The 57,357-nt window shown below is 58.2% G+C and carries 52 protein-coding genes and 1 pseudogene (1 of these 53 only partly in view); 27 read left to right on the top strand and 26 right to left on the bottom strand.

The features are described 5' to 3' along the window. The 6 genes in view from GJ631_RS01675 to GJ631_RS18860 are tightly spaced (at most 1 nt apart) and all read right to left on the bottom strand, a layout consistent with a single transcriptional unit that may run on beyond the window. On the bottom strand, positions 1-1,513 hold the 5' end (the start) of the coding sequence (locus GJ631_RS01675) for a DEAD/DEAH box helicase (protein WP_156707489.1). Its footprint begins 3,992 nt before the window's first position; 1,513 of the gene's 5,505 nt are visible here — the first part of the coding sequence; its start codon is at positions 1,511-1,513; its stop codon lies beyond the left edge, outside the window. After that, positions 1,510-7,077, bottom strand: a complete 5,568-nt coding sequence (locus GJ631_RS01670; protein WP_156707488.1) for a DEAD/DEAH box helicase — start codon at positions 7,075-7,077, stop codon at positions 1,510-1,512. The genes GJ631_RS01675 and GJ631_RS01670 overlap by 4 nt, the downstream gene beginning before the upstream one ends. A 1-nt stretch (position 7,078) precedes the next feature. Continuing rightward, complete coding sequence (locus GJ631_RS01665; RefSeq protein ID WP_156707487.1) at positions 7,079-7,852, bottom strand: hypothetical protein; 774 nt, start codon at positions 7,850-7,852, stop codon at positions 7,079-7,081. Further along, positions 7,849-11,226: an S-layer protein gene (locus GJ631_RS01660; RefSeq protein WP_156707486.1), complete on the bottom strand. Its 3,378-nt coding sequence runs from the start codon at positions 11,224-11,226 to the stop codon at positions 7,849-7,851. Before GJ631_RS01660 ends, GJ631_RS01665 begins: the two co-directional genes overlap by 4 nt. Beyond that, positions 11,223-12,092, bottom strand: a complete 870-nt coding sequence (locus GJ631_RS01655) for a hypothetical protein (protein WP_156707485.1) — start codon at positions 12,090-12,092, stop codon at positions 11,223-11,225. The genes GJ631_RS01660 and GJ631_RS01655 overlap by 4 nt, the downstream gene beginning before the upstream one ends. Further along, a complete protein-coding gene (locus GJ631_RS18860; protein WP_231753850.1) occupies positions 12,089-13,006 on the bottom strand; it encodes a hypothetical protein in 918 nt (305 codons plus the stop codon). The genes GJ631_RS01655 and GJ631_RS18860 overlap by 4 nt, the downstream gene beginning before the upstream one ends. A gap of 304 nt (positions 13,007-13,310) precedes the next feature. Between GJ631_RS18860 and csa3 the strand changes: the two genes are divergently transcribed. Next, positions 13,311-13,961, top strand: coding sequence for a CRISPR-associated CARF protein Csa3 (gene csa3 / locus GJ631_RS01645; protein ID WP_156707484.1), 651 nt, complete (start codon positions 13,311-13,313; stop codon positions 13,959-13,961). A 173-nt stretch (positions 13,962-14,134) separates the two neighbouring features. Here csa3 and GJ631_RS01640 read toward each other — a convergent pair whose 3' ends face one another. The 3 genes from GJ631_RS01640 to GJ631_RS01630 are packed head-to-tail and all read right to left on the bottom strand — an operon-like array spanning position 14,135 to position 17,242. Then, positions 14,135-15,295 (bottom strand): BREX system ATP-binding domain-containing protein, encoded by a 1,161-nt coding sequence (locus GJ631_RS01640; protein WP_156707483.1) that lies wholly within the window; start codon positions 15,293-15,295, stop codon positions 14,135-14,137. Continuing rightward, positions 15,292-16,206, bottom strand: a complete 915-nt coding sequence (locus GJ631_RS01635; RefSeq protein WP_156707482.1) for a hypothetical protein — start codon at positions 16,204-16,206, stop codon at positions 15,292-15,294. The genes GJ631_RS01640 and GJ631_RS01635 overlap by 4 nt, the downstream gene beginning before the upstream one ends. A 1-nt stretch (position 16,207) precedes the next feature. Continuing rightward, a complete protein-coding gene (locus GJ631_RS01630) occupies positions 16,208-17,242 on the bottom strand; it encodes a tRNA-guanine transglycosylase (protein ID WP_156707605.1) in 1,035 nt (344 codons plus the stop codon). A gap of 107 nt (positions 17,243-17,349) precedes the next feature. Between GJ631_RS01630 and GJ631_RS01625 the strand changes: the two genes are divergently transcribed. Further along, the gene (locus tag GJ631_RS01625) at positions 17,350-17,622 is read left to right on the top strand and encodes a helix-turn-helix domain-containing protein (protein WP_156707481.1); all 273 of its coding nucleotides are present in this window, start codon (positions 17,350-17,352) and stop codon (positions 17,620-17,622) included. On the opposite strand, the gene GJ631_RS01620 is transcribed toward GJ631_RS01625, so the two are convergent. After that, positions 17,601-18,317, bottom strand: a complete 717-nt coding sequence (locus GJ631_RS01620; protein WP_156707480.1) for a hypothetical protein — start codon at positions 18,315-18,317, stop codon at positions 17,601-17,603. The two genes, GJ631_RS01625 and GJ631_RS01620, sit on opposite strands and share 22 nt — an antisense overlap. A gap of 2 nt (positions 18,318-18,319) precedes the next feature. Then, entirely contained in the window at positions 18,320-20,518 is a 2,199-nt protein-coding gene (locus GJ631_RS01615) for a queuine tRNA-ribosyltransferase tRNA-guanine transglycosylase (protein ID WP_197424709.1), read from the bottom strand. A 112-nt stretch (positions 20,519-20,630) separates the two neighbouring features. Here GJ631_RS01615 and GJ631_RS01610 point away from each other — a divergent pair, with 112 nt between their 5' ends. The 8 genes from GJ631_RS01610 (at position 20,631) to queC (ending at position 27,525) form a co-directional block, all read left to right on the top strand. Continuing rightward, entirely contained in the window at positions 20,631-20,906 is a 276-nt protein-coding gene (locus GJ631_RS01610) for a hypothetical protein (protein WP_156707479.1), read from the top strand. Positions 20,907-21,231: 325 nt separating this feature from the next. Beyond that, complete coding sequence (locus tag GJ631_RS01605; RefSeq protein WP_156707478.1) at positions 21,232-23,265, top strand: DUF262 domain-containing protein; 2,034 nt, start codon at positions 21,232-21,234, stop codon at positions 23,263-23,265. A 217-nt stretch (positions 23,266-23,482) separates the two neighbouring features. Further along, positions 23,483-23,878, top strand: coding sequence for a hypothetical protein (locus GJ631_RS01600; protein WP_156707477.1), 396 nt, complete (start codon positions 23,483-23,485; stop codon positions 23,876-23,878). A gap of 54 nt (positions 23,879-23,932) precedes the next feature. Then, on the top strand, positions 23,933-24,973 hold the full coding sequence (locus GJ631_RS01595; protein WP_197424708.1) for a metallophosphoesterase family protein: 1,041 nt from the start codon (positions 23,933-23,935) through the stop codon (positions 24,971-24,973). Positions 24,974-25,003: 30 nt separating this feature from the next. Further along, positions 25,004-25,465 (top strand): 6-pyruvoyl tetrahydropterin synthase family protein, encoded by a 462-nt coding sequence (locus GJ631_RS01590; protein ID WP_156707475.1) that lies wholly within the window; start codon positions 25,004-25,006, stop codon positions 25,463-25,465. After that, positions 25,465-26,241: a 7-carboxy-7-deazaguanine synthase QueE gene (locus GJ631_RS01585; protein ID WP_156707474.1), complete on the top strand. Its 777-nt coding sequence runs from the start codon at positions 25,465-25,467 to the stop codon at positions 26,239-26,241. Before GJ631_RS01590 ends, GJ631_RS01585 begins: the two co-directional genes overlap by 1 nt. Continuing rightward, entirely contained in the window at positions 26,238-26,840 is a 603-nt protein-coding gene (folE, locus tag GJ631_RS01580) for a GTP cyclohydrolase I (protein ID WP_156707473.1), read from the top strand. The genes GJ631_RS01585 and folE overlap by 4 nt, the downstream gene beginning before the upstream one ends. Further along, positions 26,833-27,525, top strand: a complete 693-nt coding sequence (gene queC / locus GJ631_RS01575) for a 7-cyano-7-deazaguanine synthase QueC (protein WP_156707472.1) — start codon at positions 26,833-26,835, stop codon at positions 27,523-27,525. Before folE ends, queC begins: the two co-directional genes overlap by 8 nt. A gap of 730 nt (positions 27,526-28,255) precedes the next feature. On the opposite strand, the gene GJ631_RS01570 is transcribed toward queC, so the two are convergent. Beyond that, on the bottom strand, positions 28,256-28,780 hold the full coding sequence (locus GJ631_RS01570; protein ID WP_231753849.1) for a vWA domain-containing protein: 525 nt from the start codon (positions 28,778-28,780) through the stop codon (positions 28,256-28,258). A gap of 265 nt (positions 28,781-29,045) precedes the next feature. Between GJ631_RS01570 and GJ631_RS01565 the strand changes: the two genes are divergently transcribed. Beyond that, complete coding sequence (locus tag GJ631_RS01565) at positions 29,046-29,447, top strand: hypothetical protein (protein ID WP_156707471.1); 402 nt, start codon at positions 29,046-29,048, stop codon at positions 29,445-29,447. A 515-nt stretch (positions 29,448-29,962) separates the two neighbouring features. Here the strand turns inward: GJ631_RS01565 and GJ631_RS01560 are convergent. From GJ631_RS01560 to GJ631_RS19145, 6 genes are all read right to left on the bottom strand, one after another. Next, on the bottom strand, positions 29,963-32,161 hold the full coding sequence (locus GJ631_RS01560; protein WP_156707470.1) for a pentapeptide repeat-containing protein: 2,199 nt from the start codon (positions 32,159-32,161) through the stop codon (positions 29,963-29,965). After that, positions 32,119-33,030 (bottom strand): endonuclease/exonuclease/phosphatase family protein, encoded by a 912-nt coding sequence (locus tag GJ631_RS01555; protein ID WP_156707469.1) that lies wholly within the window; start codon positions 33,028-33,030, stop codon positions 32,119-32,121. The genes GJ631_RS01560 and GJ631_RS01555 overlap by 43 nt, the downstream gene beginning before the upstream one ends. Before the next feature lie 105 nt (positions 33,031-33,135). Then, positions 33,136-34,170: a hypothetical protein gene (locus GJ631_RS01550; protein ID WP_370518526.1), complete on the bottom strand. Its 1,035-nt coding sequence runs from the start codon at positions 34,168-34,170 to the stop codon at positions 33,136-33,138. 599 nt (positions 34,171-34,769) lie between these two features. Continuing rightward, positions 34,770-35,339 carry a hypothetical protein gene (locus GJ631_RS01545; RefSeq protein ID WP_156707468.1) on the bottom strand — a complete coding sequence of 190 codons (570 nt, stop codon included), beginning with the start codon at positions 35,337-35,339 and terminating at the stop codon, positions 34,770-34,772. Further along, entirely contained in the window at positions 35,336-35,704 is a 369-nt protein-coding gene (locus GJ631_RS01540) for a hypothetical protein (RefSeq protein WP_156707467.1), read from the bottom strand. The genes GJ631_RS01545 and GJ631_RS01540 overlap by 4 nt, the downstream gene beginning before the upstream one ends. Before the next feature lie 92 nt (positions 35,705-35,796). After that, positions 35,797-35,928, bottom strand: a complete 132-nt coding sequence (locus tag GJ631_RS19145) for a hypothetical protein (RefSeq protein ID WP_255453889.1) — start codon at positions 35,926-35,928, stop codon at positions 35,797-35,799. Positions 35,929-36,105: 177 nt separating this feature from the next. Between GJ631_RS19145 and GJ631_RS01535 the strand changes: the two genes are divergently transcribed. From GJ631_RS01535 to GJ631_RS01525, 3 genes are all read left to right on the top strand, one after another. After that, positions 36,106-37,134 carry a Cdc6/Cdc18 family protein gene (locus tag GJ631_RS01535; protein ID WP_156707466.1) on the top strand — a complete coding sequence of 343 codons (1,029 nt, stop codon included), beginning with the start codon at positions 36,106-36,108 and terminating at the stop codon, positions 37,132-37,134. 5 nt (positions 37,135-37,139) lie between these two features. Continuing rightward, positions 37,140-37,343 carry a hypothetical protein gene (locus tag GJ631_RS18390; RefSeq protein WP_197424706.1) on the top strand — a complete coding sequence of 68 codons (204 nt, stop codon included), beginning with the start codon at positions 37,140-37,142 and terminating at the stop codon, positions 37,341-37,343. Between the two features lie 450 nt (positions 37,344-37,793). Next, positions 37,794-39,017 (top strand): nitrate/nitrite transporter, encoded by a 1,224-nt coding sequence (locus GJ631_RS01525; RefSeq protein WP_197424705.1) that lies wholly within the window; start codon positions 37,794-37,796, stop codon positions 39,015-39,017. A gap of 62 nt (positions 39,018-39,079) precedes the next feature. Here the strand turns inward: GJ631_RS01525 and GJ631_RS01520 are convergent, their stop codons facing one another. Further along, positions 39,080-39,796, bottom strand: coding sequence for a helix-turn-helix domain-containing protein (locus GJ631_RS01520; protein WP_156707464.1), 717 nt, complete (start codon positions 39,794-39,796; stop codon positions 39,080-39,082). 408 nt (positions 39,797-40,204) lie between these two features. Here GJ631_RS01520 and GJ631_RS01515 point away from each other — a divergent pair, with 408 nt between their 5' ends. Next, positions 40,205-40,939 (top strand): AzlC family ABC transporter permease, encoded by a 735-nt coding sequence (locus GJ631_RS01515; protein ID WP_156707463.1) that lies wholly within the window; start codon positions 40,205-40,207, stop codon positions 40,937-40,939. Beyond that, complete coding sequence (locus GJ631_RS01510) at positions 40,932-41,246, top strand: AzlD family protein (RefSeq protein ID WP_156707462.1); 315 nt, start codon at positions 40,932-40,934, stop codon at positions 41,244-41,246. The genes GJ631_RS01515 and GJ631_RS01510 overlap by 8 nt, the downstream gene beginning before the upstream one ends. Positions 41,247-41,343: 97 nt before the next feature. Here the strand turns inward: GJ631_RS01510 and GJ631_RS01505 are convergent, their stop codons facing one another. Further along, positions 41,344-42,471, bottom strand: a complete 1,128-nt coding sequence (locus GJ631_RS01505; protein ID WP_156707461.1) for a citrate synthase — start codon at positions 42,469-42,471, stop codon at positions 41,344-41,346. After that, positions 42,471-43,316, bottom strand: coding sequence for a DsbA family protein (locus tag GJ631_RS01500; protein WP_156707460.1), 846 nt, complete (start codon positions 43,314-43,316; stop codon positions 42,471-42,473). Before GJ631_RS01500 ends, GJ631_RS01505 begins: the two co-directional genes overlap by 1 nt. Before the next feature lie 280 nt (positions 43,317-43,596). On the opposite strand from GJ631_RS01500, the gene GJ631_RS01495 reads away from it, so the two are divergent. The 7 genes from GJ631_RS01495 to GJ631_RS01465 all read left to right on the top strand — a co-directional run bounded on the left by GJ631_RS01495 (position 43,597) and on the right by GJ631_RS01465 (position 49,691). Beyond that, entirely contained in the window at positions 43,597-44,544 is a 948-nt protein-coding gene (locus tag GJ631_RS01495; protein WP_156707459.1) for a glutathione S-transferase family protein, read from the top strand. Positions 44,545-45,008: 464 nt separating this feature from the next. Further along, positions 45,009-45,227 (top strand): hypothetical protein, encoded by a 219-nt coding sequence (locus GJ631_RS01490; RefSeq protein WP_197424704.1) that lies wholly within the window; start codon positions 45,009-45,011, stop codon positions 45,225-45,227. Between the two features lie 6 nt (positions 45,228-45,233). Then, on the top strand, positions 45,234-46,427 hold the full coding sequence (locus tag GJ631_RS01485; protein ID WP_156707457.1) for an MFS transporter: 1,194 nt from the start codon (positions 45,234-45,236) through the stop codon (positions 46,425-46,427). 41 nt (positions 46,428-46,468) lie between these two features. Then, on the top strand, positions 46,469-47,407 hold the full coding sequence (locus GJ631_RS01480; RefSeq protein WP_156707456.1) for a winged helix-turn-helix domain-containing protein: 939 nt from the start codon (positions 46,469-46,471) through the stop codon (positions 47,405-47,407). Between the two features lie 66 nt (positions 47,408-47,473). Then, complete coding sequence (locus GJ631_RS01475; protein WP_156707455.1) at positions 47,474-48,058, top strand: NADPH-dependent FMN reductase; 585 nt, start codon at positions 47,474-47,476, stop codon at positions 48,056-48,058. Positions 48,059-48,060: 2 nt separating this feature from the next. After that, on the top strand, positions 48,061-48,438 hold the full coding sequence (locus tag GJ631_RS01470; RefSeq protein ID WP_156707454.1) for a helix-turn-helix domain-containing protein: 378 nt from the start codon (positions 48,061-48,063) through the stop codon (positions 48,436-48,438). A gap of 71 nt (positions 48,439-48,509) precedes the next feature. Beyond that, the gene (locus tag GJ631_RS01465) at positions 48,510-49,691 is read left to right on the top strand and encodes a PLP-dependent aspartate aminotransferase family protein (RefSeq protein ID WP_156707453.1); all 1,182 of its coding nucleotides are present in this window, start codon (positions 48,510-48,512) and stop codon (positions 49,689-49,691) included. A gap of 32 nt (positions 49,692-49,723) precedes the next feature. On the opposite strand, the gene GJ631_RS01460 is transcribed toward GJ631_RS01465, so the two are convergent. Continuing rightward, complete coding sequence (locus GJ631_RS01460) at positions 49,724-50,392, bottom strand: helix-turn-helix domain-containing protein (RefSeq protein ID WP_156707452.1); 669 nt, start codon at positions 50,390-50,392, stop codon at positions 49,724-49,726. A gap of 114 nt (positions 50,393-50,506) precedes the next feature. On the opposite strand from GJ631_RS01460, the gene GJ631_RS01455 reads away from it, so the two are divergent. Further along, positions 50,507-50,737 carry a DUF2892 domain-containing protein gene (locus GJ631_RS01455; RefSeq protein WP_156707451.1) on the top strand — a complete coding sequence of 77 codons (231 nt, stop codon included), beginning with the start codon at positions 50,507-50,509 and terminating at the stop codon, positions 50,735-50,737. Between the two features lie 252 nt (positions 50,738-50,989). On the opposite strand, the gene GJ631_RS01450 is transcribed toward GJ631_RS01455, so the two are convergent. Then, complete coding sequence (locus GJ631_RS01450) at positions 50,990-52,126, bottom strand: acyl-CoA dehydrogenase family protein (protein ID WP_156707450.1); 1,137 nt, start codon at positions 52,124-52,126, stop codon at positions 50,990-50,992. 573 nt (positions 52,127-52,699) lie between these two features. Between GJ631_RS01450 and GJ631_RS01445 the strand changes: the two genes are divergently transcribed. Genes GJ631_RS01445 through GJ631_RS01435 form a run of 3 tightly spaced genes read left to right on the top strand, consistent with a single transcriptional unit; the run spans position 52,700 to position 54,608 of the window. Next, positions 52,700-53,641, top strand: coding sequence for a hypothetical protein (locus tag GJ631_RS01445; RefSeq protein WP_156707449.1), 942 nt, complete (start codon positions 52,700-52,702; stop codon positions 53,639-53,641). A 2-nt stretch (positions 53,642-53,643) separates the two neighbouring features. After that, positions 53,644-53,964 (top strand): hypothetical protein, encoded by a 321-nt coding sequence (locus GJ631_RS01440; RefSeq protein ID WP_156707448.1) that lies wholly within the window; start codon positions 53,644-53,646, stop codon positions 53,962-53,964. Then, entirely contained in the window at positions 53,961-54,608 is a 648-nt protein-coding gene (locus GJ631_RS01435; protein ID WP_156707447.1) for a ribonuclease H-like domain-containing protein, read from the top strand. The genes GJ631_RS01440 and GJ631_RS01435 overlap by 4 nt, the downstream gene beginning before the upstream one ends. 307 nt (positions 54,609-54,915) lie before the next feature. Here GJ631_RS01435 and GJ631_RS01430 read toward each other — a convergent pair whose 3' ends face one another. The 3 genes and pseudogenes from GJ631_RS01430 to GJ631_RS18385 form a co-directional block, all read right to left on the bottom strand. Next, entirely contained in the window at positions 54,916-55,266 is a 351-nt protein-coding gene (locus tag GJ631_RS01430; RefSeq protein WP_156707446.1) for an SHOCT domain-containing protein, read from the bottom strand. Between the two features lie 6 nt (positions 55,267-55,272). Next, the gene (locus GJ631_RS01425; protein WP_156707445.1) at positions 55,273-55,689 is read right to left on the bottom strand and encodes a DUF302 domain-containing protein; all 417 of its coding nucleotides are present in this window, start codon (positions 55,687-55,689) and stop codon (positions 55,273-55,275) included. 227 nt (positions 55,690-55,916) lie between these two features. Next, positions 55,917-57,357 (bottom strand): annotated as a pseudogene (locus tag GJ631_RS18385) (hypothetical protein); the annotation flags it as partial.

Genomic DNA, 57,357 nt, shown 5'->3' with positions numbered 1-57,357 from the left:
CGCCGGCTAACCGGCCGATTGCAACGAAGTTCTCACGGACTGTCTCAGCAGTATCGGCGTCGACCGCGAGCGCGTCCTCAATGGTCTCGGTCAACTCTGCCGGCGTCTGGGCATCATCGTAAAGAGTCGCGTAGAGTGCCCTGATGATATCGAGGTCGTCGCCACTGTCGCTCAACAACCGTTCGTAGAGGCTCTCCTGGATTAGGGTCCGGACGGTTTCGGCATCAGTATCGGGTGGCAGATCGATGTCAACGAACTCTCTGAGGAACTGGCCGACTGGTCCAGGATCGTTTCCGTCGCCCAGCGCCTCGATGAACGCCGGTACGTCCAGTTTCTCCGTCCTGAACACGTCGGGAACCGCCGATGGAGTGGGCGCGTCGAGCGTCTGTGGGTCCTCCGTGACGACTGCGGTTTCCGGGTCGGTGAACGGGAGGACCCGATTGAAAATCGCCCGTCGATTCGCGACGGTCGCGCTCGCGCCGACCACCTGCAGGTCGTCGTCGTCGAGCGTCTCATGACCGCGCAGCGCCTGCCGGGCACGGATATACCGACGCATCAGCGTCGCGGTAAAGGCTCCGAACAGCTCGGCGTACTCGTGAATCTCATCGAACACGATGAATCGGGGTTCCTCGACGAAGACAGCCTGTTCATCAGCCTGGTTCACGTTGAATAGTCGGTAGTTAATCGTGTCCGGGTTGGTCAGGAGGATGTCGACCTCCTCCTCGACGACCTCGTCACGAGTGAGTCGGATGAAGTCGAGGTCGATCTCCGGCGCCTTGGGAGCGTTATGGTCGACACGGAACCGCTCATCTTCGGTTCGTTCGACGGTTAGTGAGGCATCACAGTGCTCACACGGGCACTCGAAGAACTGATAGGCCGTTTTGAGATATTCGTACTCGCTGGCGTCGTTGTTCGGCGTGTCACCGTCGAAGATGCCAATCGTGATTCGGTCGGCCCCCGTCCGGTTCCGATTGAGCTCGTATAAGTACTCGATGAGACGCTTCAACTGGTCCTGGGCGAGCGCTTTCGTTGGATACGTCAGGACACACTTGACGCTCTGGGGTGGGTGGTCAGGGTGTTCCCCAGCCTTGGCCTCCGTAATATACTGAAGAATCGGGATTAGCCAGCTCTCGGTCTTCCCCCGACCGGTTCCGGCAGTAACGAGTGTATGGTCACCCTCAATTACTGAGCGGATTGTTTCAGCTTGGAACTCGTAGAGGTACTCGAACCCGGCAGCGCGGAACGTCCGCATCACATCCTCATGGAGGCCAACGTCGTCAGCGAACGACTCCCAGTCGGGACCCCGTCGCGGTAGGTCAAGCGCCTGGAGATACGGCCCCCGCGTCCGCGTGAATTCTGTGACGGCCTCGTCAAGCGACGACCCCGGGTCGGTCTCCTCGTAGCGATCGATGACATCGCGGAGCACCCGTGGTTTGCCAGCCGCAACATAGTGTTCCGCGTAAGAGCGTTTGGTCAACTCCGCGAGGTCGATGGTGTCAAGATGTGAACTCATGTGTCGATGTCGGTGGTGTTGGTTGTCGTTTCTTCGCCGTTGCTGGTGTCGCCCGTGGACTCATTCTGCTCGACGCCTGTTTCGGAGGCTATCCCGCCATCCCCGACAACGGGATTTTCGCCCGCCTCTGCCGTGTCGAGCCGGTCGAACAGGCCCTCGCGGTCGAACGTACTGCCCCGGTTGTGGGTGTCGCAGCCGTACTGGTAGAGACACAGCGGACAGCCGTCCTCACAGTCACACTGGAAGTGTTTCTGGAGGAGTTCGATCGCCTGTCGGAGCGTGTCTTGGCCCCCGGGCCCGGCCTCGAACAGGAGGCGGGTGACTCCCGCACCACCCTCCTGTGCGTCGAAAAGGTCGACCACGCCGTCGCCATGGACCACCTCCGAGAGTTCCCGGATACTCACACCGCCGAGGTATTGGAGCGCTACCCGGAACCCGTGGACAAGCGTGTGGGCCTGGGCCGTGTCCGCGAGATCAACTCGGATACCCTCGGTCCCGTAACGGTAGCCGAGGCGAACCAGTTCGAAGCCGTCGTCGCCATTGGGTTGATGATCGGCATCGGCGCTGCAGCGGAGTTGCTCGTCCTCACTCTCGTAGACGATTCCAGTACAGTCGTCAGCACCACAGATTCTGAACGACGTCTCTTCGGCATCCATCTCGCCGGACTTGTACTTCGCCCGGTAACTGTCAGTGTGTAGGAGAACGTCGATGTCGCCGTACGTAACCTGACCGAGTTGGTCACCGTCTGGCCCGGTAAACTCGTGCGTGCGTCTGGCTTCGAACTCCAGGACGTCTGTCTGGCGCTCGGCATAGGTGTTCTGGATTGTCCCTGACTCTTCCCCGTACACCGCTCGGGCAGGGTCGCCCTCCGCAGTCATCCGGAGGTCCGAACGGTGAGCTCGAACTGACTCCGGTACAACGAGGCGTCGACGCTTCCACCCTGCCTCCTTACCACAGTCACAGGCCGCGTTCGGGTCTGTGGTCGCCGCCCCACACGCCTGACAGATGTACTCACCAGCCAACTCGTCGACCCCGCTCCCGCGGACGTGCTCGCGGAGTTCCGACGAGGCGAAGTCATCGGTCCGGAGACGAGAGACGACGTACACGTCACCCTGATCGAGGTAGGCAGCGCCGGGATGGAGTTCGCTAATCGCCATTCGCATCGACCGACCGTCGTCGTCGCCAGCGCTCCGGGACTCGTAGCCATCCTCGCCCTCGTCGACTAGTGTCAGACCGACGTTATTGGTGACTGACCGCATGTTGAATGCGTAGCGGCTCTGCCGTGATTCTCGGAGGAAGTCGAGGTATTCCATACTCTCAATCCGGTCGAGCCGGCCCTGTAGCGCCTGCTTGCGTTCCTCGAGGGCACTCCGTTCGGCTGCAATCTGGCGTCCCTCCTCGGTAGACGATGCCCGGCGCCGATCCCGTCGGAGGCTGTTCAGACGACGCTGGACCGTCTCCAGTTCGTCGTCGAGCCGGTCACGGTAAGCAGCGTACTGGGTAATAAATCGCTCCTCGAACCCGTTGACAGCCTCTTCAGCGAGATGGCCAAAGTCCGCCTGTGCACTACGAATCTCCCCTGTGCAATCGGGTTCATCACACGACCCGTCGACATCGTCGTGGTCGTACTTGCGACTGCAGGCCTCGCAGTAGCCGTGGTCAAGTAAGGTCTCGAGATGGCCTTTGATTTCACGACGGTAGTCGTGGACGAGCGTCCCGAGGGCAGCTAACTTCGAGTTCCGCGATTCCAGCCCGAGCTCCTTCGTCCGGGCCGACATGACGTGCGTGAACTTTGCGGCATCGTCGTCGGTCGTGGGCTGTCGGCGGTCGAACTCGTCACCACCAGAGACCGACTTGTAGGGACCGTACCCGTCTACTTCCCAGGGGACCACGAAGTTGGCTGCGACGTAGTCGAGGACGCCCCACGTTAGTGAGACCCGGAGCACCTCCTCGTTGTACTCCTTGAGCGGGACAGGTTGTGGGTCGGCGGCCATCAGGTCGTTCGGTTGCTCGTAATAGTAGTAATCAATGGGGTTGCGCTGACTCACAGAGTGCACGAGCGAGGCGTTCGAACTCCGACCTGCTCGCCCGATTCGCTGGAGGTAGGCGTTCATGTTAGGTGGCGTCCCGTACAGCAAGAGTGCGTCGAGCTCTCCGATATCGACCCCGAGTTCCATTGTCGGGCCTGAGGAGAGGAAATGTGGGTGGTTCCCCTCACGGAACAGGTATTCCAGTTCCCGTCGCTCTTTCTTGTCAGTTAGCCCGTGGTAGACCTGGCTGACCAGCACGCGGGCCCGGGAGTAAGTCGTCCGATAGGCCCGTGAACTGAACCTCGGGTGGGTCGGGTCGGCCTGCTCGGCCAGCGTCGTTTCGAAGGGGACACCGTCGCCGCTGGTTGCGCCGAACTGCGCCTCGAGCGTCTGCTCGAAGCGGCTCGTCCTGGGCAGATAACGGAGCCCATCGTCCTCACCGGCCAGCGTTACCTCCAGCGCCCCTGGCGCAAGAGTCACGTAGTCGTTGTCGAGGGTCAATACCCCGTCCGCGTTGAGGCTCCCGACAAGGTCCTGAACGCTCGCATCTGGACTCGGTGGAGAAATGTCGTCGATCGCCCCACCGCCCCCGCGGTCGATAACCGCCCGTAGGACCGCGCGCTCATCTTCTCCAAGAGCGTCGCGAGTCTCCGGAGTCAGCCGCACGTCGACGAGGCCGTCATCGGCTAGTGCGCCCTCGAACTCACCGTAGCGCTGACTGTACGGGTGCGGGTAGAGCCGTCGACGGAGGCGGTCCCGGATCGCCTCGCGGGGGTCCATATGTCGGCGTGCTGTATCGACTAGTTCTGTCGTCAGGTCGAACGTCAGCCCCTGCACGTTCTGTGGCGGCGAGAGTTCCTCGCTGAGGGCGTCGAGTCGAGCGAGCGCCCCTTCGATTACTGTGTCCGCTGTCGTCCAGGGGCCATGCTCACGAAGGCTCTCGACTAGTGTCTGGTCTAATACTGTCGCCACCTCCGGTTCAGTGAAATCACGGTCCAATTCCTTCATGTCACGATGCGAGTCGGCGAACGAGAGGAGTTTCGCCGCCTCGTATCCTTCCTCGTCGGCGACGCGGCGGAGCATATACTGGCTGGTCGTTGCCGCCAGATTACCCGGGCCCCGAATCAGTTCGTCGTATCGATTGTTTGGATTGTAGTTGAGCCCCTGATGAGTGCAGGGAGCGACCGCTGAGATACTACTAACGGCCCTCACGCCGCCGTCCGGTTGGAGTGTCTGGTACGCCCGGTGAGCACCTTCGCGAGTCCGTTGCTTGGCGTCCTCGCAATCGCAGGCCGGGCCCTCAACGGCACTCGTCCCACAGGCCTCACAGTAGGTGTCCGTAAATACCTCGAACAGGCCCGCCCGGGCGAACGTGTATGACCCACAGGGGCAGGTGTCCGGCGGAGTGTCGAAAAACTCGCGGTTGCACTCGTCGTTTCGACAGACCCATGGAACGAACCGTGTCTGGAGTAGGCGTCGGCCACATTCGCATCCGTCGGTTGGGGCACTGTCGTACGACCGCCCACAGGCCGGACAATCGACGGGGCCGTTCCCAGTAAGGGGTCGCTGATTGTCCCCACAGGTGGGACAGTCGGATTCGTAGGAGCGGGTCGTCTCACACGTGGGGTTCGGGCACTGGTATTGATCCGGCGTGAGGTGGACCATGTCGGTTGTGCAATCCGGACAATCCGCAGCTGTTGTCCGGGTGTTACGTGTCTCGCAGGCCGTACATTCTAGCGTGGGCTGGAAGGTCACGCGGAGGCTCTGGATTTCTTCTTCGCGCGCAACCAGACACCGCTGACAGGCGTGACTATCGTCCCACTGGTGCTCACCTTCCTCGCTTGGCACGTACGGTTCCAGTTGCTCGCAGGCTGGGCAGTACCACGCAATTAGTGCCTCGTCGTCACATCGACTACAGTGGGCGCTCCGGGTGACGAACCCGTAATCGCAGGCCGCACACGTTTCCCTTGGTGCCGAGTACACCGCATCACAGGCAGCACAGGAGTAGAATCCGTCAACCGGCCAGGAGAACAGGTGCGTCCGGTTCTCAAGCAGGCCGGAGAACGTCCCGAGGGCGACGAAGTTATCCAGTAGCCGGTCCGCGTCGTCGGTCGGGAGATCGAACTCATCAGCTAGCCAAGCTCGGAACGCGTCGTACTGCCTTGGCTCCTCTCGAAGTTCTCCGTGGACCTTCTGGACCAGCGAGACGACTGAGTCACGTTCCCCGGCGTCCTTCTCAGTGGTGAAATGGTCGAACAGTTCGTCTGCCAGCATATCGAGGAGCCGGTCGTCGTCGTAGGTCTCGGCGTCCACGTCGAACTCGATGCCCTCAAGCAGCGGAGGCGTTCGGCGCCCCCGTGCGAACGCGAAGAAGTCCGATTCGGAGAGTGTCGTCTCGACGAATGCCGGAGGAACGGCCGTCTCGTCGGGCCGGTTGAGCGTTCGTGGCTGCTCGTCAACGTGCGCGACCTCTCGAGCGCCGCTAATCCGTCGGAACAGTTCCACGTCGTTCTCTACGGTCGCGCTGCTCGCGATTACCTGCAGCGGGTCGCAGTCCCGATCGGCCCGGAGTGCCCGTAACCGCTTCGTCAGCGTGGCGGTGTAGCTCCCGAACAGGCCGTCGTAGGTGTGTACCTCGTCAAAGACGAGGAATTCCGGGTCGTAGACGAAGGCTTCGTGCTCGTCAGGGGCATTAACATTCACGAGTTTCATGTTGATTGTGTCGGGGTTCGTCAGGAGGATGTCTACCCCTTCCGTGAGGATGGCGTTCTTGGTCAAGCGGATGAAGTCCAGTGGCACGTCGTCAGTACACTGGCGCTTCTCCGGACGAAGTTCGTAGGCCTGACCGCCGTGGTGGACGTGTACGCCCTGGCCACAGTTCCGGCACTTCTCGAGATCGTCATTCGCCCCCGGACAGTCGAAGTATTTGAACGAGGACTGGAGGTAACCCTGTGCCTTCGACCCGACGTTGGTAGGCGTGTCGCCGTCGTAGATGCCGATAGTAATCTGTTGGTTCGACGGCCACTGCTCGTTGATTTGGTATAGGTACTGTACCAGTCGCTTGAACTGGTCCTGTGCGAGCGCTTTTGTTGGATAAATTAGCGTCGCCGTTGTTCCGTCGGCCTCGCCGCGGCGCTTCTTTTCGAGGATACGGTCTAGGATGGGGAGGAGCCAGGCCTCTGTCTTCCCACGCCCGGTCGCTGCCGTCACGACGGTATCGTGGCCCTCGCTAATGGCCTCGACGCTTCGTTCCTGGAAATCGTAGAGGCGCCTGAAGCCGAGGTCTGAGAACGCCTTCTTTATTAGCGGATTCAATCCCACACGTGAGGCGAACGACTCCCAAGACTCGTCGCTCCAGTTCGGGATATCGAGTGCCTGAAGGTACGGCCCACGAATGTTCACCAGATTCTGGTTCTCCGTCGGCGTGCGGGCCTGCCGGTTGGCGACGCTCCGGGCCGCTGGCCCCACTCGCCCGATGAAGTGGTTCCTGTAGGCGTCAACAGCGTCGGTCGCCCGGCGAGCGGGGTCTTCCATCTCAGAGTGTCACCTCGAGCGCGTTCCGCAGATCGTCGACGCTGAGCATGTCGTCGACGACGACGCTGTCGAGTTGGTCGAATGACACACGGTTCCCCTGCGCGAGCCGTTTGAGTATGTCGATCGTGTCAGGACTCAGGTCGTGCTGCTTCCGGAACTCGTCCCAGTCCGCCACGGTCCCGCTCTCTAGCTTGCGCTGGATGCCCTGCCACTCGGAATCGAGGGATGTGATGCTGTTGGAGTCGTCCCAGATCTGGCTGGAGACGAATTGGTTGATATCGGCCAACAGGCTCTCTGCATCGCCGGTATCGGACATCAGGGTTAGGACCGTCCGACCAGTCTCGACGCGGTCCTGCCAGTACTTCTGCCGTCGATTTAGTGCGTCACGAAGGTTCTGGCGCGCTTCGTCGACATCGCTCTTAGCCCCCTGAACCTTCCCCTCGTAGTCATTGATTTCGCCGCTGTCAATGAGTTCCCAGTAGTCATCCGGTGTCCGATCAAGGACTCGCCGTGCTCGATCCCGGGCGTCCTCAACGAGCCCTTTGATGTCCTCTGGGTCGTCCGGTCCGTTACGGGGTGTGAAAACTTCTGAGTAGATGGCGTAGAGCCGCTCCATCTCCTCTAGACGGTTTTGCAGCCCGTAAACGGAGCTCTTGGCTGACGATGCGTTACTGGTATACTCTGTGAGTTTCGCCTCGAAGTTGGTAGCTTCTTGGTACCGGTCAGCTTTCGTTTCCAGATTCTGGATTGTTTTTTCGAGTGTCGAATCGCTCATACGTGGTCACCCCCGATGGCCCCCTGCGCCGCGTCTCCTGCCTCTACGAGGTTCCTGAACTCTTCTGAGTCTCTGACAGCGTTCTCAAGCTCTTGATCAGTTTCCGGGACCTCGACATCACCAGCAGCCTCAATCATCTCGCCGATAGCAGCATAGAGTTTCCACTCGTCAGCTTCCTCCTTGCTCCGTTCGAACTCGTGCATCAGTGCGACGAGTTCTGGCCCGTCCTGTGCCTCGAGATCGCGGAATTTCTCGATGTCATTCCCGAATCGTTTTAAGTCGAGTCGTTCGGAGTCCTCCTCAAGCAGCGTCTGCTGTTGCTCCCAGCGGTCAAGGATGTTGACATCGAGGTCCCCGACGATGTCGAGTAAACCGTCGTAGAGTTCGCGGAGGTCAACGACGGAGTGGGAATCGTCGTACCAGTCGTCGATCTTGGTGACGGCCTCGGTGATGTGATCCACATCGCTTGGGCCCAGACCAGCGAGTTCTTGGGCGTACTGCTGGATGCGCCGGAGGAGTGGAGCCAGTTTCTCGCTCGCCCTCGTTCGAGTGGTGCCGACCTTGTACGCGTCCGGAAGATCCCCGGCGTCGATGACCATCGCCTCCTCGATGTAGGTCGATAGGTTGTCCGAGACGGCTCCGTAAGCCTCGTTCAAACGGTCAGCGTCGACGAAGTTCGACTTCAGTTTGAAGAATCCCTCCGCCAGCCTTCGAGGGATGCTACTGCTCTTTGTGAGTTGCTTATAAGCCTCGCCGTACGGATCTGTTGGATTGAACCGCTTGGTAATCGGTTGGTCGTACGCGTCTGGAGTCTGGAAATCCTCGAACACAAGATCTCGCGTGAGGTCGAGTTCCCCACGCCCAGCATTCGCCAGCAGGTACTGCGACAGAACGATGAACTCTTCGACGGTCCAGCCATCTGGCAGACAGGCCTCAATATCCTCACGCATTGTCTGTTTGAAGCCGGCGACGGCGTCGTCACCCCAGTTCCGGAGGTGGTCGTAGCTGAGTTCGTACCGGTTCTCGTGGGGTAGCTCGCCATCCTGGCTGACACCGTGCCAGAAAAGTGGTTCGTAAACGGAGTCGTGCTCAGCGCCGAACGGCAGATCGATACTAATCCCCTGGCGCTCGTCGACCCCCTGAAGGGAGACCGGCGTCTGGGTTCCCCGGGTGTAGTAAATTCCATCCATCCCCGTCGACGGACCGTTCGGATTCGCGAGTCGAGTCGGGTCGTACCACTCGTCGAGTAGGGCCGCGGCTCCGTTCTTCAGCATCTTCGAACTATCATACTTGTCGCCGTTCGCGACCCACTGCTGGTACTCAAAACGGTACTGCTCGACGTCCTCTGGTGAGTAATCCACCTCAACGGGGAAGGTCCGGGCGCCAGTGATATCGACGGTGAGTTCGTCGTCTACGTCTCCGTGACTCGCGGTGAAGGTCATCGACGGTGGGTTGTCTGCGCTAATTCCGAGGGAACCTCCCTCATCGGTCTCACCGACCACGTCGCCGTCACGTTCAATAGCTACGCCTGGAGTTGGTTCGCCATTGAAGCGAGCGGTGAGCTGGACAGTCTCCCCCTCCTTGGGCCGGTTCGGAGTCGCGACTAGCGTGAGCGAGTCGGTCCCAACCGCAAGCGTGAGCGAGTCGGTGAGATCGTTCTTTTCGGCCCGGAGTTCCACCTCGCGCTCCTCGTTGGGTAGCGTGAACGTGACCTTCCCGTTGTCGTCGGTATAGCCGACATGCCCCCCATCTACACCGATCTCGACATCCGGTTCCGGCCGGTCGTTCAATAACGCTTGCACCGTGAGTTCGGCACCGGGTTCGATATGGCCGTCGAGTTGTCGAAGTGTTAGTGTTGGATTCGGCGTGTCTCCGCTTCCTTGGAAGACGACGTCCGTGTCCGTCACATCGAGAGTTCCGTCGGGGATAGACACGTCGAATAGGCGGAACACGCTCTTAGGCACGCGGAGGTCCCCCTGCGCGGTCGGGATGCCGTACCACTTGGCAATCGACTGGACCGCAGATGGGTACCTGAGATCAATCGGGGTAGGGAACTGCTTGACGTACGGGTTGCCGGAGATGGCCTCAAACGGCGGGACCGTGGAGGTGAGACACTCCCGGACGATTCGCATCAACAATAGGCGCGGTGTTCGGCGCTCGTTACCATCTTGGACGAGGTTCCGGTAAGCACGTTTGACGAACTCCGCGTTGAACGGGTAGAGCCCGTCGAAGTCCGCTTCGGGAATCTCCATCCCGGGGTCCACATCGGACTCATCACGGATGACTGAGAGGTACTTTCGAGTCAGTTCCACGGTCACGTCGTCCGTGAGGAAGTACGCTTGGCCGGTCTCGTCGGTGGTGCTGAGGTAGCCCTCAGACCGGTCCTTCATGTACGTCTGTGCGTCCTCACTCGCGCCCAGTGCGGTGTCGATGTTTTCCTTCTCCCAGCCAGTCGTCCACCCGAGTACAACGTCGTACTGGCCGCTATCGAGTTGGAAGATATGGTCGAGCAGTTGCTCTTTCAGCACACTAAACGTGGTGAGATCCTCACAAATCAGTACCGGTCGGAGCCCCTGCTCGACGTACTCTTCGGAGATATCCCGGAGGCGCTGCTGGAAGTCGCCGACACCGAGTTTGGTCGAAAGCTCTTCGTCGATGAAGCTCTGGAGTGCCGGGAAAATCGTATCTCCTCCCTTCCCGCGGTTAAAGGCGTTCATCGAAAGTTCTCGGTAGTCAGCCTCCGTCAGAAGGTCCGGGATGTCCTCTTCCTCGTCACTCTGGACGGCGTCAATGTACGCCTGGATGTTCTCCTCAAGGATGCCTCGGAGGTCCGTCCCCGAGCGGTCAGCGATTAGCGACTGGATCTCCTCCTCGGAGACCGCTTCGAGCATTGGTTCGTACGCGTCGAGGTTTGCGAGCATCGCGTTTGCCACCTTCTCCGGGACGAGCCCCCCTACGTCCCGCACATCAATCTCCATTTCGATCGGTTCAGTCAGGATATCGACGATGTCCTTGATGCGAGTCTCGCTTCGGGATACATGCAGCGCGATATGGGTGTCGTCGTCACCCTCTCCAGGGTTCTGGCCAATCTGGTACTCCAGCCACTGGCAGAGCTGACTCTTACCGCTACCTGTCTCCCCCCGTAGGATGAAAATCCGATTGTCGTCTTCGATGTCTGATTTGAGGATAGCGTCGCGGAACTCCTCCTGAGTGACGAACTCGTCGTTCGTTGGGTGAGGAAACAGCCACTCGGCCCGGAGTTTGTCGATGTCGATGTGGGTCTTTTCGAACTCCTCTTTGGACTTCTGGTGTGCCTCTGCCGTCAGGTACCGGCGGACGGTGTCGTCCGTCCAGTCGATGGGATAGTCTGTCATGTATGGGCCTCCGTGAACTGGTCCAGCGGGTAACGCTTGCTCGCCGGCGGGTTCGTCGGCCAGCCGTGCAGTTCGAACTCCGTCACGGCGGGCTCTTCGTTCCTGGAGTGGGTCAATGGAAGCACCACCTCGCTTGTAGCATCCGACATCCCACGGACACTGACGTACTCCTCGTCGAGTAGCGTCTGCAGCGTGTCGGTGACACCCTTGTGGAGCCGCGGGGTCCCCGGACGGGTCGTCAGAACCGACATGAAGTGCTTCTCGATCCACGCGACCGCCTCGCCGAAGTCGGTTGAGTTCTCCGTGTCGCGGAACGTCTCGAAGAGTTCGTACAGTAGTCTCGGTCGCGGCGACAGCACCAGTTCCCGTGAGTCGATGAACGAAAGGACACCAATCCCCTGCAGCAATCGGTACCAAGCGTTGAGTTTTGTCTCGTTCCAGGCGATGTAGTCCAGTTCGCCCTCAAGTTCAACTTCCAGTTGATCCCGTCGGAGCGTCTTCGGCGCCTTCGCGAACGCGACGCGCTGGGCTTCGGTGACGTGGTCCTGGGGATGGTCCTGTTGGTTCAGGTGGAGAAGTAGCCGCGGCTCGAACGAGAGATTCGGGAACACCTCCTCGTTAGCAAGTTCGACCACGCGATCCTCATTTCGGTCGACCAGGTCGACTGCCCTGAGATACCTGAGACACTCGTCGAGATGGTCATCGTCTTCGGGGGTCATCGTGTCTCTAAGCGTCGAGACATTAGCGTGTCCCCCCACGCTGTCGAGCGTCCGGTAGATTAGCCGCAGTTCGGGTACTCGTACCGTGTTGTAGTTCACGAGGTCCGTCTCTGGCTTGCTGCTGCTGTAATCGTAGTTGTCGATCATCTGTATTCTGGGTCCCGCTGTCGGTAGTCTTCGAGTTTCGATGCGTCGTAGTCGCAGACCTGAAGAACTTCCAGGATGTGGTTGGCCACTTTTTGTGTGTCACCCTTCTCTGTCCAAGAGCGGAGCGCCTCCCGGATGTGCTCGGAGTAGTCCTCCAGCACGTTTTCCAAGTCGTGGACAAGGAAGTAGCGGGCCGAGTCCCATACTGGACTGTCCGGTGGGGCCTCGGTGTAGTCGAACACCGCCTCGATGCTGTCCGCCGGCGCGCCGGCTTCGGCGTGGAGTGCCGAGGCCGCGTGGAAAAACACGTTCCGGGTGTCAACCACAGGAATTCGCGACCGCGCCTCTAGCACGTCCTCGAGGAAGGTGTTTGTCAGCGATGCGTAGTCTCTGACGGCGATTGGTGGGAAGTCGTCGACAATCGATCGACCCGGCTTCTTTGTATAGGTTGGCGTTTTCGGCGCCGTCGTATCCGTGACGAGGATATACGTCCCGTCCTCAGCCTGTGACTGCTCGACCAGCCCTCGGACGAGGTCTTCCTCGCCGTGTTCGGTGATTCCGTCTTGGGTAACGACATGCAGGAGCGGAAACTCGAGTTCGTTGGCGGTCACCTCGCCCGCGGCGCGATGATTGTATTCGATGGGGCTATACTCGTTGTTCCAGATCTCGGTGTGGACAACTGTGTCCAGTCCGAGCGCCCCAAACAACGGCAGTGAACGGAGCTGCGCCCGCGCCTGTTTTGCCCGCTTCTCTAATTGTGCGTCCTTGACGACGACTGTCGATGCCTCCGTGTGAATCAGGTCGACTAACTCGACCGACTCCACCGCGTCGAACCGCTCGTACCAGGTCTCTGTTTCCATCCGGTTATCGTAGTGTTGCCACTTCTCGCGTGGCGACCTTGTTCCACCTCCCATTGCCCCTCGGTCTCGATTGTGATGTGGTTCCGAACTCTGCTTGCGACCCCGTAAAGGGATACCACAACGCGTGGCTCGAGGGTATTAATACTTCCGGACGTTTGTGTAATTATTTGATGAGCCACAATCCGAATTTATCATTTGTATGGAGGTTATAACGGACGTCTCCAGCAGATTGTGAGAAGACGACCTCGACAGATTTGTCAACGGACGGTGTGAATCTTAAATATATTCAATACATCGATACTATTTCGTATAGATGGGACACCACAGTTTTGTCGGGACGGTCCATCAGTGAGGAGTGATGACCACATTCATTGCAACACTTGGATTCGATAGCACCAGAGTTACGCGTCCAGTGTTGACATACGGACTTGAGGAACAGGACGAGATTGTGCTGGTTCACCCAACGGACCACGACAACCCTCGCGCCGAGGAAGCCAAGAATGACGTCCGCCGGATGATCGCGGAACTGCAACCGAACGTCGAGATTCGGACGGTCACTCTTGATCCGGATGGGTTCTTCGACAGTATCCGTCGGACCGCCGCCCAAATCGACGCGGCGGAGGATGATGTCGTCCTAATCCTCGGTGGCGGCGCCCGCGATATCTATCTCCCGGTAGCGTTCGTCACGTTCGTCCGGCAGTCCAGTATCGACAGCGTCCTCCAGTTCAGCGACATCTCCGGTTCCGTATCCGAATTAGAAATTCCGAATTTCCTCCATCCACCGGGTAAGTCGGTGGTTGAGACTCTTGAAGTGATTGTCAACGAAGAACATGAGGGGGCATCCCTGGAACTTATTGCGAACGTCCTCAACGTCGCGAAGAGCACGGTCGCTCGTCACGTAACCGAGCTCGAAGAACGGGACTTCGTTCGCTCGGAGCGTGAAGGGAAGAGCAAAATCGCTTATCCCACCGAGCAGGGCTGTCTCGCCGTCGATCTTGGAGCCGTATGAATGGCTTCCCCTAGCCATTCCGCTCAGTAACATCTCGATTTTCTGCAAGAGTTGCACCCAGTTGACTGTGGTTCTGTAGGGAATTCGACCAGTCGTATTGGTTTGTGCATGACCGACTGGACGTAATTGACATCCATGGGCAGTAGAACTCAGGTCACATTTATACTCGTTAATTATTCAGATAGCACTTTCTGGACGAACTCTGATCCAATCTCATCTTCACCCTCATCTACTGCCATGTCAAGCACTCGGCTACATAGTGCCAGGGCTTGGCGGACGTTTCCCTGCGAGCGCTGGTGAATCAAATTGATACACTCAGGCTCAAATGGCTCGATACCCTCTGCCCCGTTCATCCGTGCGAGGGTCAGATAGGACGAGACCAACTCTTGAATATGGTTATCGGTCAGCGGTCGTAATGCCACTTCTTGACCGATACGCTCCGAGAACGCGTGGTACTCGCTCATCACATCCTGCCAGACCTCGGGCGCACATCCGAAGAGCATGCACAGGCCGTGGCTGTTCTGATCCATCAGGTGTCGAATACTGTTAAGGGTAGCCTGTTCATCCTTTGAGCTCAGCCGAGCGATTGCTTCGAACTCATCGACGAAGACGAACACGCCGGTGTAGCTGAGTTCGAGTAGGAGATTCTTCAGAGCCGTAAACGCTCGAACGCTCGTGGTGTCGTCGTCGAGTGCACTGTGAATCTCCATCTCTTTACGCTGCTCGTAGCGGATACCCTCAGCCGTGAGCCACTGCCATGCGTAAAGATTGGTATCCTCGTAGATCATATGGACGATGGCCCGCGCGAAGTCGGCGAACTTCGTCACGTCGTTCAGTTGCTGAATCGCAGTCGGAACGAGTTCCGAGAGCAGGACTTTACCGTCGTCGATGAGACTCTCCATCGCATCGGCTCCAATTGGGTTGTGATCCGTTGTCTCACGGGCAACCTGTGCCAGGTACTCGTAGGCGATTTCTTGTACCCGATCAAAGCCGAGGTCGTAAAGGAACTCGTGGTAAATGTCGCGGAAACCCTCGCCGGGCTGGGCGACGTAGCCGACGATGACGTCTTCCCGGTCGCGGACGAGCGAACGGGTGTACTTCAACGTGTGTGACTTACCGTTGCCGTACTTCGCGGTGACGACGAGGTGCTTCGATTTGCCGGTCGAGAGCATCGTCGAAACCGTATCGCTGATTGCCTTGGTGGCGTGTTCCTGACCACAGTAGAGTTCCGGATTATCGTCCGGAACCGGACTGTACGGGAAGGGGTTTTCTTCGAGGCCGAGCGAAGAGTAATCGCGCTGTTCGTCTGTAATCGTAAAATTGGTGTTGTTCATGGTTCTGAGGTGTCTTCTGTCGAATCGTAACTGAGGTTACGGTCGTGAACCGCGAGGTAGTAGTACTGTTTGCCGAACTGTTCGACGCCGGCCATCACCTGCTCTGTCGATTGGGTGGTTGAGACCAACCCTTCGTCACCGCCCAGCTCCATCTCCTTGATTCCCAGTTTCGCATCCTTCGCGCCGGTGTCCATCGGTGCACCGGACAGTTCGAGTTGTCCGACGTTCTGGCCGGCTAACCGCCGAAGTGCTCTGTCAAACGCATCACGTCTGCAGCGGTGTCGCTCGCAAAATGTCTCCCGCAGTTCCGGAATCGAAAGGTATCGTTGCCGAAGGCTGACACCGGCGGTCTCTTCCAGATCGTCGTAGACCGCGAGCAGGGCATAGGGGAAGTTCGCTGGGACTTCATCCCGTTCGATTGGATAGTAACTCCCGGTAAACGCGTTTCGCTGGATAGTCCCGAGACGCTCAGCCCAGTCTCCGACCACTTCGACGCTCGTCTGATTATACGAGCGTGGCGTATGCTTTTCAGCAACCTCTAACTCCGACAACACGGCATTCAGAGCTGCTGGCGCAACATCATCAAGTACGTCCAGAAACGCCCCGTAGTGTGGACTTCGAGCGGCGAGAACATCGCTAACAGTCGGCCAGTCCTCCGAGCGAACCGCGGAGAGAAACTCCTCACCGACGTGAGTCGTTTCGTACTCGGCTTCTTCAGGGGCAGTATCTTCGTCGATAAGGTCGATGCGGAGCGCTTCGAGAAGCGTCTCTCTGGCCCGACGGTGGGTCACGTCCAGTCGTTCCTCGATGTCGACAGTCGAACGGGGTTCAGCGGAGCAGATGTGTGCTGTCTCGACGAGGCGAGCAAGAGTGACAGGCCGAACGGTGGCCCGTTCGTCGCTTTCGGCCATATCAGGTCAGCCTCCGGACCTGCTGTTTAGCCTGCTTGAACGCCCGATAGGTCACTTCGTTGCCCCGGAACCGGAGGTCCAGATACGCCTCGATGTCCTCGCCTGCCGCCACCATGTAGCGGAACCGTCGGAGTTCCATGGCCAGCGACCACAGATTGTGCTGGGTGAGGGAGTCGCGGTCTTCACGGATATCGTCGAGGGTTCGGTCACGACAGACCGGACACGAACAGGGCAAATACTCCAGGTCTTCGATGGTGTGGAGTTCTTGCCCACCGAATCCGGGAAGCAAGTAGTTCCGATTGCCGGCACTCCGGATGAATGCCGAAGAATCGAAGCTATCGACACCGAGGTACAGGAGGAGCGGTTGATAGACGATGCCGCCGAGTCCGTACACGTGGAGGTGCTTGTCGGTAGCCTGTCGTGCAGCAAGTATCAACTTTGTTACTTTTTTGTAGTCCGTCCGAATCGGAACCATGCTTCCGAGTGCGTATCCGTCGAAGTCACCGTGTCGCTCCAGGTACTGCAGGGTGTTCCTGACAGTCTCGGGGTCATGTCCGTGGACGCTACCGATGAGTAGGCCCTCGCCATCATGCGCATCGCTCGCTTGAAGGGCGTACTGGGTGCTCTGTTCTACCCGACGCTGGTTTTCCGCGTCTCGGTTTTCCCGCAACAACGGGATATCGACGGTACCCAGCAAATCCGCACCAATTTCTCGCTGAGTTTCGAGCGTCCGTTCTGGGGTAGTGTCAACTTCGTCGTCGCTGAAGTCAAATCCTCCACTATCGGCGAACACGACGGTGTCTTTGGGGACTCCCATCTCCGCTCGTAGTGTTGCCCCCTCCCGAATGCGGTTCCACTGTGGATCTCGTTGCCGGATTGCCCTGGCGTTAACCATCGCCACACCCAAATCCGGGATTGAATCCGCGTATTCTGGCGTGTTATCGGACGATCGTTTCCCGATGTTCCGAACCGGGAAGAGCGTCGGCGTCCGTAGTGGCCCGCTTGGGGTCTCCAGCGTTCGTTGTCGATACAGCATCTGCGACGCGCTCCGCTTGGCTGGGCTGGGTAATAAAGACTTGGTCGAGACCAAGTAAATCCGAAGAGCGATGCTTGTAAATCACTACTCCCCGAGCACCGGGATAGATGGCCGATATCGCTCGTGAGGTGGTATGCCGTAAATGGGCCCTCGAAATCCTCCGGTATCTCGCCGCGGAGGGGACACAGAACTACAGCCAAATAGAAGCGGAGTTCGAGACGTCGAGTGATGTCATCACGGAGCGGCTCCGAGAGTTAGAGCACGCGGGACTCCTTACACGAAATGAAAAAAACGCCAGAGACGTGCGATACTCGATAACTACTGACGGTGAGCGGCTCTTGGAACTCGTAGAGGAAGTCTACGAATTGCTGGACGAGTAATCGTCCAAGCCTGCCTGCGAACCAACTTCCTCCGTACAGTAGGCTTCGATATCGTCGATGGATTCTACCTCGTCACCTGCCATTCTGTGTTCGGCGAAATTGCGGAGGTATTCTCCTTTCAGGGCGACAACAATCGTCCCGTAGGCCTTCGCTTCGGGAGTACGTGCTGCTATCGAAAGTCCGTTATCGTACTCCTCCTCAAACGCATCCTGATTGAAGAACACGACGAACGTCTCGTTAGAAACCTCCGGAAGGAGATCCTCCAGTTTTGCGCTTCTGTAGTAATCACTCCCCAAAGCGAAGAACACCACGTCGTAATCGCCACCGACGGTCAGGTCACAAAGGTCTTCGTGAATTTCCAGGGCCTCAGCCCGGTCGTCGATTTCGGCAGCGCTCATATCCGCGAACGTTACATCATACAACGGGAGTTCCTCTTGGTCGCCGACGAGGCCGAATCCAGCACTAATGAAGACCCGATCAACATCGTCACCGGCGTCCTCTAAAAGTCGCTTGGCTTCGGTGATTCGCTGCTGTTGTCTGCCCTGGTACAACTCTTCGGCCGGATACGATTCCGCACCCTCCATCCCGATGAGTTCGTCAGGGGGAGCAGCATCGATCGTGTCCCTATCTAATGGGTCGTTTCGGCCGCTCGACTTCTTCGCACTCGAACACTGATCGACGATGAGTATACGCATATTCAGTACTCCGTAAGTCCGGACTGTAGCGTCGAATCGGGGACGAAGTCCGGTTCGTAGCCGAGTCGTTCGAGAACAGCAGTCCGAAGCTCTCCCGGTTCATTGATGACGTGGATCTCACAGTCGGCCTCGCGGACTGCGTCCATCAACTCTTCGTCCGGCGTCCAACTACTCCCGTCAATAAATAGCTCTTGATACCGGAGCGTGAATTCCTCAAGAGCCTCCCGCATAGAGCGTGGAGCGAAGGAGATGGTTGACGGCGAATCCGCCCACCATTCGTGAATTCCGCTTGCCGTGACCGTGCCGATTTCAGCCACCGGGAGGTCGTGGACCTGTTTCCAGAATTCCGAACGATTAGCACGGAGGAACTCCTCCACGGTATCGGTGTTCGACAGTCCAGTACCTCCACGCGTCAGGATGGCGGTTTTCGGAAGGTCGCGTTCGAATTCGTCGTAGAAGCGCCGCGTATTGTGGAATCCACGGCGACGATTCCGATTGTTTCCACGGAAAATAGCGACTTCGATACCGTGTTCTTCGCAGATTCGACAGTCGCAGTCGTTCCACGGTTCGCGCCGAAGTAATTCCTCGTATTGGTCACGGAGGTTCTCGTCACCGACATGTGCAGTATAGTTGGCAACGAGAACCCAGAGTTGGTCGAAGGTTCCGTATTCCCCGGAACGTTTCTCACGTTGTTGAATCTCTTCGAGATTCGTGGGAGTCCAATCCCCGAAGACATCCCGAGCACGGGAGATAAGTTTCTGGTATTCCTCAAAGGGAAGCGGATTCTCGTGGCTATCCATCCGGAGAAGCTTCGCTAAATCACCTCGGAACTTCCCGCTGAAATTCGCGCTGACCTCATGACCGTACTCGTAGTCATCTCGGAAAGCCTGTTTGATGGGTCGAAGAGTCGAATGGTCGAAACGATTGTCGTGCCGATGCTCCCGTAGGTATGGTTCGAGGCTCTCAAGCGCAGTAACGGCAGACCGATGCCAGCCTGTCAGGGCTTGGGAAATCGATTCATCTGCGTCGAAGGCACGGAGTGCGTGCAACATCTCCTGTGCTCGTAATGCCTTTTCGACCGCTTCCTCGACGGAGGCCCCATTGGGCGGGTACCTGACACGAATCGCATCGTATCGCTGGTCGCTATCGAGGTGGTAGTTATCGCCACCAGTCCAGGCGGCCCGCAGCATACTCGCGCTGTCGAAACTGGTCATTCCGCTTTTGCCGATGGTGTCGAAGGCCCCCGTCTTAGCGAACCCGAAGACGTGTGTATCGATTCGAGTGTCGTGAGCGCGCTCGAAGTCCTTCACCGAGCGGCCGACTGCAGTCACGTAGTCCTTGACTGCCTCTTCGGGGCTCCCGGCGACGCCGCCGATTCCGAGATACTGGTACCCCATGTCCAGAACGCGTTCGGCGGCATCAGCATATGAGCGAGAGTTCCAACCCTGGATTGCCACCATGAGTCGAAACGAGTAGTCCCCCTGATTGTAGAGATCCTTCATCTCGCGGGCGTTCGTCAACGTCAAATCGTACCGGAAGGCCATGTCGTCGTCACGATAGACCGCGTGTGGGTGTGCTTCGAGGTCGGAGAGAAGCGCCGAAAGAGGTTGCTCGAATACATCAGGGTCGAACAGTTCGACATCTCCAGTATTCGAAATGGACGGGTTGTAGTTCGTCACGTATTCGGGCCATTCATCGGGCCATTCGTCCGTCATCACATCGACCTCCTCGGAGACGGCGTCAGGGATGTCGGATTTCGTAAAGCCGTCCGGGAACGCGCGTTCGTCGAGGTACAGTCTCGCGGTGTGGCCGCTTCCGAGTACGAGGTGGTCGATGGTGACGCCCACGGTCACGTCGAGTCTCTCGTAGAACTCCAGCATCCCCTCGTTCCCGTACGGAGGGAAGGGGAGCGATTTGTAGCCCCACGCGCCACAGTCGCTGATAGTCGGCAGCCACTCCGGGATGTCGAGCAACGGGGCGTCGTACACGCCGCTTTCCGTGATCCGTTCGAACTTCGAGGGTGTGTCTTCTACTTGTTCCCGCGAGATGAGTACGCCATCGATGGGCGTCGTCTCCCGGTCAAAGATATCCCAGATGTAGGAGAGGTTCCGTTCGCTCGGGTTCAGAGAAGAGTGCTCGTCGTGGACGAAGTCGTAATCCGCATCGACGTTGTCATCCCATTCAGGAACGTAGAACCGCACGAGAGATATTCACCACGAATCGCTACTGGGCATTTCCATATGAAGGTTGCTGGACGGTTCGGTTTGGTGAAGAACCCACACACATTTGAGCTGGGGCGTCCAAGGGAGGCGTATGACCGTCGTCTCGCAAAAGACCATTCTCCGCGATGTTGAGCACATCCTCGGTAGCGGAAACGGCACGCTGGAGTTCGCTGTCAGAGGCGAGGAGGACTACTACACTTGGAACGGCGTCGAAGACGCCGACTGGGACGTCGAAGACATCGAGCGTGTCGAAAACGTCGAAGAGGATCGGTTCATCATGTATCCCACCGGCGAAACGTTCACTTGTGAAATCGACGCGAGCGAGAACGAATTCAATCATGGGCCGGTACACTGCTACTGTGAGTGACGTCCGTAGTGCAGAGATTCCTCTTTTTCGACTGTGTCATCTCAGACTGATTGGACCTTGTTGAGATTCTTCGTTGTTGATGGGTTTCAGTGGTCATGCTGAATAGAGAGGTTGAGTTCAGCAAGCCACGCCCGGGAGCGAGACACGTGCCTACTTACAGGCCTTGCTCAGCGTCGATACGGAGTGGCGGGGTATCGTGGTTCGCTGGCTGGAGCAGGAATAGGAGGTGATTGACGGGAATGTGAGCAGTCTGCCGCTATCGCCGAGGAGATTCACCATAGCGATGATGACCAAGTTTTAATTTAGTCGAAATGTCTTGGTTGTTATGGCGTCTGGGTCGGCTGGTGGCGAAACTACGGAGAAGCTTGAGAACACGGATTATACCGTCGGTGAACTGTTTGATGGGAGTGTTTTCCATATACCCGACTATCAGCGGTTCTACTCATGGGAACAGTCCGAGTGGTCCGACCTGTGGCAAGACTTGTATAATATCCTCGATACAGACAAGGGTCACTATTTGGGGACAGTCATCTGCAGAGCCGAGCAGCGCTCTGTCCAAACGGCGGACGATACACCGAACTATCGTGGCTATGGAATCGTCGACGGGCAACAGCGGCTCACGACACTCGTCTTACTGGTCCGTGCGATTGGATCCGTCTACGCGAATATTGATGAAACAGAACTCTCTGTAGAAGCGAGGAAACTCTATGATGCGATTCCAGCTGAGGAGCACAGGCGGCGGTTTGTTATCGATCAGCGGATCCGGGAAGTCAGGAGCCAGAACCAGTTTAAACTCCATCTTCAGGATGACGACGATGAGGTCTTCCGAAGCGTTCTCAAGGAGGACGTCGATGAAACGGCGGTTCGAACGCCATCACAAAGGCGGTTGATTGATGCCTACCGATATTATCGTGAGGCGCTCGAACAGAGACAGACAGAATCTTCACTGGAAGAGTTCCTACACGAACTCACGGCACTTCTTAGGACGATTCAATCGCTTCGATTGATCGTGTACACTGTCGATAAGCCCGAGGAAGCGACACTGATATTCGAGTCAGTCAACGATCGGGGAATCGGCCTAAGTAACCTGGATAAGACAAAGAGCTTCTTGATGCATAGCGTGTATGTTGCTGACTCACCGGTAGATCCTCTTACCTTCTCTATTGATACCGTCCAACAGCGATTCGGGCAGATTTATCGATGGATGCAGGACATCTCCGAGACTGACCGAGTTGCTGACCTCAGCGAGGACCAGATTCAGCGCTATCATTACATATCGAACATCGACCGGTCTCTCAACGCCAGCTACCTCCGATCGGAAACCACACGGCGGAACAAGACGCTCCGCTCCGGCGCGCCGGTCTACCTAGGCGCAATCAAGTGGCATTTTACCAACCTCCGCACCGGAAAGCGTCCCGACCTCTACGAGGACTACCCGCGAGATTGTATCGAGGAGATTGACGAATACACGGACAGCCTCACGCGATATTACTCTCATATGGAGACGATTGGGTCGTATGGGAGTTCTGGCGACTATGACCCGGCACTTAACTGGGAGTTACAGAAAATATTTGCTCTGGATCGGCTTGGGAACTTCTACCCGCTGTTGCTGACTATCTGGGACGAACATGTGGATGGCGACCTTTCGCGTGATTCACTACATGAAATCCTTCAGTTGATCGAAGTCGCTTCGTTTAGAATCTACACAACCGTCAGCCGGTCCGACACCGGTCGTGGGACGTTCTACACGCTAGCGAACGATATCGCTACTGGCGATCCGAGTGCCGACTGGATGATTGGGAAACTCAAAAAGCGTATCCGGTCGAAGCAGAACGACTTCGAGTCACTGCTACGCAATCCGAATGCCTACGAACGAATCCGGTACAAGGACCTCCGGTATCTCCTGTTTTCGTATGAACTCTATCTCCGACATAGGGACGGCGGTGGTGGTGAAACGAACATCCAGCAGGCCGCCGAAAACGCGGGGAACGACTATACGTTAGACCACATCTGGCCACAAGATACGAGCAAGTTACAACTCTCGGAATCAGAGGCAGAAATTCACGAGGAGATCAAAAACAGTCTCGGAAATCTAACGCTGACGACTGGGCCACGGAATTCTTCGTGGAAGAATCGACCCTACCACGAGAAGAAAGACCGGATTGATGAGGGGGAATCGGGGTATCTGAATTCTGATTTCACCATGACCCGAGCAATAGCGCGGACGTACGACGAGTGGGGCCAAACCCAGATTGAGGAGCGACTCGACGATATCGTCGAATTCGCACAGAAACGATGGAATTTGGATGCCGCTGTCCGCCGACCCAAGGCCGATATTCGACCCTCAGAAGTTGAATGACCGACTTGCGCCCTGTATTCAGCACACCAGTATTATCAGATTCCGAGACTTTCAACAGAACCACCGGCTACAATCAGTTGCCAATCGGGTTGAGAAGATTTTTACACTTAGTGAAAAAGCCCTTATCAGAACGTCTATCGGCTGATTTTTCGTAATAGTCGAAAAGTCGAACGACGCCGGCGACGACTCGCATAATAAACCAATTCAGTCGGAAATCATGACCGCCCTCGAATTTGAAGGCGAGGGGTACATCTTAGCAGCACGGATTGCTGAACAAGGCGACCGGAAAATAGTGTGGAAGATCGGCCACAAGGATGGTGACTTCGCCGAAGCCACCAACCTGTACTACAAGAGAGAGCTGCTACACAAAGGCGAACTCATGAAACTGACGCAAAATGCCCCGTCATGGCGGTTCAACGAAACCAATGACTTCCAGCCGCTTGAGGACATGGATCTCACGGAAGACGGCGATATCGAATACGAACACGGCCCAGCGACGGATGGCGTCGAGTGGACCCTAGACTACATAGACGATTGGGGAATCGAACCGGACACACTCCTGTACAAGATTTGGCCCAATATGAAAGAACAGTACGACGAGAGAACGCTCTAACGGAATCGGCAGCCCTTTGCTGAAGGGCGAATCGGTTTACAGCGGTGATCTCTGTTGGTTACTGTTGATGACCTCTCAGCAGGTGGAACGCTTCCAGAGCCAATCGTCGTCGAAGTCGTTGCTGTAGACTGGCATCCTGGGAAAAAGCGTCGGGCTGAAGTCGAACTCCAGGATACTGCTCAGAATCCGCTGAAACTGATTGATTATGAAGGAGCCAAAATTTCGGTCAACTGGGAGCCGAATCACCGATATCGTATCTCTCGTTGTAACGTTACTGGTGGGGGAAGAGGGCACGACGTTCAACTCGCTCCGAGCAAGCGAACGGTCATTGAACCGCTGGGCTCGACCCAGCAAAATACACGAATACTCGTCGTTGGAGATACCCATATCGGTCGAAAGAAGCACCCGAAGACGAAGGCAGAAATCGACCCACTTGGTGCGCTCACTGCAGCAGCAGAGTACAGCGTCAATCAGGAAGTCGACGCAGTGGTTCATGTCGGTGATATCTTCCACGATAACGCCACCCACTTACAAACTCTTCTCACTCGCCAGCAGGTCTTCGAACGATTAAACGAAGCCGGAATTCCGTTCTACTACGTTCGTGGGAACCACGAGTCGAAGGCGGGAAACAAGCTCTTGGACGAATTAGAAGGGATCACCGTATTCAATCTGAGTACCACCGGGACAACAGTAGGAACCGACATCCAACTGTTCGGTGCCGACCATCAGCCAGAGGGGAACATCCCGTGGGATAACCTCACGTTCTCAAAGACTGCCGATAACGGGGAATCGATTCTGGTACTACACCAGACCCTCCAACAACTCTCCGGAGAGGGGACAAAAAACGTTGACTTGAGCAGAATCCAACGGCCGTTCGATGGCACGTTCGATTTCGTCGTCTCGGGCCATCACCACGATGCGACCATGACCAATTGGAACGGCATCCCGGTGATGTATACGGGAGCAGCGGAGCGAATGAGCACGAACAAGGACCCAACCGATCGAGTCGCATGGCTCCTAACTGTAACCGACGGATCGATTTCCTACGAACAGTACGATATTCCCCAACCGGAGTCGAAAGGCGTCGGGAGATAGATTTATGTATTACCCCAGTATTCTCTGAGTATGCCTCGAAGTGCTTTCGGAGAAGAACAAGATAGCACTTTATCCGAAAAATCCGGAGAAAGAACCCTTCGGATCGGCGATGATAGACCGATCCGAATCAGCGCAGGCCACCGAATTCTTCACCACGAGGGGAAGTGTTCGCGCCCACACGGGCACAACTACCAAATCACCGTCGAGGTGACTGGAACCCTCACAGAAGAGGGATGGGTCGTCGATAAGGGCGACGTGACAGGTGTAATCGACGAGTGGGACCACATGTTCCTCGTCGAAGACGGCGACCCGCTTATCGAGGGATTCGAAGCCTCTGGAGACGCTGATGCGATGGTCGTCCTCGACCACCCCCCGACAGCGGAGGTGATGGCAGTCCTCCTCGAAGAGCGAATGCTGGAAGCGTTTCCGGACTCTGTCTCCGACGTATCCGTGTCGGTCCGAGAAACAGGGGAGCTCTGTGCCACCTACTGATGCCCGTAGCCAGTAACGTCGATGAGCTCGCCCCCGGGGATGACATTGAGGGAGATGGACTCCCGATTAACGAACTCTTCTGCTCGCTGCAGGGAGAGGGCAAGCTTTCGGGTGTTCCCTCAGTATTCGTCAGGACGTCGGGCTGTAACCTCCGATGCTGGTTCTGTGATTCCTATCACACCTCGTGGGAGCCGACGGGCGCGTGGCTCTCGATCGACGACATCGTTGACGAGATTCTGTCGTACAAGCAAGCCGACCACGTCGTTTTCACCGGCGGTGAACCCATGATTCACGAAGAATCGGTCGAACTGCTTGACGAGTTAGCCGACTACGGCTACCACACGACCGTCGAGACGAACGGAACCATCTTCCGAGATGCGGCAATCGATCTGGCGAGTATCAGTCCCAAACTTGCCTCCAGTACGCCGACAGCGGAGCGAGACCCGAAAGGAGACGGTGAGTGGGCCGACCGGCACGAACAGCGTCGCATCGACATGAACGCTCTCTCGGCGCTCGTCGATCAGTACGATAGCCAGTTGAAGTTCGTCGTGACCGGAAGCGACGACATGCCCGAAATCGAGGCGCTGGTCGAGCGTGTTCGTGATGCGACCGAGACATCGGTCCCGAACGAGAACGTTCTACTCATGCCCGAGGGGATGACCCGAGAGGAACTGGACGCAAAGCGAAACGAGGTCGCGGAGTTGGCGATGGAATACGGCTATCGCTACACGCCGCGCTTGCACGTCGATCTCTGGAACGACGCACCTGGAACATGACGAGACAGCAGTACCATTCGAACGGCACGGACGCAGAATCGGACAGCATCGATTGGGAGAAGGCTCAGCGCGCGACGCGTATGTTGCTGGAGGCGGTTGGCGAAGACCCTGATAGAGACGGACTGAAAGACACTTGGGAACGCCGGGTTCCGGCCGCCTTCAAGACGCTCACAGAAGGCAACAGGGACGCGGAAAAGCCCGACATGCGCACCTTCGTGGCCGAAACGAATGACCTGGTGATTAAGACCGGAATTCCCGTTTATAGTCTGTGCGAGCACCATATACTGCCGTACCATGGCGTCGCACACATCGCGTATCGCCCCGACGGTGATATCGTTGGACTCTCGAAACTCGCGCGGTACGTCCGCTGGCGGTCGCGTCGGCTGACAGTGCAGGAAGGACTGACGGCGGATATCGCGGAAGGGCTAGCCGACGAAGTAGACGCGGAGGCCGTCAGAGTGGAACTAACGGCGACACATCTCTGTGAAGCAATGCGAGGCGTGGAAACGGCAAGCGAAACAACGACCCAGTCTACGGTCGGTGAACTGACTGAAAACGAACGGCGGCGGTTCCGCTCGGCGGTTGATTCCCATGAGTAACGACGAACGCGCGGTGATTCTGGTTTCCGGTGGCATGGACAGCGCAACGGCGGTCTACGAGGCGATGGACCGCGGCTACGAACCGTACTTTTTGCACACCTCTTACGGACAGCAAACGGAGGGCAAAGAGTACGAATGTGCGAAAGCGCTGGCCGAGGAGGTCGATGCGGCTGATTTTCTGCACATCGAAACCAGTCATCTCTCGGTGATCGGCGCTTCGAGCTTGACTGACGAGGAGATGGAGGTCGAAGAGGCCGATATAGAAAGCGACGAAATTCCAACGTCCTACGTCCCCTTCCGGAACGCAAACTTGCTGTCTATGGCTGTCTCCTACGCCGAAGCAAACGAGTGCTCGGCTGTCTTCATCGGCGCTCACTCGGAGGACTTCTCGGGGTACCCGGACTGCCGTCCCGCGTTCTTCGATGCGTTCCAGCAAGTCATCGACGTGGGAACGAAACCAGACACCGAAATTTCGCTTGAGGCTCCGTTCGTGGAGTGGTCGAAGACCGATATCGCCGAGCGTGGTCTGGAGCTCGATGTCCCGTACGAGATGACGTGGTCGTGTTATCGGGACGAAGCGCCAGCCTGCGGGACATGTGATTCCTGTGCATTCCGGCTCGAAGCGTTCCGTCAATCTGGGTCCCGAGACCCGATTGAATACGCCGAACGGCCCAGGTTCAACTGATAGAGAATTCGTTGAAACGAGGTGGGGCTTTGCAGTCACTTGGTCGGCGATTGCACTAACACTCTTCAGTAAGAGATTATTGATACGGCTGCAGTATTGTGACACTTCTACATACACCGATTTGAACGCCCCTCCAGACCGAACCGTGTTCATCCGAGATAGACCAAAACCACAAGATAACGAGCCATCAACAACGAGCAACCTCAAATCGAGTTTCTAGATGCTCAATCAGGCTTGAACGAACAGTTTCGAAACCACAGCGAATCGTTATTGGACTTCATCTCCATCAATTTGTGATACCCTTCGATGATAACCTGCATGTCATCGAGTAGACTGCAGATTGCCTCAACCTGTTCCCCCGAGAGGTACTGTTTGTAGCCGACCTCCGTGTGATTGAAAACGAACTCCAGAATCGAGGGGGCAAATCGTTTATATACACCAAGTCATTGTCTGTGCATTTTGAATCGTCATGAACTAATACGAGGGCGACGTAATATACGTAGATATGTACGAGGATGAGCATGACTTCGAGACGGTCCCAATGACGCCCGATGCTACGCGAGAAATTGAGAACGAAGAAGAGTGGGAAGAACTCTTCGAACAGTAGTTTCTGGACTCTTAAGATTCGTCGGCGTCACGCTGTCGCTGTCGATCCTCCTCAGTATATCCTCCCGTAGAACCCTGTTGTCGCGCTCGGCTCACACTCTGCGACGTAGACCGATACGCCTCTTCAGCACCTTCGCCGCTGTGGCTCATGTCGAGTGACTTGTCCTGATCCATCCCCCATCTCTTGGGCGGTAAGGGCAGCGTCTTGATTGGCACCGATAAAGAGGAATTCCCATCCAGCCTCCTCGCGGCGTTCCTCGACCCGGTCTCGAACGACATCCTGTGGTGTTTCCGACGCGTTCTCTTTGCCGTCAGTCAGCACCACGATGATGACGTTCTCAGGCTGGTCGCGAGGAGCCGTCGTCTCGATTTGTTCGGCGGTTTCATCAACGGCACGGACAATCGCGTCGTGGAGTGCGGTCTTCCCACCCGGACGGTAGTTCTCGTTATCGAGTTTTGGTGCGTCGGCTATCGGTCGGTTCCGGTAGACTAACTCGACCGTCGAGTCGAAATCGTACAGCGTGACCGTGGCAGTCCCTTCTCCCTCCTGTTGCTCCTGAAGAAAGACGTTGAATCCGCCCTTCGTGTCGTCCTCAATCTTCGACATCGACCCCGAAGAGTCCAACACGAAGGTCACGTGCGTATCCATATGCGGAAGTATATCCACTCGCGGATTAATGTTAGGTGGCAAATAGGATCTTCCGGCTCTGTTGAAATACGATTCTTTTCACCCAACACAAAATGAAAGAGCTGGCCGGGAGAGGTGGGTATTGAGCGTCAGTTTTTCTGTTAGACACAGGGATTTTTCGAAACAATCTACTGAATGCAAAGCACCCACCTGGTATCTTTCTAAATTCAATACGAAAGTAAAATTACATCCTCATTTATGATTATAGATTTGCATAGTATCTCGTATGTTCAACGACTGGCGATATAAAGTAGTAGAGAGACCAACCCCTGATGCTGTACAGACCATCAAAAATAACGTGAAAGGAATGTCTTCTCAAGAGGGAGGCTTCCCCGCAGAAACCAAACTTCACGGACGACTCGGTGGCGGGCTTTACGCTTACATATATCCGCTGCCAATAAGGCAGCTAGAGATACTCACAGAGAAGGAATACCACGTTGAAGTAGAGTACGGTACTTTGCTCAAGCATAAACCCAAAAATGAGTCGATTGTGAATCTGGGCGTGGCTGTTGACATCAGCACTCGAGTTTCTGGCGACATAATATGTAAACTAAACACGGGGAACGGGGAAGAACTAATCAATTGGATTCGTGAGAATTACGAATCTTTTCCACCTCTAGCTTACTGATTACATTCTATGTATCTCGCATCCCGTTCCTAGTAGGTATTGGGTAAGTCGGCCAGTTGACTGATACGAGAGTATTCTATACTGAGCGATTTGTGGGACGAGTCAATCACAGACGCCTCCAGATGAAACGAACTGGAAGAGTCAGTCGATAGAAGTGCCACAGAGAGCGGAGATTGTGTTTATAAAAGCCCGTATTAGCTTGCCCCAATCGTGATGCCCCATGTGATATTCAGTAGGCTATAATGAGTGGAATGGGAATCGAGTTCGAATGTCAATATGGTAAGAAAACATACTGGAACCCTGAGCAAGAAGCGGAGGCAGAAGTCCATCTCAGGTGTGATAACTGTGAATCTCTCTATGCACTCGCGATTACCCAACTGGTGGATGGAGCTACTCTGTAACGCATCTGTAATGACCGCAACCAGGGCAAGAAATGTCACCTTCTGATTGTCCTACAGGGCCGATGTTCTCTGTTTGGTGCCATCACACGTGGGACTCGGATGGAAGGTTCCCCGTCAATCTGCCTCATCAAGCGTTCCAGCGCCAACCAACACCGGCACGACCAAGCTATGAATCGGCGGCTCATCATCGTCTTGCTTGGCGAGTAACGCAGCGCGGAACCGTTCGTTCCGAATAGCAGCCTTCGACAATTCGCTTGAAGTCGCCACCGCCGCACCGGACTCGAAGGCATCATCAGACGCCGGAATCGGGACGAGATAGTCCGCCTCGAGGAAGGCCGGGTCAAGATGCCCGAACACGATCGAATCGTCGTAGCGACAGTACACGCCGGCGACGAGAACATTCTCAATACTGTCGGCAGTCGGTTGCCCGGTAGTGTCGAGATGCAACGCGAAAACAAGGGTGCCGGCCTCACTATCGGGGAGTCGAGCCACCGCCGTTCGGGCCGTCCGTAGCGGCTCCTCAACGGTGTCGTGCCACGTTCGCGGGTCGAAATCCGCCAAGGCTTGCGCCACCCCATGCGTAATTGTAAGATCGTCTTCGACGAGATGCGTTGACTGCGCTGGAACCGAAAATTCGCCCTGCACTTGCGCAATCGGCAGCCGTTGCCCCTCGTTGCGGAGGGACTCGGGATGGGCCAGGATCATCTGTTCCCGCCGGTCCGCGAGATCGATGTCATCTGCGAGTGGGAACCGTGCCGCGCTCAAATCCGGTGTGACGGCAAAGCGCGTGTCCTCAAATGTCGGGTCAACCAAGAACTCCGTGTCGTCGAACGTCGTCTTCCCGGTGAATCGTGCATCGGTGAAGTCCAGATGCCCCGCGAATGCGGCGCCGTCAAACCACACGCGGTCACCGAACGTACTCGCTCGAAACAGTGCCTTCTCGTCGAACGTCGCATCGCTGAAATCCGCCTTCTGGCGAACCGTCGCCGAAAACTGGAAGTGGACGAACGACGCGTCGGTACACTCACAGTCACCGTCGATGGTTGAGCCGTGGAGGAAGAACTGGTCCGTTGCCTCAATACCTCTGAGAACAAGATCGCCCTCGAATGCCGCATCCCGGAGATGAGCCATACCCTGAAAGGTAGCTCGGCTGAAATCGGCCACAGAACCGATCGTCGCATGTGTGAACCAGGCCTCTCCACCGAAGGCGACATCCGAGAACGATGCTCGGCCGTCACGGAGGGTCAGCGTTGCAAAGTCGGCCTTCGCTGTAAACTGCGTCCCATCAAAGATGGCAGCCTCGCCACCGACGGTGACATCCGAAAAGTTCGCTTCGTCACCAAACCGAGCGTCCAGCGCCGTCAGACTTCCACCGATTTTCGCGTGACTCCAATCGGTTTCCTCGCCAACCTGAAGTTTCCGTAACTCAACGCCCCCACCGATTTCCGCCGCAATACAGTCACATTCTGCATCGATACTCACGTCATTGGCGATCAAATCACCGGCCACGGAGAGACTCGTGGCATCGAGACTCCAATTAAACTCCGCGGCTTCCAGCGAAAACGTCCCGTCGACGGTCGTCCGAGCGATTAAAAGGTTCGACGCGAACGATGCTCGATCAAGGACAAGTGGTCCATCCACAGAGAGTCCACGGGCATCAACGTATCCGGTGTTCAGGTCGTTTGCGACGAGCCCGCCGTTGACACTTGCACCCCGGCAATGCATTCCGTCGATGTTGGCGCCAACTAGGCTCACCGGCCCTTGGAATTCCGCGTTTTCGGCGAGTACCGAGCCGGTAATCGACGCATTATCGAGTAACAACGGTACCTCGATCGTTGCATCGCTCAAGTCCAAATCGCCGTTGATGAGCGCACCGCGGAGATCGATTGGGTCACCTCCACTCGTCGTGACCGTCTCACCGGCGAGGTCAAGTCCTTCCAGCTGGCCGCCTGTAAACGTCGGCGAGACCGTCTCGGTGGCAAGTGCCTGTTGGAATTGTTCAGTAAACCGCTCGCTTGGGTATTCAGTCTCGGCTTGGTGGAAGAGACAGCGGCTTTCGTCGGTATCAGCTACCTCGTGCGGGCATGGTTCGTACTCGGGTCGAGTAACGTCCACCCGGTCATCGGGAGTTACACCACCTGGGGGATCGTAGACGTACGTACACTGCCTTGAGGAAGAGTGGGACATGATCCTTACTCGTTTGGCTGTCCAATTATAGCTGGGGGCGAACTCAGGCGAACGTCGTAATCGTGAGTCGGGCGTAGATCGGATTAGAGAGAAAACTCCAGCAGAAGCGGCGCGTGGTCGCTGCATCTGAAGCCCTCCTGATCGTACCAGCAGTGCTGTGCGTGCAGGTCACTTGACGCTATCAGATGATCGAATCGTTTGCCTTCCACGGCGGCTGGCGGCACTGTCAACGGCTCTGCTGTTTGTGTGGCATGGCTCACATCTAAGATATCGAGGTCGCCGTAGCCATGTTCCTCGCGAAACACATCCACCATTCCGTCGTCTTCCAACCCGCGGAGGATATTCCACTCGGCTTCGGTCCATCGGTCGGCAAGCTCTCCGTCTTCCTCGGCCCGCCATGGGATGAGAGTGCCATCCGCTAATTCACGGTCAGGGGCGTTGAAATCACCTGTGAGGATGCACGGTGGTTCACAACCCTTGCTGATTCTGTTGAACGTGTTCTCCAGAATCTTGATTTTCTCTTCGCCGTGCATGCTGCCCGGAACCGCCCGAATGTTCCAGATGTCAAGCGTCGACTCATCCACTTCGACCGTCGCATGCAGAATCTTCTCCGGGAAGTTCGTATCCCAATCTTTCAGATCGGTGTCTTCCCATGGCCCTTCTCGAATGCTTGGGTGCACTCGAGTGAGTGCGTTGCCACGACAGGTTTCATGTATGGCAGTGAGATTGCCATTCACGTGGTTGAAATCTTGGTGCGGCGGAACGTCGCTTTCTCCCAATTCTTCGGCCCAATCAAGCGTATGAACGAGATCAGTATAGCCAATCTCTGCCAGACCATCCAGCCATGTCTCCTGTCGGAATCGGTTGACCTCGTTCAGGGCGAGAATGTCCGGACAGTCAGCTGTCTGTTCGATGTACTGAATCTGGTTTTCGATGCGCTCGATCGGCGTATAGTAGGGGAACGCCCCTTGGACGTTCCACGATAGAATCTTCATTTGGCAGTGTGTTGACTCCCCACCACATTAATTCTGAAAGCCATTAATGATGAGTTCAGCCGATGTACTAACGGTAATCGCGAGATAGGAAAGTCGGAAGGCGGGTTACACCGGCGGTTCGAATTCAAGCGCCGAGTGATGGTAGGTGTACTGTTTTACACCGTCCGTTTCACACCGCCCCACGAGGTCTGCCGGCTGGACGTATGGCTGGTCGTCTTCGGAGTCGAACTGGTTGAGAAAGGCGACGCTTATGTCACGGTCGGCTTCATTTTCGTCGACCGCTACCACGACGGCGAGATCGGGGTCGTCGTATTCCGTCTTGATGACGTAGTCACCGGGCGCAAACGGATTGTCGGCAAACTCCAAGTTGGTGTGCTTGTAGGTGTAGAGGCCGATATCTTGATCGTCACAGTAGGAGGCGAGCTTGGCAGGGTGGATCGTTCTCCAATCCCCCGGCCCCTCGTCGAGCGAACTCGGGAACGCGACGCTGACTGCCTCACCATCCATCGTTTGTCCGTAGACTTGTCCCTCCTTTTCCGGCGGCAAGACCTCAACGACGACGGCGACAGATGCCTCCGAGTCGCCCGCCTTCTGCACTCGATCGCCTGGTGTGAACGGGTTCTGCGGTTTCTGGTTGAGATGTGCCGTGTTCGGGCCAAGTTCGTGGAACTCGTTCATCGGGCGGGCGGCGAGGTGGGCGAGCTTCTCTGGTTCCTCCCCGGAGTAGGCCGACTGCGTGCTGACCTTCGATTTGAGGGTCTCTGTCCGCTCCCATCCCAGCAGGATGAGCGCGTCCTCGTTGTCGCGGTGCCAGACCATCACGATGATGTCGTCGTCGGGATCGTTCTCAAGGAGGGCTGCAGGTCGAAATGCGGAGACGTCTCGCGAAGTCTTGATATCAACCTCGTAGCCGAAGACCTCGAAGTCATAACCCGAGAAGCTCTCGGGGTTACACCGGCGGATGGCGGCCTCGTTTTGCCACTCCCATAGCTCGACGGGCAGGTATTCACGACAGAACTGCTCAAAGGCGAGTTCGCCAAGGTTGCCGATTCGCTTCCCGTCGATGTCGTCGGCCCCCTGAATGACCGCCTGATGGTGCGCCCGTTCGCGGTCGATTTCGTCGGGCGTGTAGAGATACACGCAGGCGAATCGCCGTGATCTGTGATGAAAGTATCGTCAGGGACCTGTTCCCGCAGTAAACAATCAAAACCTCTTCAAAAGAGCTAGATCGATCCGGACTCTTCGTCGACCGTGATCGCTCAGACAGAGAGTTGGTGGTTGGCCTCGTAAGCGAGCGTGGCTTGGGCAACGTCGAGAGGTTCTGCCGCGTCGTTCGCCATGCGGTGGGGTCGTCTCAGCCCTCCGTCCCGCCGGCGTCGAGTTGCTGGGCGAGCTCTTCCGGTGGCACCACGTCACTCGGCCTGCCATCAACCGTCCTAACGGGCTCAGAAAGGGCGAGGGCGCCTCGGTCGCCGGGAGACTGCGTTTCCCGATCTCGCGGCGCAAAGCGCCGCGAACGTCCCCCGACCTCGCAAGCGACGCGAGAGCGAAGCTCTCGCTAGTCCTCAGGCATCGCCTGAGGGCACCGCAGGGACGAGGCGCGCAGCGGCGTTCTCGTGAGCGAAGCGAACGAGGGCCAGCGAGACGCAGTCGCGCGCGGTCGCGGGATGCCGAGCGGCCGAGGGCTTTCGAGTGCCGTCGCCGACGCTGGGTGTTCGGCGTCGCCACTCGAAGGCTGGTTACTCCTCGAGACGGTGGAGCAATTGCGTGACGTAGGGACTATTCTCCCAGCTCCGATGCGGGCTAATCGTCGTGATCAGCGTTCGAGCCTCTTCGGGGCTCAGATGTCCGTTCCGAGCGTATTCGACGATGAGGCGTGGTGTCGGGACGATCCGCGGCCCCTGAAGAACGGCGTGGATGAGCGGGAAGTTCGTTCCGCCGAATTCGTCGGTGAGAAACCCATCGACATCAAGCGCGTTTGCGAGGACGATGCCGTCGGTTTCGCCGTCGTCAAGGCCAAACGTTGGCCGCGAGTCTGGTGTATCCTCGCGTTCGTAGGGGTCGTCAATCGTGTAGTAGTCGCGGGCCGCGAGGACGTTGTTCGCAGCCGCGGCGTGGATATCCTGATACTGCGTGATATCACGGAGTTCCGCGACCACTTCTGGCGGCACGAACACCTCACACGAGGTGAGGAGATACTGGAACGGATCCGGGGTGTCGGTACCGACGGTCGCGTCGGCTCGGGGAACCGCGAGACTGACGAGCGCACTAGTGTCGGCGACAACCGTTCGCAGTCGCCGGCCGCTCATCGCTCGTCGTCGGCTCCGGTCTCGACCGCCGTCGCGTCGCCATCGTAGACGTCGACGTCGTCGGGGGCAGCGAGATCGAGTGGTTCATCCTCGAGATCCGCTTTGAGAAGACGGAGTCGCTGGGCAGTCTCGGCGCCGACCAGCTGCTTGACCGTCTCGAACTCAAGCTGGTCGTCGTAGTACTTCGTCGCGACGAGCTCCTGGAACGTCTCGCTATCGGCGGTGTCTTCGATGTACTCACGAATCGCCTCGACAAGCAGATCTGTCCGATCCTTATCGAAGAGCTCCGCGATCGCATCCAGTCGGTCGACGAGATACTCCGGAGACTGGAAATGGACCCGTCGCGGATCGTCGCTTGCGCTCATTCTATGTGCAAGTTCTGCACATAGAGTGATAACCGTTTCGGCGTATGCACAGAGCTTGCACATCGGAGCCTGACGGGACCGTCCAGCCAGTCTCAGCCGTCGCCCTGTGCGTTCAGCTGCTCGAGGAACCAGATTACTGCGGTCCCGATCCGAACGCCGTCGACGTTGCGCATCTCAAGGCCGTTCGTGGCGGTCCGGACCGGTTCGATGAGCGTCTGCTGCATCACTTGCACCCTGTGAGTTGATTCGGGAAATCCCTGAAACGCTTTGTTTCCACAAACAAGAAACGCACCACAGCGCGCTGATTGGGCCAGTTGCGAGAACATAAAATGGGTCGTTTCCGGAAACACCCCGGTTACGTTTTTTAGTACTAGCCAAAAAAACAGGGCTGTCAACAACAGATGATTCGTGATGCTCGCGTGCTTCGGGCCGGGTTCGTCCCTCGAGAAATCGAGCATCGCGACGCCGAGGTCAACCACCTCTCCAGTGTCCTCGAACCGATCACGAACGGCGATCCCGCCGATACCGCTGTCGTCACTGGGCCGAGCGGGACTGGAAAGACCTGTATTTCGAAATTCGTCACCGAGCGTCTTCGGGAAGAGGTCCTCGACGTTGAGGCCACCTACGTCAACTGCTGGCGAAACTACACCCGATTCCGAGCGCTCTACCAGATTCTCGACGACATCGGCGCGACTATCGACATCCACCGGCAGTCGACACCACACGACGAACTCATCGACCGCCTGCAGCAACACGACGGCCCCCGGACGGTCGTCATCCTTGACGAAGCCGACCAGCTCGAAGACCCAAGCGTCATTTACGACCTCCATAGCCTCCCGCAGTTCGCAATCATTTGCATCGCGAACAAAGAAGAGGAGCTGTTCAGCCGCGTCGACGACCGTCTCGTGAGCCGGCTGCGCTCCAGCGAACACGTCCGGATGGACAAATATCACGACGAGCAACTGTACGACATCGTGAGTGCCCGAGCGAAGTGGGGGCTTGAGAAGGACGTTGTCGACGACGACCAGCTCTATCGGATCGCCGATGCGGCCGCCGGCGACGCCCGCCTCGCCATCGGTATCCTGCGGACGGCCGCTAACAAGGCTGACCGCGAAAATCGTGGGCGGATTACCGATGATATTCTTCTGGACGCCGCCGAGGATGCCCGTGCCCAGATCAGACAGAAGAGCCTCGATTCACTCACGCCCCATCAGCGGACAGTCTACGACATCGTTCGTGACCGCGGTCCGCTCAGTCCAAGTGAGATTCACGACCGCTACAGCGAAGAAGTCGATGACCCCCGGACGAAGCGGACGGTTCGGTCGTATCTCTCCAAGATGGCCCAGTACAACCTCCTCGAAGCCAAGGGAACAAGCCGGGACCGAGAATACTCGCTTGTCGATTCGGCCGCCGCGTCGCCGGTGCAGTAATGCAGATGGGGCTTTCAGGAACGACCGACTGTTCGGCCTACGAGGGACTCCGAGATGTGCTGAAACGGCATCCAGTCACCACGAACGTCGTCTACAAACCAGACAGCATCATCAAACGGTCCCTCCAGGCAGGAATCGACCCCGACCGTATCGTTCCGCCGACCGGGCCTGAGATACCGACGCTGGATTCGAATGGCGGTTGCCGATGAGACAGCGTTCTATCGGATTCACTACGCCGACCCGAACGGGATTCAATTGTGGGTGGCACCGAGACGACGACTACTCAGAGCTTGGCCCACTGCATTTCCAATACGAAACTCCACAGCGCGAAGACGACGGCCACGAGCGGGCGCGGTTCAGCAAGACGGTTCCAACGGAAATCCTATGGACGGCACTCGAAAGACTATTCGAGGATCGAATACTGGCACTCACCGCCGATTGATGATAGATGAACGGGACTATGGCAGATTCAGACAGGCCAGAATCCTCACGCAAGTAATTATAAAATGGAGTTTCGGGCATCGTGCTGAATACGGGGCGTAAGTCACAGAACCCCCGATTACCCTCAAACCAAGCCTTGATTGTGAATCTCCGATTGCTGGATGGGACCTGCCATATCCGGGTGTGTACTCACCGTCAAAGCGGGGAGTCTTCGAGTAATGGCAACCCGAACTGGTTCCTCGGTCTCGACTGCCAGTTTCACCGACCAGCGGAGCGCAATCGGGTGTCTCATCGGGGCTTGGCTGCTTTCGGTGGTCACCCAGGGATACATCATCGTCCCAGCGAGCGTGCTCCCGATTATCACGTCGGAGTTCAGCGTCTCCTCCTCGACCGCGGTCTGGATTGTTAGTGCAACGCCCGGAGCGTGGGCGGTAACGAACTTCCTATTGGGTGCCGGGATCGACAGGTACGGCGACGTGACAGCGACGGTTGCCGCCACCTTCACCGTCGCTGGCGCATCGATACTCAGCTGGTGGGCCGGAGCGAACGGCCTGTTCTGGCTGCTCCTCGTGGCACGTGTCATCGCCGGTGCCGGTATCGGAGTCATCTGGACCGCATCGGCAAACGTCGTCGGGCAGGTGTTTACCCACGACACTCGGGGGACGGCGCTCGGACTGTTCACGACGAGTGCGCCGGCCGGGTTCGCTCTCGCCCAAATCGTGACACCAATCGTCGCGCGCTCACACGCCTGGGCAGCCACTTTCCTCATCGTAGCGCTGTGTGCCGTTGCTGCACTGGCAGTGTTCGGGGTATCGCTTCGGTTCGTTCAACGACAGCCACGGGAGACCTCCGAAACCGCGATTCAGAACTTCTCACAGGTGCTCCAATCACGACCCGTGCGATTCGGCTGTGTTCTGGCCTTCGCGGCCTACTCCCTGTACCTGTTTATGAACAGTTGGATGCCGACGTACTTGTCTCAGAACTTCAGCATCTCGCTGGGCCTCAGCGGCCTGCTAGCCTCGCTGTTTCCAGCAGTGGGCGTCGTTTCGCGGGCGGGCGGTGGCTACCTCTCCGACCGGGTGCTCGGGCGGCGCCGGCTACCAGTCATCAAGGTCTCGTTCCTGGTGGCCCTCCCCGTTGTACTCCTCATCGCTCGCACGTCGAGCGTTCGGCTGATTGCGCTCTTACTGGTCGTCTCCGGGTTCGTCATCCAACTCACCTTCGGGGTCGTGTACACCTACGTACAGGAGTCGGTGGACCTGGACGTGTCGGGGACCGCCCTCTCGTTGCTCGGAACCGCAGGTGTTTCCGGGGCATTCAGCGCACCGCTGGTCGCGGGCGTATTAATCGACACGACGGAGACGTACACCAGCGCATTCGCCTATGCGGCCGGAATCGCCGTGGTGGGCCTCGTCCTTGCCTGGTTCGCCCCCGAATCGTAGCCACGTCACTTCGGTGACCGTTATCGCGTTTCGCTGGGGTTCGGCTTGCCGGCGGCGACCGGTCACCGTTCGTCGTTCTGTCCGAGCAGTATCGCCTCTGCCTTGTGCAGGTGTTCGTGGAGAGTCGAGGTCGAAATTTCGAGTTCCTCAGCGATTTCCCTCGCCGAAGCTTCCTTCGGATAGTCGTAGTACCCCTCGTCCCGAGCGAGGCGAAACACCTCGAGTTGCCGCTGGGTCAGCCGCTCGGTCGGCAATGCGTTGGCTCCCGACTGCCAAGTGGAGTTCGTGATTTTGCGGACGTTGATGTCCGCATCCCGCTCGTCACGCACTTCGTTGAGTTTCGACTGGACGGTTTCGCGGTCGTGGTTCGTGGCAAGCGACCAAAATTCCCGGCCGTCTCTGATGTCGATTGGCCCGGCGCAGACGAACCCTCGTGACATCAACGCGTTGGTAATCTGCTTTCGACCGTCGTGGTCGACGAGCAGGTCCCGCATGGCATTGCCCGGTACAGGGGTGGTCGCGTGTCGGTATGTCGGATTCATCTCCGAGACGGCGTGGACGTACGGATAGTCCGCGATGTAGTCGATAGCCGAGTCGATGGCCGCCTGCGTGTCGGCATGCAGCGTGAACAGCGTGCTGACTCGCTCCCCCGTCGTGTAGATGCCGTACCCGAGCATACCCACGTCGAATCGCTCCGTCGTTTCGATTTCCCAACAGTCCGGATACCACAAATCCAGTGAGATGTGGACGGCGCCGTCCGTGCTGGCTGGGTCGGTCATTATCGTGGACCATTTTCGCTACAGAATAATCGAATTGTCGGTCAGTAAAGGGTTGCCGGGACCGGCCAGTGCGAACGATGAGGGCAGCCACGAACCTCCCGATTCGGCAAGACAGTCGGTGTCGAACCAGATATAGCGCACTACACCAAGAATATGGTAGTATACCTGAAATATATTGGTGGACAGGGAGACGTTCGAGTTGTAATGGGTTCGCATCGAGAAAACAGCGCAGGATTCAGTCGGTCGGTTGTGTCAGGGACTGTTCAGCGCTTGCCAACGGACAGCATTCCGTGGGAACTGGCTGACCCGAGATGGTTGCTGGACGACGGAACTGGAGGCTTAGTCGCCGATGACCGAATTCTGGGATAGAGTCGAACCAGCACTGCTAATCGGAACAACCCCTCAACAATGACTGAGTATGGTAACAAGACCGGACGAGAGGACGACGACCACTCATCGCCAGAGCTGACCTTCTCGCTTACTGGGCTGTATCAGGGCTACCTACAGTGTGTCCCCATAGCGCTCGGGGTCGCGGGCTACGGAATCTTATTCGGCGTGTTGGCCCGGCAAGCGGGACTCACACCGTTCGAAGCGACCCTGATGAGTGCGACCGTACTCGCCGGTGCGGCACAGCTAATCGCCGTCGAGCTGTGGAGTTCACCGGTGCCCGCGGTGGCGATACTTCTGACGACGTTCATCGTGAACCTTAGATACGTCCTGATGGGTGCGGCGTTGCGGCCGTGGTTCAGCAAACTCACGCCGCTGCAGGCCTACGGGAGTATCTTCTTCACGGCCGACGAGAACTGGGCACTCACGATTAAGGAGCTGCGTGATGGCAATCAGCAGGGTGCCTTCCTCCTCGGAAGCGGCCTCGCTATCTGGTCGTTCTGGGTCGTGGCGACGATTGTGGGGTCGACGGCTGGAGGGGTCATCGACGACCCATCAGTGTACGGCCTGGATTTCGTTCTGACGGCCGTGTTTCTGACGCTCGTGGTCGGGTTTTGGGAAGGAACCGAAACCGCTCTTTCGTGGAGCTTCGCGGCGGGAACGGCGATACTGGGTTTCATGTGGCTTCCCGGACGGTGGTACATTTTGATTGGCGGACTCACAGCGAGTCTCATCAAGGTGATGCGGTATGATTGAAGCCTCGGTTATCCCCGTCTCGATTATCCTCGGGATGGCCGTCCTCACCTACGTGACGAAGGCAGGAGGACTCTGGGTATTAGAGCAAGTAGAGCTATCCGACCGTGCGAAATCCGGGCTGGAAGCGTTACCCGGAGGTATCATCATCGCGATTCTCGCCCCGGAACTCCTCCAAGGAGGTCCACCAGAATGGGCTGCTGCAGCGGTTGTTCTCGTCGTCGTTCGCCGCACGGACAGTATCCTGTTGTCCCTCGGCACCGGCATCTTCACCGTCCTCGTGCTTCGCAGGGCCGTCGTGATACTCTGAGCTGTTTTTCGAGCTCGAAGACCGCCGAACAGTCGAGATACGTTCGGGGGGTGGAAAACGAGGATGCTAATGGTGCGGGCGTCAACGGTGAGCCGAACTATCGGTCGTCAATCGGTTTCCACCGTCGGTCCGTCCGGCCCGTGTAGCGACTCCGAGGCCGAACGAGTTTGTTGTCGTCCAATTGTTCGAGCGCGTGGGCCATCCATCCCCCGACCCGCGCCACGGCGAACGTCGTCGTGAAAAGCTCCTTCGGGACGCCGACACCGGCAAGGAGCACGGCAGTGTAAAACTCGACGTTCGTCTCTAACCGTCGTTGCGGCTTGTGTTCGGCCAACAGGTCAGTAGCCACGTCCTCGAAGGTCTTCGTCGCAGCGAAGAACTCAGCGTCACCACCCGCGTCGTAGAACTGCTCGGCGGCTGTCGAAAGCACCTCGGCACGTGGGTCGCGAACCCGATACGCTCGGTGTCCGAACCCCATCAGTCGCTCTCCGGCGTCGAGTTTCGTCCGAACGTACGCTTCGGGACCGCCCGTTTCAAACACTTCTTCGAGCATCTCCAAGACCGGGCCGGGAGCACCGCCGTGGAGCGGTCCCTTCAGTGTCCCGACGGCCGCAGTCGCCGCTGACACCACGTCGGACTCCGCCGAAACCACCACTCGGGCGGTGAACGTCGAGGCGTTCAGCCCGTGGTCGACAACCGTGTTGAGATACGTTTCGAGCCCACGAACCGCCGCCTGAGTTGGCTCGTCTCCGGTCATCATGTACAGATAGTTCTCAGCGTGTCGAAGGTCGCTTCGGGGCGCAATTGGGTCCTTATCCTCCCGGTATCGCCAGTACGTCGAGACGATGGTCGGGACGACGGCGATGACTCTCCGAACTGCGGTTTGGGTTGTTTCGTCCTCGACGCCGAGCGAGGCCGCCGAGAGACCCATCCTGAGGGCGTCCATCGGCGGCTTCTCTTCGTTGGCCGCTCGTCGAAGGACTGCTCGTGTCTCCTCGCCGATGGCACGATGACTCGCCAACGCCGACCGAAACGCGTTCAGTTCCTCGACAGTCGGCAGCCGGTCGTTCAACAGCAGGAAGACGGTTTCCTCGTAGGTCGCATTAGCTGCCAGTTCCTCGACCGGAAAGCCGCCGATGAGGAGTTCGCCAGCCTCGCCGTCGATGGAACTGAGCCGTGTTTCGGCGACCGAGATGTCTTCGAGTCCGGGGTGGAGGTCCTCCATCAGCTATCACCTCCAGTGGTCGAATGCCAAAACAGGCCGTTTCCACGGGATTCACAGCGAACGGCGCCGTCGTCGGCGAGAGTCCGCAGGGTCTGCCGTGTCTTGCCGTCTCCGAGTTCGTACACTTCGGCAACCTCCCGAGTCGCAACGGGACCGTAATCAGCGACGAATCGCTCTACTGTGGGAGGAGAGTGTTGCTCCAGTGATGGAGCGACGGCCGTCAACGCAGCCGCCAGCTCCTCGAAAGACTGGAAGCCGCCGGCCAGCCGTGTCCCCTCGGGCCCGTCTATCTCGTAGGTCGGAAACGCCCGAACTCCGGTTGCCCGGGTCCGAGAGAGGTCCGCCTCGAATTCGGCCCGAGCGGTTCCGTCGTCCAGCGCCGCGGTAAACTCGTCCACATCGAGTCCGACCGACGCCGCAATCTCGACCTGTTCCTCACGGTGGTTGACGTTCCGGACCTGAGTGGCGTAGGCCTCACGGAGCCGTCGCAGGTATCGGCTCGCCAGTGTTTCGTCCTGCTGGCGCGCGGCGACGTAGGCTATGCTGGCGGGATACGTCGACTGGGCGGGGTCTTCATCGAAGATGGCCGTATCGACCGGCATTCCGTGTGCTTCCGAGGCCTCAAGCCAGTGTGGGCCGACTTCGCTCGGTTCGGAGATGTCGTTGGCCGCATCGTAGAAATCATCGAAGTCCTCGATGAGCCCACCCATCACGTACTCGATTCGTATCTGGTTCCCGTAGGCAACCCGAAGGTGCCTGATAACCGGTTCAGACCCCCAGCACCACGTACACATCGGGTCCGTGAACTGCGTTATCGTCGGCCGTTCGTCTGATTCTGCCGTCATGCACTCACAACTACCCGTCCGCCCCCGATATATTTCAGGCAACTTACACTAAATCAGGTATACCGCGATGAACCCGATGCCGTAGTTGATTTCGGCCCCACGAGGGCTGCGGGTACTGGAGTTACGCCCCGGTTTCGTTCGTCATACCTGGTTCCTTTGACCGTGTCTGAATGCTTAGTTGGAGTAGCTGAAACAGTCGGTTGAAGATGTTCGAAGAAGCCTTCCAACCGGGTCGGAGAACCGACAGCAACTGTATCGTACTTTTCGGAGGGATGTGAGGATGGGCCGACTCGTCGACGGAGAGTGGGTGACGGAAACCGAACGAGAGCGTGATGGCCAAGGGTTCGATGCGTGGATTCAGTTGTCCAGAGCCCACGCTCCCGCCTTCCCTGCCGAACCGAATCGGTACCACCTGTACATATCTCGGGCCTGTCCGTGGGCGCACCGAACCGCGCTGGTGCGCCGCCTCAGGGGACTCGAAGGCGTGATTTCTCTCGACATCGTCGACCCCGTTCGCCGGGACGAAGGATGGGAATTCACCCCCTCGAAACGCGCGTGTACGCCCGACTCGATACACGGCGCCGACTATCTCCGAGAGGTGTACACCCGGACGGACCCATCCTACACGGGTCGAGTCACGGTGCCCGTCCTCTACGACACCGAGACGGAAACAATCGTCAACAACGAGTCGGCGGACATCGCTCGGATGCTCGACGAAGCATTCGAAACCCACGCCACTCGAGAACGGAAACTCTACCCCGAGAACAAACGCGACGAAATCGATAGCATCATCAACTCGATTCATCGTGACATCAATCTCGGAGTGTACAGAGCCGGATTTGCCGACACACAATCCGAATACGAGGCGGCCGTCCGGGACCTGTTCGAAGCACTCGAACAGTGGGACGACACCCTCGGTCAGCGTCGCTACCTCTTGGGGGAGGAACTGACACTTGCCGACGTGTTCCTCTTTCCGACCCTCTATCGGTTCGATTCGGTGTATCACACGCATTTCAAGTGTAACGTCCGGCGGCTCCGTGACTTCGAGCACCTCTTCGACTACGCTCGGGACATCTATCAGACGCCGGGCGTCGCAGAGACGTGCAATACGGAACACGTCAAGGCCCACTACTACCGCAGCCACAATGACATCAACCCGACTGGGTTCGTCCCTGTCGGTCCCGAAACCGACTGGGAGAAGCCACACGACCGAGGGAACATCGGTTAATCATCAAATCTTCTAATCTGTACAGAGGACGACCAGTTCTGTTAACCAGGGCTTCTACAGCCTATTAGTCGGTAAATCACCGCAATTCGAATCCAGGTATACCGGAGTAAACCAGGTATAGTGTAATCTGCCTGAAATATATTTACTTGACCCCTTTTTCTCCAAATGCGATGAAGTCACCGAACGACATCCGATACGTAATCGTCGGAACGACGCTATCGAACGGAAGCCAGCTCATTCGCGGGTTCCAGCGAGGTGAGAACTGATGGCGGTTCCAGCGGCCGTCTCAGATGTCGCCTTCCTGCTCGGTCGAGCGCTCTTCGCGCTCGTAGTCGGCTACCTCGCTGTCGGAAACCTGCTCGACCTCGAATCGTCGGTCGGCTACGCCAAGAGCAAGGGGGGCACCGCTGGCGTCGGTTACCGTGCCGTTGGGGAGTCTCGGGTTAGTCGTTGGGGCACTTTCGGTGCTCTTCGGCGTCTACCCGACCCTCGGTGTTCTCGCAATCGTGGGCTTTCTCGTCCCGATTACGGTCATCATGCACGACTTCTGGACGATGGACGGCCAGGACCGACAGAACGAACAGATTCACTTCCTCAAGAACGCCGGCCTAATCGGAGCTTCTCTCCTGTTCCTGTCGGTTTCCGTCGGGACGTGGCCGCTGGCAGTCGGCGTCGGGCTCTGATACCCCATGCCGGCGACTGAAAACTCGAGTGCCTCGGAGAGTGCAGTCGGCGTTCCGTGGCGGTCGCCGGCGTTACTCGCGATTCTCGCGGCCACGCTGATGACGCCGATGGACGTCCCGATGATTAGTCCAGTTCTTCCCGAGGTCCAATCCGTGTTCGGCGTCTCGGAGTCCCGTGCTGGCCTGCTCATCACGCTGTATGCGCTCCCTGGTATTGTACTGGCGCCGGTTATCGGAGCGCTTGCCGACCGTGTCGGTCGGCGATACGTCCTCTCCGGCTGTCTCGTGGTGTTCGGCCTCGCCGGAGTCGCTGTCTGGTTCACCGACGACTTCTCGGTGGCGCTCGGTCTGCGTGTCGTCCAGGGATTCGCCGCGGGGAGCGTTCTCTCCGCTCTCGCGATGACCGTCGTCGGTGACCGATACACCGGCCACCAACACGACGCCGTGATGGGCGTGACATCGGCAATGCTTTCGCTCGGGACTGCCGCCTACCCCGTCATCGGCGGATACCTCGCGACCCGCGTGTGGAACGCGCCGTTCCTCATGTACGCGCTTACACTCCCAGTCGCGGGTCTTGTCCTGTGGACACTGGACGAACGGCGGACCGAATCGGGTTCAAGCGACAGGGGATACCTCAGGGAAGCGTTGCAGACGATTCCGGCGCGGCGTGCTTTCGCGCTGTATGGGGTGATGTTCCTCTCGTTTAGCCTGCTGTTCGGAGGGCTGTACACTGCGCTTCCCTTCTATCTCACCGGGAGGTTCGGGGTTACCGCGACGACGGTGGGGCTGGTCACGAGTGCCGTCCTGTTGGCGACCGCGGTCGTTTCGACGCAAAACTGGCGAGTAACCGCTCGACTGTCGACGGCGAGGCACCTCGCTGTCGGGTTCCTGTTGTATGCGGTCGGGTTTCTCATCGTCGGCTTTGCTGACGGTCAGACGGCCCTCGTCGGAGGACTTCTCGTCTTCGGCCTCGGCAGTGGACTCGTTACACCGACACTGTTCGGCGGAATCAGTTCCCTCGCCCCGACTCACGTCCGCGGGGGCGTGATGAGTCTCCAGACGACGACAATCGGCATCAGCCAGGCCGTCGGACCCATCGCGTTCACGCTACTGAGCGGAGAAATCGGCTACCAGCGTACACTCCTCGGTGCGGGGTTCAGTGCCGCAGTTGTGGCAGTACTCCTCTTTGTCGCTAGGTAGATGGAGCCAATTTTTAAGCGGAATCGGACGCGTTGGTAGCTATGGCCAACGAATCCACCGAAACGAGCGGTGGCGTCGCCGACGCCGAGTCGGCGTTCATGACGCTGAGCCACGACCTTCGTCTGGAGATTCTGCTCGCGCTGTGGGACGCGCCCGGGTTCTCACTGTCGTTCTCCGAGCTTCGCTCGGCAGTCGGCGAACGTGACTCCGGGAAATTCACGTATCACCTTTCGGAGCTTCAGGGCCACTTCGTCGCTCAGACGGACGACGGCTACGAACTCCAGTATCCCGGTCACCGCGTCCTCGATGCGATTCAAAGCGGCGTCTTCCATGAACAGGCCGCCGTCGACCCCGTCGAACTCGACGCCGACTGCCGTGACTGTGCCACGGCATTGACCTTCGAATACGGCACCGACTTCATCGGCCGTGTCCACTGTCCGGACTGCGGGAACCGCGCTCTGGAGTGGCCGTTCGACCCCGGTGGAACGGCTGACAGAGACCCCGAGGAAATCGTGAACGCCTTCGACCGACGGACGCGACTTATCTGGTCGTGTGCTCTCGATGGGGTCTGTCCGTTCTGTGCCGGTCGAATCGACCGCGAGTTCGCCAGCAACGTCGACGACCACGGAATTTGTATCGGCGTCCTCGAAGAACTGGACCGCTACGACGAGTACTTCGCTCGCGACCACCCAGCGGTCGTCTCGGTCGACTGCGAACGGTGCAGTTTCTACAGTTTCATCCCGGTCGGGGTTGTCCTCCTGTCGCGCCCTTCGATTACGGGACGACTCCACGAGGCGGGCATCGACGTTCGACGGACACCCCTGTGGGACCTCGGATTCGTCGTCGACGCCGATGCAATCGGCCTTCGGATGGCAGACTCGATGGCTATCGAGGTCGCGATACAGGACGGGGACGAGCAGCTAGTTTGTGTCGTCGACGAGTCGTTTGACGTGTCTGTCGAGCGCGAATTAGACACATAAGAATATTTACTGTAATTCATCTCACCGAGCTTTTACTTACTATCCTAACGTGGGTTTTGACCACACATGGAAGTAACCGATTCCAAACATGTAGTCGCAGTATGTGGAAGTCAGCGGGACGGAAGCTACACCCATCGCGCGCTGCGGCGAGCACTGACGGCCGCCGAAGTCCGCGGTGCCGAGACGGACTTCATCGACCTCTCGGAGCTCGAACTCCCCCTCTTCGACCCGGACCGAACGGACGCCGGCGATGCCGACTCGCTTCGTCGCCGCATCCGGCGTGCCGACGCGGTGTTGCTGGGAACGCCGATGTACCACGGGTCGTACTCCTCGCCGCTGAAAACCGCGTTGGACTACTGTGGATTCGACGAATTCGAAGAAACGACGGTCGGACTGCTGGCTGTCTCCGGCGGTGGGTTTCCGACGCCCGCTCTGGAGCATCTTCGGTCGGTTGCCCGCGAACTGGACGCCTGGGTGCTCCCCACGCAAGTCGCGATTCCGGACTCCCACAGCGCCTTCGAGGACGGCGAATTGACCGACGAGGGATTACTCGAACGTCTCGAGGCGCTCGGCGGCCAACTCGTCGACTACGCGAACGTCGAATCGTACCCTGACGCCCCTGCTGCCTGTGCCGTTCCTACGGCTGATTAATCATGTCTGCCGAAACCGAAACACGACAACACGAAATCGAAGCGCACAACGCCTCCGCGTGCCCCGTCATCCAAGCCATCGACAAGGTCGGGACGCCGTGGCGCCTGAACGTCATCTACGCACTCGCCGACGGCGAACAGCGGTTCAACGAACTCAAGGAGGCGACGAACGCCCGCTCGAAGACCCTCTCGGACGCCCTCGACGAACTGGTCGAGAACGACGTCGTCACCCGCCGAATGGAGGAAGCGGCGCCGGTCGCAGTCTACTATCGACTCACTTCGAAAGGCGAGGGACTCCTCGACGCGCTAGACGAACTGGCCGAATGGGAAGCGGACTGGGGGGAAGAACCCCCGGAAGGCGATGTTCCGAGACGTGATTGAGTCGGGATGCGGGGGCCGAGTCGGCGAGCCGACCCGAGGGATTCATTCACGGGCCGAGACTGCTTGCCCTCATGACCGACGACACCGGAACTGACCTCGCGACTGATGCGGTCCACAGTGGTGAGAACACCGACGAACTCAGTTCTGTCTCCGGCGATGTCGTCTCGCCCATTCATTTGGCCACCCACCACGAGATGGATGCGCCGGGAGAGTCAGCGCACGGCTACAAATACTCGCGGTTCGGGAATCCGACTCGGGAGGCGCTCGAGACACGACTTGCCGACCTGACGGGGGCGAGTGAGGCGATAGCCTTCAGTTCGGGCACTGCTGCCATCGCGACGGCAGGCCTCGCGTTGTGTGACCCCGGCGACCACGTCGTCGCCTTCGACGGCGTCTACGGCGGGACACGGCTCCTGTTCGAGGAATTCTTCCGGGGAAAACTCGGCGTGGAAATCGAATACGTGGATGCAACGGACGCGACGAACGTCGAGGCCGCGATACGCCCCGAGACGACGCTACTGTGGATGGAGACGCCGACGAACCCGCTGTTGAAACTCTGTGACCTAGACGCGGTGGCGTCGATAGCCGACGACCACGGAATCCCACTCGGCGTGGATAACACGTTCGCGACGCCGTATTCCCAGCGGCCGTTGGAGCAGGGCGCCGACCTCGTCGTTCACAGCACTACGAAATACCTGAACGGTCACAGCGATTCCACCGGCGGTGCGGTGGCGACGAGCGACCCCGCACTCGCCAATCGCATCTCGGAACTACAGGCGTACACGCTCGGAAACCTTCTGGCGCCGTTCGACTCCTATCTGGTGCTTCGCGGGACGAAGACGTTCCCGCTTCGGATGGACAAACACGAAAGGAACGCCCGCGCGATTGCCGAGCATCTCCTCGAACACCCCTCGGTCTCTCGAGTCAACTATCCCGGACTCGAATCGCATCCTCAACACGAGCTGGCGAGACGGCAGATGGACGGGTTCGGCGGCATCGTCTCATTCGAGTTGGACGCGACCGAAGCGGAGACGAGGGCCGTTCTCGAAGAACTGGACGTGTTTACGATTGCTGTCAGCCTCGGCGGTGTCGAGTCACTCGTCGACCACCCGTGGACGATGTCGGCGTCGTTCATTTCACCGGAGGAACGACGAGAAGCGGGGATTTCGGAGTCGCTGGTTCGAATGCCGATTGGCATCGAAGGCACCTCCGACCTCATCGAAGACATAGACCGGGCTCTGGAGAACGTATAGACACACAGCGTATCGGAGACTCGCGGCTTCGACTATCGGGTATCCGTCTCGGCGAACAGCATCGATAGGATTCGGGACTCGGCTTTCCGGAGGTGTTCGGAAGCCGTCGCCGTCGCACAATCCAACGCGTCGGCGACGTCCTGTGTCGACGCCTCCCGAGGGATGTCGTAGTACCCGACTTGGAGTGCGGCTTGGACGGCTTCGCGCTGCTTCGGCGAGAGACTGTCCGCGACGGTGTTCTGTGCGACAGGCCCGGCACCGACCGCGTCAATCGTAACATCCACTCCATCAGGAACGCCGTCGACCGCGTTCTGTATCGCCGCTTCCGTTCCGATGAGCGTGAACGTACTGCTCCCATCGTCGTGACATCGAATCGGTGGGACCGTCAGGATGTCCTCACGGGTGAAGTTCTCGAACAGCGCTCGTCCGACGGTCGTCCCTTCAGCCGCCAAAAAACAGTACGCCTCCGTCTCGCCGTTGGGGAACAACTCGAAATCACTGACGTTGTCCATCCCATCGACAGCCTGTTCGAGTCGGTGATACTCCCCTCGAACGAACAGTAAGAACCCGACCGGTGGCTTCGCGACGTTCCAGTTGACGATCTCCACCGCCGAAAGGTACGATGCCTCCTGCGTGAGGAGTCGATAGACGGGCGGCAAGTAGTCCGTGGGTGGTGAGAGCGTAATCCGAACGCGCTTCATCGTGATACTCCCCAACGGGGGTCGGAAAAATACTGTTGGTCAGCCAACGCAGGGATAAACCTCCCAGATGGATTCGGCTCTACTGACTTTTCGCTTCATCCCCAACCCTGATTCATGTGTCAAAACGTCGGCGGCGCCGACCGGGTGATACGAGGCGTTCTCGGCATCTGGTTGGTCGTCGTCGCCACCGCAGCATTCCGTGTCGACCGACGACCGACGGCTGCAGTCGCCGGAATCGCTGGAATCGGACTTCTCCAGAACGCTCTCGTGGGTTTCTGTGGCTGTAACTGGCTGTTCGGTCTCGATACGACGACCGAGAGTTGCGAAGCGGGGTGTGACGTGTGAGTACGCTTGGGTCGCTGGGTCGGCGACTCGCTACGGGCTTCGTCGAACTCGGTGAAATTATCGTTCGAGAGCTGCTCCTCGGTGGCGACCCTGTTACCGCGTTTCTCATACTCGGTGGACTCTCCATCTGGGCAGTAACCTTCGGAATCGGCGGCTATCTCGCTCTGAGAGCGATTCTGTCGGGAGTATGGCGGCGGCTTACGAAACGTCAGCAGAAGAGTCCCGTCCGATAAGCGTCGTTACTCACGCCGGTTAGCCGCCCGTTTCGAAGACCGTATCGGCCAGGGTATCTCGGTGGCCTTCGTTCGGCCCTCCCGCAATCGTCAGCAGTCGCGCATCACGAAGGTAGCGTTCGATGTCTGTCTCCGTCGTATACCCGATGCCGCCGTGCAGTTGGAGAGCTTCGTTCGTCACGTCGACAGCCGTTTCGGTCGCGCGAATCTTCGCGGCGGCGAACTCCCGGGAGGGGTCACCACCACGGTCGGCGACCGCGGCGGCGCGTCGGGTGAGAAGCCGTGCGGCGTCGACATCCGCAGACAGCTCGGCGATGCGCCAGCGAACGCCCTGGAAATCCCCGATGTGTTGTCCGTGCTGTTGTCGGTCGCGAACGTAGGCAACCGTATCTTCGATTGCTGCCCGAGCGATGCCGACGGCCCGCGCTGGCACGTTGACGCCGGTGTGAACCGCTCCCCGCTGAACGAGGGCCGTATCGACAGGACCGACTCTGGCCGAGTCCGGGACCCGCACCGACGAGAGTGTCACCTTGGGTGATTTCACGCTCTTGGCCCCGAGCGTCTCCCAAATGTGCTCGATTTCGAAGGCATCGGCGGGCACGAGAAAGGCAGTCACGTTCTCGGGTGCGGCCGACTCGGGTCCGGTCTTCGCGTAGGTGAGGACGGTGTCGGCGTGCTGGAAGTTCGTCACCCAGCGCTTGTGCCCATCCAAGACCCACTCATCGCCATCGCGTTCGGCGGTGGTTTCGATGTTGGATTTGTCGCTCCCGGCGTTCGTTTCGCTCAATCCGAGCGCCGCGACCGACTCGAATCGGGCCATCTCCGGTAGCCGCTCGTCGCATAACGCGTCGCTTCCACACTGTTCGATAACGGCAGCAACGCCGAGGTGGAGCGAAAGCGCACTCGCGACGGGCATCATCGCCGCGGAAAGTTCCTCGATGACGACGGTGAGGCCGACCAGGTCCGCCCCTCGCCCACCATACGCTTCGGAGACTGTGAGTCCCCCGAAACCACTCGCTCCGAGCGATTCGAGGATTTCCGTCGGGTGTTCTTCCTTCGCGTCGAGGTCGGCAACGACCGGTTCGATCTCCCGAGTCGCAAACTCTTCGGCTTCCGCCCGGAGTGATTCCTGCTCCTCACTCAACTCGAAATCCATCGTAGATACCTACCCGTAGGCATCGGACAAATCGTTTCGGCCGAAGTCATCTGGGGCGTTTATCACAACGAAGTTCCGCGAGCTGGTGTAGATCTTGATACTAAACATCGATGGTCGGCGCTACTAGTGTCCTCCATCTTAGTCGGAGTATGTATCCTCCGTCACGACCGCAGCATCGAAACAGCCAGGAGGTCGGCTGGGTCGATAACAGAGGATACATCTTGACGGCCGGCAGGAAAGACTACACCAACTACGCTCAAACAAGATTGCACAGCAGAGCTTGCCCTCGGCCAACCCCTGGGATATGCAGGAGCCGTCAGCAGGAACGTAGTCGCGTGGAGGCAACATCAACGGTGGATTAGAGGTATTAACCAACAATTTGTCACATTTCCTCAATTTTGTTGGTTAAATCTAATGGCCCTAGCTGACTCCGGCTTTGGAACTGTTCTCGGAAACGGTCGAACGGTGCCAGAATGCGGTTCCTGAGTCCGATTATACATTTCTCTCAACGGTTCCCTGAAACGCGGAAGCGCCACGCCGCGGCTTATCGGGCTTGTGGTCATCTAATCGAATATGAGAGAGCACTCGACATCGAACCAATTAGCGATAGACCAGCCGACACGGGACGCTGACCGCAATCAGAACCTGGCTGACCAAGCCAACCCAGCCACGGAGAAAATGCTGCTCCCCTCACTCGACGACGGCATCACGCTGCTGGATGTAGAAGGCGGCCGCGGCGTTCCGATCATACAGTCGCTCGTCCTCGACCATCTCCTGTTGCACGATGGGCCGGCTTTCTGGGTTGATGCAAACGGCCACGCGACGACGACTTCACTCGCACAGATGGCGCCCAGCCAACGGCTGCTGGACCGAATCCATGTCGCACGCGGGTTCACTGCTTACCAGCACTATGGCGCCGTCTGTGATCTTTCGTCGGCGGTGAACCAATCCATCCAGAAGTCGACCGCCAACACAGACATACGCGGTCGACAGTCGAGTGGTCGCGACGAATATTCGTCCGCCCACACCCCTTCGCTCATCGTCGCGCCGGCCGTCGACGCCCAGTACCGCGGCGATGACAGCCTCAACGAGACACACGCGGAGACACTACAGGCACGGACACTCGCCCGGTTAGCAGCCTATGCCGACGGTTACGATGTGCCGGTTCTCCTTACTCGGAGTACGGTCGACGAGTTCACTAAGCCAGTCGCCAGGGCTGCCGACCACCTCTTGGAATGTGAGCAAACTCGGATGGGCCCGCGATTCGTCGGCGAGGACTTCGAGACGCTCGTCTACCCCGTCGACGACGGCGCGTTCTATCAGACCACGTTCGCCTACTGGCGGCAGCTGCTCGCGGCTCGCGCCACGCAAGTCGGCGTGGAACCGACGGTGTCGGCGTCGACGCCGACTCCAGAGGGGGTCGGGACGGGCGTCACGGCTGACGGTGAGACGGTGGCGGCCACCGCGGACCCCTTGCTTGATACGTGGACAGCGGCCGATTCGGGAGGCCGATAACGATGCGCCGCACAAACCCGACGTATCGAGATGCCCTCCGAGCCATCGAAGAGCGCTGGGCAAAGTTCCGCCGGGCGCTTCGTCGGCGCGACCAGCCGCGGTTCGACCGGCTATTCGAGTACGCCCGCGAGCACGCCGACGCAAGTGGCCTATTAAATCACCAGAATCCCCTCCTGCCGGCACTACTCAGCATCGACCTCGAACAGGAGGCCCGCCTCGAGGACCACGAAAAACGGCTCGCCGAGCTTGAACAACAGATTACGGAAGACGAGGGGCAACAGCACCAATCAGCCGCAGAGAATACCGCTGGAGGTTCAGAATGACCGAGCTGTCGACAGTCGCATTCGACATCGAAACGACTGGGTTCGAGACAAGAGATCAACTCACCGTTGTTGGGTTTGACTCTGCTGTCGCATCCCGAGTGTTTCTCAATACGGATGGAACGACACCCTCGCCAACACTCACAGACCAACTGAACGAGAAGCTCCAGACGGCGGTACAACTCACCTACCACGACAGCGAACGGGCGTTGCTAACCGAACTCACGACGTTCATCACGTCAACGCTCACCCAACGGAACGCAAAACTCGTCGCGTACAACGGTGAGCGGTGGAATGGCGGGTTTGATTTGCCGTTTCTTCGGACTCGGCTCTGTACGCACGGCCTTGAGTGGCCCTTCGGCACACTGCCGTACGTTGACGTGATGGATGTCTTCGAGAAACGGTTCAACACCAGCGAAAATACACTGGACGGCGTCTATAGGGAACTGATTGGGGCAGGGATGAACGACCTTGATCCATTCAGCGATAGCAGTGAGGCCGTCACAGCGTGGGAGGAGGGTGCATTTGAACCACTCATCACCCACAACATCGCCGATATTCGGCGGACACGAGCGTTGATGGACCTCGCAGAGCGGTATTGCTCGAAGTCGGACTTCTCGATGAAATCGCTCGATCCAGTCGTGTGAAAGCCGCTATGTGTCGTTTCTAGAGTTCTGTGACGACAGCACGGGTGATCGTTCTGTAGATTGACTGCATATCGACCTGCCGGGATTGGATGCCCAGGGGCGCGTCCTCAATGCCCTCGTTTTTCTCTCGCTGCGTTGCGCACGCCCCGCAGGCCTCCTGCGAAAAGGGGAGTACTTTGGTCATAGTAGCTAGTATGGTCTTGTTCCTTTTCCACACACCTATTCACATCCGAAAGCTGTGAGGGTCACGGATTTCAGATTCCAAAGAAGCGGACGTGAGCAACCCTGGCGCTGCTGGTCAAGCCGACTACTCCGAGCGTTCAAGCCTGTCGCGGCGCGCTTCGAACTCTTCGTCAGTGAGGTTGCCACGAGCGTATGCCGTGCGGAGTTCCTCCATTGCGGGATCCCGAGAGGCTTGCGCTTCGCTCATGCGCCGGAAGACGAGGTAGCCACCGCCGAGAAGGATGAGGAGGAAGATGAGCGGGACGAGCATCCCGACGAACGGCCACCATCCACCAGTACCGCCATATTCCATCATTCCGCCGTATCCCATCATCCCGCCGAATCCCATTCCCATCGTGAGCAAGGGAAGGGCGATGATCGCCCCGATGATCAGGAGGACGATGGTCGTGGTATCGAGCCGGTTCGACGAAGACATCGAAGATCAGGCCTCGGACGACGGTTCTTGGTCGTCGGCGACGACCGAGAGAACACGCTCGAAACGCTCGTTGACCTCGGTTCCGATGGAGTCGAGCGCATCGTTATCGGTGATTCCGACCAAGCGATGGGCATCAACTGCACTCACAACAACATCACCGTCATCGGTTTCGTAGACGATGACGTTACACGGGAGGAGTGCACCGAGTTCGATTTCTTCGGTCAGCCCCTCGTATGCCAGCGGGGGATTGCATGCACCGAGAATGCGGTACTGGCGGAATTCTTCGCCGAGTTTCTCCTTGAGTGTCGCCTGGATGTCGATGTCACAGAGGACGCCGAATCCCTCGTCTTTGAGCGCTGCGATTGTCGTATCGACGACGTCGTCGAACTCGCCGGTTACTGCCGTCTGTATTGTATAGTTCATGAATTACATACCACGTCCACGGGGTTAACGGTTGGGTGACTCAACGGCGGGTGTTGGAGAGGTGGTGTATCCGCTGGAACAGCACCTATTCCGGTGATTCTAGGCCTTGCAACTACATGGTCGAACACCTCGAGGTCGTCGCCGAGCGGATCGAGAGATTCGCCGACTTCGGCGACGCCGAGGATGATGCCGTTGCGTTACGTCGCAACACCGGTCGTTTTACGTGCCTATTCCGTCGCTTCCGTCTCTTCGGCCGGCTCAGGCGTCTCCTCATCATCCTCGATTACGGGAGTGTCAGTCTCTGTCGCTTCTGTCTCTTCGGTCGGTTCGGGCGTCTCCTTATCATCCTCAGTTACGGGCGCGTCAGTTTCCGTCGGTTCATCGTCGAGGCACTCCTCGATGGTGATCGTCAGTGGCGTCGGTTCTCCGTCGATGTACACCGTTTCCCCGCCGGCCTCTGCGCCGATTTCAGCTTCTCCGTCCGTATCGGTGCTGGCGACGAACTCCCAGGTTCCGGGCTGGGTGAACGTCAGCGATTCACCGGGCTCGAGCAGCGTCGCCCCCTCGTCGTCCTCATCGTAGTAGTACGACGTGAAATCGACTGTCTGATCGAGCGTGTTCGTGATCACCAGTCGCTCGCACGACTGCTCGGAACTGAGGCTCAACGGCTCGCTCGGTGTCGGCGTTTCGGTGGGAGTAGAGGGTGGTTCTGGAGTTTCCGTCTCTTCGGGGTCTGAGCCATCATTCGGCGGGCCGAGATCGCACGCAGTGACGTCGTTCGAGGCGGAATCGATCTGTTCCCCATCCAGGTAGAGGTGTACCGTCACCTTACCGTCGTCGTCGGTCCGTACGGTGATCTGCTCATCTGGAATGCGTTCTAAATTCGGGTAGGTGTACAGAGAGCCGTCCGTCGACTGTGCCGTGACGACGTCGACCATCGTCGAATTCTCCGACGTGTTGTAGCTCAACCGGGCAGCATCAGCGGAGTTGGTCTCGATGCTGAAGGCTGCGAGTCCGTCCTCGGTGTCGGTACACAGCGGGATGATCTCGAAGTCCTCCGGGTCGAGGTAGTCCTGCTGGTCGCAGCCCTCGACCGTCACGGGCACGAGGGTGTTGTCGTCGCTAGACTCATTATTGACGGTGGCGGGGTAGAGTTCACCGTCATCGCCGCGGTAGTACGCAACGAATTCGTACGTCGCATCCAGCGGCATAAACACGGACTGCCGTTGCGTTTCCCCGGGTTCGATCTCGTCAAGGTCGAACTGCAAGTCATCAGGGTAGAGCCTCGAAGCCTCCTCCGGTAGCCCAGCAGTGTATGCGATGGTCCGGTCACCCTCGTTGGTGAATTCGAGCACGCCGCACTCGGGGGACGTCACCACGAGATTTGGCACGGCCTCGTCGTCGTCGGGGGTCGGTGTCGGTGTTGCTGTCGGTGTCTCAGTCGGTGTGGCCGTCGGTGTTGCTGTCGGCGTCTCAGTCGGTGTTGCTGTCGGGGTCGCTATCGGGGTTGGGGTGTCAGTGGGTTTCTCCGTCGGCGTTTCTTTCTCTTTGTCCTTGTCTCGGTCTTTGTCCTTGTCTCGGTCCTTGTCCTTGTCTCGGTCCTTGTCCTGTCTCGGTCCTTGTCCTGTCTCGGTCCTTGTCCTTGTCTCGGTCCTTGTCCTTGTCTCG

This window comes from Natronomonas sp. CBA1123, assembly GCF_009741925.1.
Classification (GTDB): Archaea; Halobacteriota; Halobacteria; order Halobacteriales; family Haloarculaceae; genus Natronomonas.
This window is presented reverse-complemented; position numbering and strand designations above follow the sequence as displayed.

Excerpts from the sequence above, each read along its gene's own strand:
- GJ631_RS01495 (WP_156707459.1), top strand. The coding sequence starts at position 43,597 with ATGGGCCGACTCGTCGACGGAGAGTGGGTGACGGAAACCGAACGAGAG.
- GJ631_RS01540 (WP_156707467.1), bottom strand. The coding sequence starts at position 35,704 with ATGAGCGCAAGCGACGATCCGCGACGGGTCCATTTCCAGTCTCCGGAG.
- GJ631_RS01455 (WP_156707451.1), top strand. The coding sequence starts at position 50,507 with ATGTGTCAAAACGTCGGCGGCGCCGACCGGGTGATACGAGGCGTTCTC.
- GJ631_RS01605 (WP_156707478.1), top strand. The coding sequence starts at position 21,232 with ATGGCGTCTGGGTCGGCTGGTGGCGAAACTACGGAGAAGCTTGAGAAC.
- GJ631_RS01525 (WP_197424705.1), top strand. The coding sequence starts at position 37,794 with ATGGCAACCCGAACTGGTTCCTCGGTCTCGACTGCCAGTTTCACCGAC.
- GJ631_RS01460 (WP_156707452.1), bottom strand. The coding sequence starts at position 50,392 with ATGAAGCGCGTTCGGATTACGCTCTCACCACCCACGGACTACTTGCCG.
- GJ631_RS01610 (WP_156707479.1), top strand. The coding sequence starts at position 20,631 with ATGACCGTCGTCTCGCAAAAGACCATTCTCCGCGATGTTGAGCACATC.
- GJ631_RS01655 (WP_156707485.1), bottom strand. The coding sequence starts at position 12,092 with ATGATCGACAACTACGATTACAGCAGCAGCAAGCCAGAGACGGACCTC.
- GJ631_RS01425 (WP_156707445.1), bottom strand. The coding sequence starts at position 55,689 with ATGAACTATACAATACAGACGGCAGTAACCGGCGAGTTCGACGACGTC.
- GJ631_RS18860 (WP_231753850.1), bottom strand. The coding sequence starts at position 13,006 with ATGGGAGGTGGAACAAGGTCGCCACGCGAGAAGTGGCAACACTACGAT.
- GJ631_RS01470 (WP_156707454.1), top strand. The coding sequence starts at position 48,061 with ATGTCTGCCGAAACCGAAACACGACAACACGAAATCGAAGCGCACAAC.
- GJ631_RS01590 (WP_156707475.1), top strand. The coding sequence starts at position 25,004 with ATGCCTCGAAGTGCTTTCGGAGAAGAACAAGATAGCACTTTATCCGAA.
- GJ631_RS01660 (WP_156707486.1), bottom strand. The coding sequence starts at position 11,226 with ATGACAGACTATCCCATCGACTGGACGGACGACACCGTCCGCCGGTAC.
- GJ631_RS01435 (WP_156707447.1), top strand. The coding sequence starts at position 53,961 with ATGACCGAGCTGTCGACAGTCGCATTCGACATCGAAACGACTGGGTTC.
- GJ631_RS01440 (WP_156707448.1), top strand. The coding sequence starts at position 53,644 with ATGCGCCGCACAAACCCGACGTATCGAGATGCCCTCCGAGCCATCGAA.
- GJ631_RS01560 (WP_156707470.1), bottom strand. The coding sequence starts at position 32,161 with ATGCAGCGACCACGCGCCGCTTCTGCTGGAGTTTTCTCTCTAATCCGA.
- GJ631_RS01505 (WP_156707461.1), bottom strand. The coding sequence starts at position 42,471 with ATGGAGGACCTCCACCCCGGACTCGAAGACATCTCGGTCGCCGAAACA.
- GJ631_RS01520 (WP_156707464.1), bottom strand. The coding sequence starts at position 39,796 with ATGACCGACCCAGCCAGCACGGACGGCGCCGTCCACATCTCACTGGAT.
- GJ631_RS01485 (WP_156707457.1), top strand. The coding sequence starts at position 45,234 with ATGCCGGCGACTGAAAACTCGAGTGCCTCGGAGAGTGCAGTCGGCGTT.
- GJ631_RS01600 (WP_156707477.1), top strand. The coding sequence starts at position 23,483 with ATGACCGCCCTCGAATTTGAAGGCGAGGGGTACATCTTAGCAGCACGG.
- queC (WP_156707472.1), top strand. The coding sequence starts at position 26,833 with ATGAGTAACGACGAACGCGCGGTGATTCTGGTTTCCGGTGGCATGGAC.
- GJ631_RS01475 (WP_156707455.1), top strand. The coding sequence starts at position 47,474 with ATGGAAGTAACCGATTCCAAACATGTAGTCGCAGTATGTGGAAGTCAG.
- GJ631_RS01445 (WP_156707449.1), top strand. The coding sequence starts at position 52,700 with ATGAGAGAGCACTCGACATCGAACCAATTAGCGATAGACCAGCCGACA.
- GJ631_RS01570 (WP_231753849.1), bottom strand. The coding sequence starts at position 28,780 with ATGGATACGCACGTGACCTTCGTGTTGGACTCTTCGGGGTCGATGTCG.
- GJ631_RS01635 (WP_156707482.1), bottom strand. The coding sequence starts at position 16,206 with ATGGCCGAAAGCGACGAACGGGCCACCGTTCGGCCTGTCACTCTTGCT.
- GJ631_RS01585 (WP_156707474.1), top strand. The coding sequence starts at position 25,465 with ATGCCCGTAGCCAGTAACGTCGATGAGCTCGCCCCCGGGGATGACATT.
- GJ631_RS01620 (WP_156707480.1), bottom strand. The coding sequence starts at position 18,317 with ATGCGTATACTCATCGTCGATCAGTGTTCGAGTGCGAAGAAGTCGAGC.
- GJ631_RS01515 (WP_156707463.1), top strand. The coding sequence starts at position 40,205 with ATGACTGAGTATGGTAACAAGACCGGACGAGAGGACGACGACCACTCA.
- GJ631_RS19145 (WP_255453889.1), bottom strand. The coding sequence starts at position 35,928 with ATGCAGCAGACGCTCATCGAACCGGTCCGGACCGCCACGAACGGCCTT.
- GJ631_RS01430 (WP_156707446.1), bottom strand. The coding sequence starts at position 55,266 with ATGTCTTCGTCGAACCGGCTCGATACCACGACCATCGTCCTCCTGATC.
- GJ631_RS01500 (WP_156707460.1), bottom strand. The coding sequence starts at position 43,316 with ATGACGGCAGAATCAGACGAACGGCCGACGATAACGCAGTTCACGGAC.
- GJ631_RS01465 (WP_156707453.1), top strand. The coding sequence starts at position 48,510 with ATGACCGACGACACCGGAACTGACCTCGCGACTGATGCGGTCCACAGT.
- GJ631_RS01545 (WP_156707468.1), bottom strand. The coding sequence starts at position 35,339 with ATGAGCGGCCGGCGACTGCGAACGGTTGTCGCCGACACTAGTGCGCTC.
- csa3 (WP_156707484.1), top strand. The coding sequence starts at position 13,311 with ATGACCACATTCATTGCAACACTTGGATTCGATAGCACCAGAGTTACG.
- GJ631_RS01510 (WP_156707462.1), top strand. The coding sequence starts at position 40,932 with ATGATTGAAGCCTCGGTTATCCCCGTCTCGATTATCCTCGGGATGGCC.
- folE (WP_156707473.1), top strand. The coding sequence starts at position 26,238 with ATGACGAGACAGCAGTACCATTCGAACGGCACGGACGCAGAATCGGAC.
- GJ631_RS01450 (WP_156707450.1), bottom strand. The coding sequence starts at position 52,126 with ATGGATTTCGAGTTGAGTGAGGAGCAGGAATCACTCCGGGCGGAAGCC.
- GJ631_RS01565 (WP_156707471.1), top strand. The coding sequence starts at position 29,046 with ATGTTCAACGACTGGCGATATAAAGTAGTAGAGAGACCAACCCCTGAT.
- GJ631_RS01670 (WP_156707488.1), bottom strand. The coding sequence starts at position 7,077 with ATGGAAGACCCCGCTCGCCGGGCGACCGACGCTGTTGACGCCTACAGG.
- GJ631_RS01665 (WP_156707487.1), bottom strand. The coding sequence starts at position 7,852 with ATGAGCGATTCGACACTCGAAAAAACAATCCAGAATCTGGAAACGAAA.
- GJ631_RS01625 (WP_156707481.1), top strand. The coding sequence starts at position 17,350 with ATGGCCGATATCGCTCGTGAGGTGGTATGCCGTAAATGGGCCCTCGAA.
- GJ631_RS18390 (WP_197424706.1), top strand. The coding sequence starts at position 37,140 with ATGGGGCTTTCAGGAACGACCGACTGTTCGGCCTACGAGGGACTCCGA.
- GJ631_RS01640 (WP_156707483.1), bottom strand. The coding sequence starts at position 15,295 with ATGAACAACACCAATTTTACGATTACAGACGAACAGCGCGATTACTCT.
- GJ631_RS01630 (WP_156707605.1), bottom strand. The coding sequence starts at position 17,242 with ATGCTGTATCGACAACGAACGCTGGAGACCCCAAGCGGGCCACTACGG.
- GJ631_RS01535 (WP_156707466.1), top strand. The coding sequence starts at position 36,106 with ATGATTCGTGATGCTCGCGTGCTTCGGGCCGGGTTCGTCCCTCGAGAA.
- GJ631_RS01480 (WP_156707456.1), top strand. The coding sequence starts at position 46,469 with ATGGCCAACGAATCCACCGAAACGAGCGGTGGCGTCGCCGACGCCGAG.
- GJ631_RS01555 (WP_156707469.1), bottom strand. The coding sequence starts at position 33,030 with ATGAAGATTCTATCGTGGAACGTCCAAGGGGCGTTCCCCTACTATACG.